Origin of the sequence: Bradyrhizobium sp. SZCCHNR1051 (genome assembly GCF_032489615.1) — a bacterium.
GTDB lineage: Bacteria > Pseudomonadota > Alphaproteobacteria > Rhizobiales > Xanthobacteraceae > Bradyrhizobium.
In genome coordinates this window covers 170,735-220,917 of sequence record NZ_JAUEYJ010000013.1, presented here as the reverse complement: position 1 = coordinate 220,917, position 50,183 = coordinate 170,735, and the positions used below count along the sequence as shown (strand labels likewise).

Sequence of the window (50,183 nt, the reverse complement as noted above, 5' to 3'; positions counted from 1 at the left end):
GCTCCAGCATGGAATCTGAATCAGAAGTTCACCGACTCGGGAATCCTGATTCCGGCAAAAAACATCACGCTCTAGCGAATCAGTCGTCGCTGTTGCTTCGTTCGGCGTCCCGCGAACGGTCCTTGTGCAGCATTCATCTTGTGCAGCATTCATGGAGAATCACATGAGCGAGATCGGCGTGACGGCTCTGGATCACACCGTCCAGGAAACCAACATCTGGCTGAAGGCCATCGAGCAGCGCCTCGCGCTCTCGAGCCGACAGCAGGCCTACAACGCGCTGCGCGCGGTGCTGCACGTGCTGCGCGACCGCCTGCCGATGGCGACCGCCGTGAACTTCGGCGCGCAGCTGCCGCTGCTCATTCGCGGCATCTACTACGAAGGCTGGCATCACGCGGCGACGCCGACCAAGGACCGCCATCTCGAATATTTCGTCGATGACATCTTCCGTCAGTTGCCGCCACAATTTCCGGTCGATCCGCTCAGGGCCGCACGCGGCATCTTCGAAATTCTCTGGGAGAAGCTCGACCCTGGCGAGTTCGACAAGCTGATGGGTCATTTGCCGGTGCCGTTGCGGAATCTGCGCGAGCCGGCGACCTGAAGGGGAGCAAGCTCCCGAAAGGTGAGAAACAGCTCGCAACTCGCAACCAACGTCCGACCTCAATGGGCAATCTGCCGATACAGCGCGGGCAATGCTGCAGGCAGTCGCCTGATGTTGCCGACGATGCCGTAGCCGCCGCGGCCGAACAGGGTGGGAAAATACGACTGCGCCGACGCATCGATGGTCACGCCGAACACCGCGACGCCGCCGCGCCGCGCCTCCTGCACCGCCTTGCGCGTGTCCTCGATCGCGAAACGTCCCTCATAGTGATCGACGTCGTTCGGCTTGCCGTCGGTCAGCACCAGCAGCAGTCGCTTGCGCTCGGGTCGCTCGGCGAGCTCGCCGGCGGCGTGACGCACCGCCGTGCCGATGCGCGTGTAGTAGCCGGGCCTGAGCGCACCGATACGGCGCTCGACCCGCCCGCTCATCGGCTCGCCGAATGCCTTCACGGTCTCCAGGCGGACCCATGAGTTGCGCCGCGAGGTGAAGGTGAGAATGCTGTGGCTGTCGCCGCAGGCCGACAGCCCATGCGCCAGCACCAGCAGCGCCTCCTTCTCGACGTCGAGCACGCGCACGCCGTCGATCCACGCATCGGTGGACAGGGAGACGTCCACCAGCAGGGTCACCGCAAGATCATGCGCGAGCGGGCGCATCGCCAAGTGCACGCGGTCGATGCCGCCATGGCCGGCATTGAGATCGCTGCGCGCGCGCACCAGCGCGTCGATGTCGAGGTCGTGGCCATCGGCCTGCGCGCGCATCACCTCATGACGCGGCCGCAAGGTCTCGAACCTGCGCCGTACGCTGCGGATGCGCCGACGCATCGCATCGTCCGGAGCCCACGCCTCGCCCGCCTCGGCGGCGTCGCCGGTCACGACGCGGCAATGATCCGGCAGATTGGCTCCGCTGCGATAATTCCATTCGGGATACAGCCGGCCGCTGTCGAGCCGGGCCGTGTCCACCGCCTCGGGCGGCAGGTCGAGATCGAATTTCAGCTTGCTCGCCGGACGCCCCTTGCGCCTGGCGATCGCGAGCTCATCGAGATCGTCGGCGGCCTTGCGGGCATCGTCATCGTCGGTATCGTCGGAAGGGCGATCGACATTGACCATCTCAGCCATCGCCAGGATCTTCTCGAAGCGGTTGAGAATGAATGGATCGCGCTTGGCCGTGTCGTCGCGCTCGCGCCGCGCGAAGCGCTTGCGGGTGTCGGGTGCCCCCTCCTGCTCTGCGGGCGTCTGCGTGTCGTCGTCCTCGCGCGCCGCGGCAACGGCATCGCGGCTCCAGCAATCGCCCCACAGCGGACACGGCAGCATCGGCCGATAACCGGGCGGGGCGGCCTCCGGCAACGCGCCGCCGGCGATGACCGCATTCCACAGCGCGCCCTTGGGCGGCGCGCCGACGCCGAGCAGCGCCATGACGATATGCTCGATCTGCTGCTCGAGCCGAGGCAGCGGCCGCCGCGGCCGCGCCGCAGCCAGCGCTTCGGCGAGTTGCGCATGCGTGCGCGCCAGTCCCGGAAAGCGCGCCAGCACCAGCGAGGTCGTCTCACAGGCCCGGCGCAGCGCCAGCAGATCATGCCGCAGCGGATCGCGCTCCGCGATCGGCTCGACCGCCATGGTCGCGAACCACGCCGCGAGCCAGTGATAGAGCTGTGCATTGAGCGCGCGATCCGGCAGCAAAGCGATGGTCTCCGGCAGGAACACGGTGGCGCCGTCGCGCCCGGCCTGATCGAGGCATTCGTCGCCGAGGCCAATGCGCTGGCGCCAGCCGAGCCGATGGCCCGACTTGCGCGCCCTGGCTCCGGCGACCTGCACGCCGCTCTCGCCGCCCAGCGCGCGGAACATCACGGCGATGCGGCCGCTGATCTCGTTCAGCGCGACGGCCTGATCCGGATGGACCGGATAGCTCGAGGTCGTGCCGACCATGCGGTGCCAGGCGCGGCCGACGGTCTCCTCCAGTTCGAGAAAGTCGAGCATGACTCACCCGATCACGGCACGCGCGACCTCGCGCAAAGCGGCCTTGACGTCGGCGTCATCGGTGAGCGGCTCGATCATCGCGGCGAGCACGGCGTCGGCGACGGGCGTGCCAGCCGCAACCAGGGTTGCGCAATAGACCAGGAGCCGGGTCGAGACGCCCTCCTCCAGGTCATGGCCCTGCAGCGCGCGGAGGCGATGCGCGAGCGCTACCAGCGGCCGAACGCGCTCCGGCGGCAGCCCGCTCTCGGCGGCGACCACCGCGATCTCCTGCTCGGCGGGCAGGAAGCCGAATTCGATGGCGATGAAGCGCTGCCGTGTCGACGGCTTGAGCGCCTTGTGCAGCGACTGATAACCCGGATTGTAGGACACCACGAGCATGAAACCGTCGGGCGCGATCAGCTCCTCGCCGGTACGCTCCAAGGGCAGGATCCGGCGGTCGTCGGTGAGGGGATGCAGCACCACGGTCACATCCTTGCGGGCCTCGACCACCTCGTCGAGATAGCAGATGCCGCCCTCGCGTACCGCGCGGGTCAGCGGGCCGTCGGTCCAGACGGTGTCACCGCCCTTGAGCAGATAGCGTCCGGTGAGATCGGCGGCGGTGAGGTCGTCGTGACAGGCCACCGTGTGCAGCGGCAGTTCCAGCCGCGCCGCCATGTGCGCGACGAAGCGGGTCTTGCCGCAGCCGGTCGGGCCCTTCAGGAGCACCGGCAGGCGATGCCGGAACGCATGCTCGAACAGCGCGCATTCATTGCCGGTCGGCGTGTACGAGGGAAACGACGGGGCGGTATCGATCGCGTGCAGCGCGGCTTTCATGGTCACTCTCCGAATCGGGGGATGCGGGCGGCGGCATCGAGGCCGCCGCCTGCGGGATTTCACTCCGCCGGCTGCAGCGCGCCGGGGATCACGGGCTCCTTGGCGCGGCCGGGCACCAGCACGGCCCAGACGAACATCAGCGCCGCGATCGCCACGAACACACCGGAGCCGAGCCGCACCCAGTAGAACATCGCGAGCTGGTCCTGGACGTCCATGTAGCTCTGACCAAGCACCCGCTGCAGATGCACCTGGACGACGCCGGCGAAGGTCAGCGCGAAGGTCATCGTCATCATCGCGGTGCACATGATCCAGAAGCTCGCCATCGAGAGCCACTGATTGTAGGGCGCACGCTGGCGCAGTTGCGGCACGGCATAGGCCATCACGGCGAGGTTGAGCATCACATAGGCGCCGAAGAAGGCGAGGTGGCCGTGCGCCGCGGTGACCTGGGTGCCGTGGGTGTAGTAGTTCACCGACGACAGCGTGTGCAGGAAACCCCAGACGCCGGCGCCGAGAAAGGCCATCACCGAGCAGCCGACGGACCACAACAGCGCAGCGCGGTTCGGGTGCTTGCGGCCAGCCTTCAAGGTCATCTGCACCGTGAAGATCACCATGGTGAAGAACGGCGCGACCTCGAGGGTGGAGAACAAGGAGCCGATCCACTGCCAGTAGCCGGGGGCGCCGATCCAGTAGAAATGATGGCCGGTGCCGAGGATGCCGGAGAACAGCGCGAGCCCGATGATCACGTAGAGCCACTTCTCGACCACCTCGCGGTCGATGCCGTTGAGCTTGATCATCAGGAAGGCCAGGATAGAGGCCATGATCAGCTCCCAGACCCCCTCGACCCAGAGATGGACGATGTACCACCAGTACATCTTGTCGACGGCGAGATTGGCCGGATTGTAGAAGGCGAACAGGAAGAAGATCGCGACGCCCCACAGACCGAACAGCAGGATGTTGGTCACCGTCGTCTTGCGACCCTTGAGCGCCGTCATGGTGACGTTGAACAGGAACATCAGGCAGACGACGACGATGCCGACCTTGATGATGAAGGGCTGCTCGAGAAACTCGCGGCCCTCATGGTAGTGGAAGAGATAGCCGACGACGGCAGCCCCCGCGGCGCCGAAGAACAACCAGAACTGGATCTTGGCGAGCAGCGGGCTGTAGAGCTCGGTCTCGGTCTCCTCGGGCAGCAGAAAGTAGGTCGCCCCCATGAAGCCGATCAGCGACCACACGATCAGCGCGTTGGTGTGGATCATGCGGACGATGTTGAAGGGCAGCAGGACCGACAGCGTGTTCGGCAGCACGTAGATGGTGCCGGCGAGCAGGCCGAAGATGACCTGGGCGAGGAAGAGCGTCAGCGCGCCGTAGAAATACAGCATCGCGACCTTCTGGGTCTCATATCTCATCGCGGATCTCTCTCATGACGGGGGGGCGGGGTGCCGGCTCAGCCGGCCTTGTTCGGCGGCCAGTCCTGACGCTTGATCGTGTCGGCCCATTGCAGGAAGTCGGCGAGGTCGTTGAGCTCCTGGTCGGACAAATTGAACTGCGGCATCTGCCGGCGGCCGGGAGCGCCGGAGGGCTGCGACTGCATCCAGGATTTCAGCATCTCGCGCGCGGCGGCCGGGTCCTGTCTGCCGCCCCAGCGGTCCCAGACATTGCCGACCTCGGGCGCGAAATAGGCGCCCTCGCCGAGCAGGGTATGGCAATTGATGCAGGAGTTCTTCTCCCAGACGTGCTTGCCGCGTGCGACGCCGTCGGACAGCGTCGACGCATTGGTCGAGGTCGTGACCATGTAGTAGTGGCTGTGCGCTGTGAGTCCGAGGAAGATCGCAAAGAAGAAGGCCGAACCGCCGTAAAAGACGTTCCGCGCGGCCGACTTGGTCAGGCGTTCCGCCATGACACGTCCTTTCCGTTTGGTGAAGTTCGATGGTGTGAAAGCAATCTACCGGCAATGCCGAGGGGCTCTTTGTCGGAGCGCAACGAGCGCGGCGATGGCCGATCAGATGAGCGCGCGGATCGCGACCGCGAGCCCGGCAAGCGCAACGAGAGCCGCCAGCCACGTGGTGAGCAGGCCGCGCCACAGCGCGGGCGCATCGCGCAAGCTGAGAAAATCGAGCACGATCACCCTGCCCTTTGCCAATGCGAGCAGCAGTGCGGCCGCATCGACGAGCCATCGGCTCGGCAGCAGCAGCGACGCCGCAAGCGTCGCAATGGCAAGGGCCAGCAGTTGAAGCCAGGCCCGATCGAGACGGTCACGGAACATGGCTCAACCGACCAGATAGAGGACCGGAAACATGACGATCCAAACCAGGTCGACCATGTGCCAGAAGGCGGTCCCGGTCTCGACGCCATTGGCGGTGGCGCTGCGGCCGACGACGGCCAGGATGACGATGCCGAGCAGAACATGCAGGAGGTGAAAGCCCGTCAGTAGGAAGTAGAGCGTGAAGAACGGTGATGTCTCCATGCCCGCGCCAGCGGCGATCTCGCCGCCATATTCCGTCAGCTTGACGGCGATGAAAACGGCACCCAGCAACACGGCGAGCCCGAGCCAGCGTCGGGCGCTCCCGGTCGAGGCGTGCCGCACAGAAGCAGCAGCTCGCGCGGCGGCCCAGCCGCTGGTGACCAGCACGGCCGTGTTCACAGCGGCCAGGCGGCTATCGAGCATCGCCTGCCCGACCGCGAACACGACGGGGTTGAGGGCCCGCGCCACCACGAAACCGCCCAGCAGGAGGCCGAAGGCGACGAGCTCGCTGAGGATCAGCACCCACATCATGGCGTCGCCGGGCAGACCATCCAGCACGCCCCAACGTTCCTCCTGCTCCGGCTCACAAGCGAGCGCCGACATCCCTGCCTCCGAGTTGAACGTCGAGAGGCTAGTCGGACCGTCAGTTGGACTCTTTGTCGGCGCGCAAACAGCGGACCGGCGAGGCACGCTAAGAGCCGGCATCGTCAGGAGCAGATCCCATGACCGAAGCGCAGCTCGGCCTCCTCACCGCGACGCCGATCATCATCGTCTTTGCCGGCGCGCTGTGGCGCATGGGCGTGCTGTCGACCACGGGGACGGTGTCCGCGGTCGCGCTCTCCGTCGCGATCGCCTTGGTCCTGTTCACCACGCAATAGCCCGCCTGGAACCTTTGCCGTCCTCGCACGTCAGTTCGTGCGGAGGTGCCGCATGGACGACAAGCGATTCGCAGAGCTGCTCGGAAACGCCGCCATCGGCGTCTGGGGCGACATGCCGCGCGACATCCAGGAGGCGCTGTTCGAGACGGCGATGCGCGGTCACGACGATCTGAGGCACGAGCTCGCCAAGCTGCTTCACGACCGGCATCCGCGTACGCAACATCCGCCGCGTCCGGCTTGAGCGGTCTCAATCGGGATGATCATCAGCCCGGAACTGTGACGGCTCGTCGTAACCCTTGCGGCTTGCTGTAGAACAACAGCACCATCAGCCCAATTCCCACGATGAGCGAAAACACCACGCCGAGCGTGAGCGCGATCCAGCCCTCGGTCGGCATCGGATCGCCGGGCAAGGTCATGCCCTGATAGGCGAAGACGACGGCTGCCGCGAGAATCAGCAGCAATGCGACGATGATGGTGATGGGTCCTGCACGCATGGCGGTCGCACTCCTGACACGAGAACAGGACGCGACCACGATCGTTCCTGGACGGGTGCGGTAACGGCGCACGGCGGCAGTTCCGAAATTTGAGGACGGCGTCCCCACCTTCTCGCTGCGCCGCCGAAAGCATCGCGCTGCATCCAATCGCGGCATCATCTGCTCAAAGGATGACGCGCGCTCCACCGCGCCTTGCCGCGCGCCGCATGGCTGCTCTCGCGGCGGATCGCTAGGCGTCGGGGAACTTAGCTGATAACCATACCGGCTCCCTATCGGCAGCAGAGGACAAGGACCGGAGATGGACAACCGCAGCGAGATCTGGCGCGGCGTCGACGCGATCAAGACCCGTTTCATCGAGCTCAGCGACCGGGTGTGGGGCATGCCCGAGGTCTGCTACACCGAGGCCCGCTCGTCCGCCGAACACCTCGCCGAGTTGAAGCACCAGGGTTTTCGGATCATCGAAAAGGTCGCGGGCATCCCGACCGCGCTGATGGGCGAATGGGGCGAAGGCGGTCCGGTCATCGCGTTCATGGGCGAATACGACGCCCTGCCCGGCCTCAGCCAGGAGGCCGGCGTCGCCGAGCATCGTCCGATCGAGACCGGCGGCCATGGCCATGGCTGCGGCCACAATCTCCTGGGCTCGGCGGCGCTGCTCGCGGCAACCGCCGTGAAGGACTGGCTCGCCGCCAACAAGGTTCCGGGACGCGTGCGCTACTACGGCTGCCCTGCCGAGGAAGGCGGCGCCGCAAAGGCCTTCATGGTGCGCTCAGGCGCGTTCGAGGATGCCGACATCGCGATCACCTGGCATCCGTCGAGCTTCTGGGAAGTGGTGATGACGCCCTCTCTCGCCAACACGCGCGCGGACTTCATCTTCACCGGACGCACCTCGCATGCGGCCGCCTCGCCGCATCTCGGCCGCAGCGCGCTCGACGCGGTGGAGCTGATGAATGTCGGCGTCAACTACATGCGCGAGCACATGCCGAGCGACGCCCGCGTGCATTACGCGCTGCTCGACACCGGCGGCATTGCGCCCAACGTCGTGCAGGCGCATGCGCGCGTCCGCTACTCGATCCGCGCGCGCGACCTGCCCGGCATGAACGAGTTGGTCGGGCGCGTGCACAAGATCGCGCAAGGTGCCGCGATGATGACCGAGACCCGGGTCGAGATGAAGATCATCTCGGCGGTCTCCAACATCCTGCCCAACACGCCGCTCGAAGAGGCGTTGCACGGGATCATGGAGGAGCTCGGGCCGCCGCATTTCGACGCGAGCGACAAGGATTTTGCCGGTCAGATCCAGGCGACCCTGACCGACAAGGACATCGAATCCGTCTACTACAGCATCGGCATGGACCCGACCGACAAGCCGCTGGCCGACTTCCTTGTGCCGCTGAACGCCAAGCGCAATCCGCAGATCGGCTCGACCGATGTCGGCGACGTCAGCTGGGTGGTGCCAACGGTGCAGGTGCACGCGCCGACGGTGGCGATCGGCACGCCGTTCCACACCTGGCAGGTCGTTGCGCAAGGCAAGACGCCGGCCGCGCACAAGGCGATGGTGCAGGCCGCCAAGGCGATGGCCGGTCTCGGCATCAAGGCGCTCAATGAACCGGCGCTGATCGCAGCCGCCAAGGCCGACCTGAAGAAGCGGACGCTGCGCACGCCCTATGTCAGCCCGCTGCCCGCCGAGGTCGAGCCGCCGCTGACCATGTCGGTCGTTTGAGAGATACACTGGGGGGGGGAAACACAATGGCGAAAACAGCGACAAGGAAGAAGCCGGAGGCCAAGACCGCCAAGCCGGCTCCGAAGCGCGTGGCCACGCGCGCCACGGCCAACAGGAAGCCCGCAAAGGCGAAGCCGCAGGCCAGACCACAGGCGAGGGCCGCCGCGCCGAAGCCGCGGCTGCCGAGAGGACCGGTCTGGCAGTGGTCGGCGCTCGACACCGCCGCTGCGATCCGCTCGGGCGCGGTCTCCTCGGTCGAGGTGACCGAGGCGCACATCGCGCGCATGCATGAGGTCAATCCGAAGCTGAATGCGGTCGTCGTCGATCTGTCCGAAGACGCATTGAAAGCTGCGCGCACCGCGGACAAGGCGCGCAACAAGGACGGCCTGCTGCATGGCGTGCCCGTCACCATCAAGGAGAACGTCGACTACCAGGGACGGCCAAACCCCAACGGCGTTCCGGCGCAGATGGGAATCATCGCGCCGTCGGACGCGCCCGTCGTGCGCAACCTCAAGAACGCGGGCGCGATCGTGCTCGGCCTCACCAACACGCCGGAATTCTCATTCCGCGGCTTCACCGACAACCCGCTGCACGGACTGACCTTGAACCCGTGGGATCCCGAGATCACCTGCGGCGGCTCGTCGGGCGGCGCTGGAGCTGCGGTCGCCGCCGGTATCGGCACCATCGCGCATGGCAACGACATCGGCGGCTCGCTGCGCTGGCCGGCGCATTGCAACGGCGTTGTCACGATCAAGCCGACGCAGGGGCGCATCCCGGCCTACAACGAAAGCGCCGCGGCCGAGCGGCCGATGCTGGCGCATCTGATGTCGTCGCAGGGCCCGCTGGCGCGTAGCGTCGCCGACGTCAGGCTGGCGCTGGAGGTGATGAGCCGGCGCGATCCGCGCGATCCCTGGTGGGTGCCGGCCCCGCTCGAGGGCGAGAAGCCCAAGCGGCCGATCAAGGTCGCGCTCGCCAAGATCCCCGATGACATGGACGTCGATCCTTCGGTGCAGGCCGCGCTGCGGCAGGCCGCCGATCATCTGGAACGCTCCGGCTACCGGGTCAGCGAGGTCGAGGTCCCCGACATCTCCGGCGTCTGGCAGACCTGGTGCGACGTCATCACCACCGAGGTGGTCGTGATGCAGGAGGCCAAGATGCTGGCCGTCACCTCGGAAGACTTCCACAAGGCGTGGGGCGGGATGCGGGCCAAGGCCGAGATCCTCGACCTCGCGGGCTGGATGAACGCGACGGCGCAGCGCTCCACCCATATCCGCGCCTGGCAGCTGTTCTTCGAGGATTATCCGGTGGTGCTGGCGCCGACGACGGTCAAGCCGACGCCGGGCCCGCGCGAGGACACGGTAAGCCCGGAGCGCGTGCGCGAAATCTTCTTCAACGAGATCCGCTTCATCTCGGCCATCAACGTGCTCGGGCTGCCCGGCGCGGTGGTGCCGGTGGCGGTTCACAATGGCCAGCCGATCGGCGTGCAGCTGATCGCCGGCCGCTATCGCGAGGATCTCGCGCTCGATGCCGCCGCGGCGATCGAGATGCGTGCGGGCATGCTGGTGCGGCAGCTCTGGGAGCGGATGGCTTAGTCTCGCGACGGCCCGAGAACCCCGGCTCTCGGGCCGTCATGTTTCCGACATCGCTTCAGCCTCGATTGTCGAAAGTCGAACACTGACGCCCATCGCGTTTGCCCGAGGGGCCCCTCGGGTTGACGGGACGTCGCCGACCTGTCTATTTTGATGTATACGAATGAATATAGCACGGCATCGGTACGGGCGCTGCGCCGGAACGGGACTTGCAATTCACCGAAGCGAACCCGTCTCTGCGATATGAACGAGGACAATTGTGATGAGATCGATGCGCTTCGTCGCCGCTGCCCTGTGCGCGGCTGCCGCTCTCCTGACTGGCGCAAATGCGTTCGCCGGGAGCGCCAACATCGCCGTGGCCGCCAACTTCACCGAGCCGGCCAAGGAGATCGCCGGTCTGTTCAAGGCCAAGACGGGACACGAATTGGTGCTGAGCTTCGGCGCGTCCGGACAATTCTACACCCAGATCAAGGAGAACGCGCCGTTCGCGATCCTGCTCTCCGCCGACGACGAACGGCCGAAGAAGCTGGTCGACGAGGGCCTCGGCGTCGCCGAGAGCCGTTTCACCTACGCGATCGGCAAGCTCGTGCTGTGGAGCAAGGACCCGAACGCGGTGAAAGGCGAGGAAACGCTGAAGGCGAACGCGTTCAACAAGCTGTCGATCGCCAATCCCGCCGCCGCGCCCTATGGCGCGGCTGCAGTGGAGACGCTGAAGGCGCTCAATCTCTATGAGACAATCAAGCCCAAGATCGTGCAGGGCAACACGATCTCGCAGGCGTTCCAGTTCGTCGATACCGGCAATGCCGAGGTCGGCTTCGTCGCACTGTCGCAGCTGATGCCGAATGCGGGCGGCTCGCGCTGGCTGGTGCCGCAGAACCTCTACAGCGAGATCCGTCAGGATGCCGTGCTGCTGAAGGCATCCGCCGGCAACGAGGCGGCGACCGCGTTCCTGACCTTCCTCAAGACTCCGGAAGCCCGTGCGGTCATCGAGAAGTTCGGCTATGCTCGGGACCCGAAGTCCGGCAGCTGAGCGCTCACGTCGATGAACTTCCAAGGATGAACTTGCACGTCTCGGCCGATATCTGGCAACCGGTCAGTCTGACCCTCGAATTGGCAGCGATCACGACCGTCATTCTGATGATCGTGGGAACACCGATCGCATGGTGGCTGGCGCGGTCGCAGGCGTGGTGGAAGGAGGCGGTCGCAGCCCTGGTGGCGATTCCGCTGGTGCTGCCGCCGACCGTGCTCGGCTTCTATCTGCTGGTCGCGCTCGGCCCGAGCGGTCCGGGCGGAGCGCTGGCTTCCTTGTGGGGCGCACGCACCCTCGCCTTCACTTTCCCAGGCCTCGTGATCGGCTCGGTGCTGTTCTCGATGCCGTTCGTGGTGCAGCCGATCCGCAACGCCTTCGAGGCCATGGGCGAGAAGCCCCTGGAAGCAGCCGCCACGCTGCGGGCCACGCCCTGGCGCGCGTTCTGGACGATCGCCGTGCCGCTGGCGAGCCCCGGCTTCCTCACCGGCGCGATCCTCGGCTTTGCCCACACCGTCGGCGAGTTCGGCGTCGTGCTGATGATCGGCGGCAACATTCCCGGCAGGACAAAGGTGCTGTCGGTCGCGATCTACGACTACGTCGAGACCTCGCAATGGACCGAAGCCTCGGTGCTGGCGCTCGGCATGGTCGTGTTCTCGTTCGGCGTCATTCTGACGATGATGCTGATCGAGAAAAAAATGACGCGACGCGCGTCATGAGCACCGTCAAGGTCGATTTCTGCGGTACGCTCGGGCGCTTCGAGCTGAACGCGCGTTTCGAGGTGCCGGCGCGCGGCGTCACCGCGATCTTCGGCCCGTCCGGCTGCGGCAAGACCGCCGTCATGCGCAGCATCGCCGGCCTCAACCGCCTGGACGGACGATGCTCCGTCGCCGGCGACGTCTGGCAGGACGAGAAGACCTTCCGCCCGGTGCACCGGCGCCCGATCGGCTACGTCTTTCAGGAAGCCAATCTGTTCCCGCACCTCTCCGTCCGCCGCAACCTGATGTACGGGCATCCCGGCCCGTCCGGCCCCACCGCCATCGGCTTCGATGAGGTGGTGTCGCTGCTCGGCATTGCCAAGCTGCTGGAGCGCTCGCCGCGCCATCTGTCCGGCGGCGAGCGGCAGCGCGTGGCGATCGGCCGCGCTCTGCTCAGCCAGCCGAAGCTGCTGCTGATGGACGAGCCGCTGTCGGCGCTCGACCAGATCACCAAGGACGAGATCCTGCCCTATCTGGAGCGGCTGCATGCCGCGCTCGACCTGCCGATCCTCTACATCAGCCACGATATCGCGGAGGTCGAGCGGCTCGCCGATCAGCTGGTGCTGATGCGCAATGGCAGCGTCCTGGCTTCAGGTCCGCTGTCCGTGCTCCAAGCCGACCTGACACTGCCGCTCGCGCTCTCCCGCGATGCAGCGGTCAGTCTCGACGCCACCGTTCTGAAGCACGACGCCATCGACGGCATGGTGACGCTTGCGGTGCCGGGCGGGCATTTCGTGCTGCCGGCCGAGCCGCTTGCGTCGGGAACACGCCGCCGCCTGCGCGTGCTGGCCGATGACGTCAGCCTCGCCTTGGAAACGCCGAGCCGCAGCACCATCGTCAACGTGCTACGCGCGAAGATCCTGGAAATCCGCAGCCAATCGGACCACCGCGTCACCGCCCTGCTCGGCCTCGGCGAGGACGGCCAGGGTGCACGATTGCTGTCGCGGGTCACCCAACGCTCGTGGAACGAGCTCGGCCTGCAGGCAGGGCTTGCCGTCTACGCCCAGGTCAAGGGCGTCGCGCTGGTGCGCCGCGAAGAGCCCATCGCCTGATCGGCACGCGCCGACCTGCCCCACCATCACGACATGTTGTATAAGCGACAATATAGCATCAGATGTTATATCCCAAACAATACAGCTTTGCATCAGACGAACCGAGGCCTGCCTGCTTTTCCTCAATGCAATGAACATGTTGATCGGCGCGCAACGATCTGGCCCGCGGCTTGCTCATTCGATCTCGCAACACGAGGTCATCAGCATGAAAGCCGCCGCCGTCACTTGGCATCCGAACGCGCCCAAGCCGCTCGCGCTGGTGCTGGGCACCAACGAGATCGCCTCCGCGATCGCGGCCAAGCTCAACCATGAGCGCTTCGCGCTCGTCCTCTGTCACGACGCCTTTCCGCCGGTGATCCGACGCGGCATGGCCTTCCACGACGTCCTGTATGGCGAGGCCTGCGACATCGACGGCGTGGTCGGCTGCCGGGCCGAGGGCATCGCGGACGTCGTGCGCATTCATCGCGAGCCCAGCCAGGTCGCCGTCACCGGGATGCATCTCACCGACATCATCGCGTTCCGCTATCCCGCGGTCATCGTCGACGCACGGATGCAGAAGCATCTGGCCACGCCGGATCTGCGCGGCGTTGCCGGCATCGCCGTCGGCATCGGACCGCGCTTTGCGGTCGGGCACAATTGCGACATCGCGATCGAGACGCATCCTTGCGACACCGGCGCGATCGTGGCGCACGGCACCACGCGCGACGCGGACGGCAAGGCGCGTGCGCTCGGCGGCGCCGGCCGCGAGCGCTTCGTCTATTCCAATCAGGACGCCGTCTGGCATACGCCGCTCGACATCGGCACCCGCGTCTACAAGGGACTGCAGCTCGGCTCGCTCGGCGGCACGCCGGTGCTGGCGCCGCTCGACGGCGCACTGCGCGGCATCGCCCGCGACGGATTGCGCGTGCCGGCCAACGTCAAGCTGCTGGAGATCGATCCGCGCGGCCGCCAAGCGGCATGGACCGGCATGGACGACCGCGGGCGATCGATCGCCGCGAGCGTCGTCTCGGCGGTCCACGCGATCGTGCAAACCGGTCGGAAGGCGGGCCGCGTCTCCGCCAACGTGTGAGGAGGACTGCCATGGGTGTCGCTGAGGTCGGGACGTGTCAGATCGTGGCGCTGCAGGGCGCTGCGTCCACCGTCATCCAGGAGCTGCTCGATGAGCTCGCCACGCGGCTCGCAGGCATCGGGCTGCGCGTCTCCGGCGTGATCGAGAGCAGCGCCGACAAGACCAGGCCGTGCAAGGCCATGATGCTGCGCAGCCTCGACGACGACCGCGGGTTCTCGATCTCGCAGGATCTCGGCCCGGGATCGCAGGCCTGCAATCTCGATCCCGAAGGATTGGTGCTGGCCTGCGCCGCCGTGCAGCAGTCGATCGCGCGCGGCACGGATGTCGTGATCCTCAGCAAGTTCGGCAAGCAGGAGGCGGCGGGAGGAGGCATCGCCGACGCCTTCGGCTCGGCGATGTCAGCCGGGCTTCCGATCATCACGGCGGTATCGCCCGCGATGATGGAGGCATGGACGCGCTTCGCCGGCGTGTTCGCCGAATGCGTCCCGGTCGATGTCGCGCGCCGTCCCGGCTGGATCGAGGCGTGGTCCAGCCGCATGGTGACAGCACGAAGCCCGCGTGACATGATCGGCTCACGACGCGAGCGGATCGGAATAGGATGAAGCGCGAAGCTCAGATCGCATTGACCATCACTTTCGGCAACGGCGGAAGTCTGTCGCCCGAAGATCTGCTGCTGATCGACTTCATCCGCCGGGAGCGCTCGATCCTCGGCGCCGCGCGCGCGAGCGGCATCTCCTACCGCAAATGCTGGCTGATGGTCGATGCACTCAACCGCACCTTCGAGACGCCGGTGTTCGAGACTCATCCGGGGCGCCGGGGCGGCGGTGCAGAGATCACGCCGTTCGGCGAGCGGCTGATCGCGCTGTACCGCTCGATGGAGCGGCGCACGCGCACAGCCACGGCCGCCGCGCTCGGCGAGCTGCAGAAGGCTACGGATCCCCGCTATCAGAAGCGGGCCAGCGGCGCGGCCGAGGCAGCTCCGAAGGCCGAACCGCGCCGGGTCCGATCGCGACGCTCTTGATCATCGCCCAGGCGGACAGATCCGGCTCCAGCGCCAACCGCTCGACCGACTCCAGCGTCACCAGCGCGTGCAGCCTGGTCGCGCCGAGATCGAAGGTGACGCGCACGTAAGGCGGCTCGAGCGGCAGGATCTGCTCGATCCGGCCCGGCAGCCGGTTGGTGATCGACACGTCCATCGGCCGCGACAGCGCAATCGAGACGTCGCGGGCCTCGATGGTCACCGAGACGCCGGCGTCGATCGCCGCGTCCACCATCGGCACGCGCAGCTCGCCATCGGCAAAGAAAAGCGTCGACATGCCATATTGCGGATCATGGCGCAGCACGCGCGCGGGAACCGTCGTGCTGAGAACGACGGACGAGGCTGAAGACGATGCAGACTGGCCGGTCATCGCGCAGCAGCCTCCACGGCCTCAAGGCCGGTCGTGATCATACAGCACGCGGACGCGGATCGTGCCTTCCACCGCGCGCAGCTCCGACAGCAGCGCCTCGCCCTCGCCGCCGACCACGTCGGTTTCGAGCACGACATAGCCGACCTCGGGATCGGTCTGAAGATATTGCGCGAGGATGTTGATGTTGTGCCGCGCCACCGCCTCGTTGACCTGGCGCAGTACGCCCGGCACGTTGCGGTGGACATGGATGAAGCGCGTGCCGGTCGGGCGCGCCGGCAATTGTACCTGCGGGAAGTTGACGGCGCCGAAGGTCGAACCGACGTCGGAATAGTCGATCAGCTTGCGCGCGACCTCGCCACCAATTCGGTCCTGCGCCTCCTCGGTGGAGCCGCCGACATGCGGGGTCAGGATCACGTTGGGCAGGCCCTGCAGCGGCGAGACGAACGGATCGGCGTTCGATGCCGGCTCCGCCGGGAACACGTCGACCGCGGCGCCGGCGAGCTTGCCCTCGCGCAGCGCGCTGGCCAGCGCTTCGATGTCGACCACGGTGCCGCGCGAATTGTTGATCAGATAGGCCCCGTCCTTCATGTGACGGATCTGGCGCTCGCCGATCATGTTGGCGGTCGCCGGCGTCTCCGGCACGTGCAGCGACACGACGTCGCTCATCGCCAGCAGCTCATCAAGGCTCTCGACCGGCTCCGTGTTGCCGTGGCGGAGCTTGTCGGTGAGATCGAAGAAGATCACCCGCATGCCCATGGCCTCGGCAAGGTTCGACAGCTGCGAGCCGATGTTGCCATAGCCGATGATGCCGAGCGTCTTGCCGCGCACCTCTCGGCTGCCATTGGCCGACTTGTCCCAGCCGCCGGCATGCGCCGACACCGAGCGCGGGAAGATTCGGCGCATCAGCATCACGACTTCGGCGATCGTCAGCTCGGCGACGCTGCGGGTGTTCGAATAGGGCGCATTGAACACGGGGATGCCGAGCCGCTTCGCGGCATCGAGATCGACCTGGTTGGTGCCAACCGAGAAGCAGCCGACCACCATCAACCGGTCGGCGGCCTGCAGCACGTCGGCGGTGAGATGCGTGCGCGAGCGAATGCCCAGCATGTGCACGCCCGACAGCATACGCTTCAACTCTGCCGAACCGAGCGCCTTCGGCAGCCGTTCGATTTCCGTATAGCCATTGGCCTCGAACATGCGGACGGCCGAGTCGTTCACGCCCTCTAGGAGCAGAACGCGGATCTTTTGCTTGGGCAGCGATAGCGGCATGGGCCTGGCCTGATTCAGTCGTGGATGTGGCGTAGTGTAGCGGTTGTTACAGTCGCGATGCGTTGAAACTTGGTGAATGCGACGCGGCAGGAACGCTTTCTGTCGCTTTCCCAGGGTCTTGTCCACTCCGCACCGGCATTTTGACCGGCGATGCAAAATCAGCGCCTGGCATACCTTCCGCACCGCACGGCCTGCACTGCAACAACCGGAGATCGCTGTTTTGGCTGCTGACAAACCATGCGAGCAGAGCTAGCCTTTCTTCCAATCACAAAATCATCGGGAGGTCAGCATGTCAGACGGGGTTGTCGAGACACGCGCGTCGGAGGTGTCGGCCGGTGAAACGCAGACGGTCGATGTCGCCGTCGTGGGTGCCGGATTTGCGGGGCTTTACCTGCTGCACCGCCTGCGCAAGGCGGGCTTCTCGACCGTGACGCTGGACACCGCAAACGACGTCGGCGGCACCTGGTACTGGAACCGGTATCCCGGCGCGCGCTGCGACATCCAGACCGTCGACTACAGCTACACCTTCGATCCCGAGCTCGAGAAGGCCTGGCAATGGTCGGAGAAATACGCCACCCAGCCGGAGATCCTGCGCTATCTCGGCTTCGTCGCCGACCGCTACGATCTGCGCCGCGACATCCGCTTCGGCACCCGCGTCCTCGGCGCCTCCTGGGATGATGCCAAGGAGCGCTGGCTGCTGACGACCGACGAGGGCCCCGCCGTCTCCTGCCGCCACTACATCATGGCGACCGGCTGCCTGTCGCAGCCGAAGCCGCCGGAAATCGACGGTGTGCACGACTTCAAGGGCGAGATCTACTTCACCAGCCGCTGGCCGCATGACGGCGTCGACCTCCGCGGCAAGCGCGTGGCCGTGATCGGCACCGGCTCCTCCGGCATCCAGTCGATCCCGCTCATCGCCGAGCAGGCAGCGCAGCTCACGGTGTTCCAGCGCACGCCGAACTTCGCACTGCCTGCGCATAATGGTCCGCTCCCGGCCGATCGCGCCGCGCAGCTTGCAGAGGATCGCAACGGGCTGCGCCAGCAGGCGCGCTGGTCGATGACCGGCGTGCCGATTCCGCCGGCCACCGAGTTCAGCTGGCAGATGAGCGAGGCCGAGCGCCGCGAGCGCTTCGAGAAGCTGTGGGCCTCTGGCGACCTCGTCGGCATGCTGACGCAGCTCTGGGCCGACCAGGGCGTCGACCCCGACGGCAACGCGCTGCTCGCCGATCTCATCCGCGAGAAGATCCACGAGATCGTCAAGGATCCCGAGACCGCCGCAGCGCTCACGCCCCATGACCATCCGTTCGGCGCCAAACGCCCCTGCCTCGACACCAACTACTATCAGACGTTCAATCGCCCCAACGTCACGCTGGTCAATCTGCGCCAGGAGCCGATCGCGTCCATCACCGCTGATGGCATCAAGACCGACAGGCGCAGCTTCGACATCGACGTCATCGTGTTCGCGACCGGCTTCGACGCCATGACCGGTGCGATCCGCGCCGTGCATCCGATCACCGGGCGCGGCGGCAAATCACTGGAGGATGTCTGGGCCAACGGACCGCAAACCTATCTCGGACTCACGATCGCGGACTTTCCCAATCTGTTTCTGATCACGGGTCCCGGCAGCCCGTCAGTGCTGTCGAACATGGCGGTCTCGATCGAGCAGCATGTCGACTGGGTGGTCGACCGTCTCATCGCCCTTCGCGAGGACGGCTTCACCACCATTGAGCCCACGGAGACCGCGCAGGCCGGCTGGGCGCGCCACATGGCAGACTGCGCGACCGTGACGCTGCATCGGCTCGCCAACACCTGGTACACCGGCGCCAACGTGCCGGGCAAGCCGCAGACGCTGATGCCTTACACCGGCGGCGTCGGCCCCTATCGCGGCATCTGCAACGAGATCGTCAGCCGCGGCATGCTCGGCTTCAAGCTGTCAGGTCCGAACGGCGCGTCCCAATGCAATGACGGCGAGATCGTGCGGCTGCAGCCGGATGTCCGGCTGGTGCTGAACATGCTGGCCGAGATGAACCTGCCGCCGATCGAATCAATGGGCGCGGCCGGCGCCCGTGAATTCGTCGCGCAATTCAACGCGACGAGGCCGCCTGGACGTCCCGTTGGCGAAGTCAAGGATGGCACATTGCAGGGCGCTGATGGTCCCCTGGCCTACCGGCTCTATCGTCCGGCGACGCCCGGCCCGCATCCGATCGTGGTGTACTTCCATGGCGGCGGCTGGGTCCTCGGCGACGAGCAGTCGGATGATCCGTTCTGCCGCGACATGTGCCGCCGCTCCAACATGATTTTCGTCAGCGTGAACTATCGCCATGCGCCCGAGCACCGCTTCCCGGCGGCGGCTGAGGACGGCTACGCGGCGACGCGCTGGGTGGCCGAGCACGCCGCCGAGCTCGGCGGACGCGAGGGACCGGTGCTGGTGGCAGGCTGGAGCGCCGGCGGCAACATCGCGGCGGTCACCTGCCAGCTCGCGCGAGATCGCGGCGGGCCTGATATCGGCGGCCAGCTGCTGCTGTGCCCGGCCACCGACTGCAGCTTCGATCGTCCGTCCTACACGGACAATGCGACCGGCTACTTCCTGACGCGGTCGCTGATATACTGGTTCTGGGACATCTACTGCTCGCCGGCGGATCGCACCGATCCGCGCGCATCGCCGTTGCGGGGCAAGCTGCAGGGCCTGCCGCCGGCCTACATCGTCACCTGCGAGTTCGATCCGCTGCGCGACGAGGGGATTGCCTATGCGGAAGCCCTCGCCGCCGCGGGCGTGCCGGTCGGACAGCTCAAGGCGCACGGCCACTTCCATTCGTCGTTCATGATGGTCGACGTCGTCATCACCGGCGTCGGCGGCCGCATGCGGATGGCGGAGGCGCTGCAGGCGTTCACCCAGTCTGCGGAAGAAAGCGAATCGCTGGAGATCAACGCCGCCGCGAGCTGACCAGCGGAGGCTGCGGCCGCGCAGTATCGCAACGGCCCGCAGCCTTGCGGGCCGTTGCTGCGACGCGCAGCTTGCGTCGGATCGCCCACGCTGTCACCGAGACGACGAGCCACGCCGTTGTTGCGGCGGCGAAGGCGGTCGCGACGCTTAGCTGAACCAGCGTGGAGAATACGGCCGCGAACGCCAGCATGCCGAGGCTGCCGAGCACCGCGCCTACGGTGTCGAGCGCAGCCGCTTCGCGTCCGCGCCGCTCGCCGAAGAATCCCTGTTGGCGCTTGCGCCTGATCTCGTGCGCCTCGATCAGGGTGACGCTGGCGCAGAAGATGGCGGGCAATGCCAGGAAGAGGCCGCCGATCGCAGGACCGAAGGCCTTGGCAATGAGCCCCGCGGCGACTGTCGCGGCGCCGCCCAGCGCGAAGCGGATGACGTATTCGTGCCACTTGCCGTCCTTCAGCGCCGAGGGCGAGATGCGGATCAGCATCACGCGCCTCCAGAGAAGACCGCCTGGAGTCCGAGCGCCGCCACCAGCCAGACGACCGTCGCGAGCAGGCTCGCAGTCAACGCGCGCAGATGCAGCCGCATCAGCAGTTGGCACACGATCATGCTGTAGAGACAGAGCGCGACGGCGCCGAACATCATCGAACGGCTCTGGACCGCCGCGTAGGCGGCGTCATGTGTGACGATCGCAATGCCAAGCGTCGCCAGCGCAACCGAGGGCGCGGCTCCGAATAATCCGGCAAAGCTCTTCGGACGCAGCACGTCTCCAATCATCGCGAATGCCGAAACGATGACGCCGCCGATCAGGAAGCGGATGATGTATTCGGTCATGTCCGGCTTGCTCCCGGTGGTTCGTAGCCGGTCCACGGGCGCAAGCTGCGCTCGAGGGCAGCGCCGAGCATGAATCCGACAACGACGTCGCTGGCCCAATGCGCAAGCAGCATCACGCGCGTGATGCTGAGCCCGACGGCAGCACTCCTCACCGCAATCCTTGCGCGTGCCGGCAGCGGACCGGCGGCGGAGTAGAGCGCACCCATGTGCAGCGCATGTCCCGAGGGAAAGGCGTCCTGTGCATGGCCGGACGGCGCCACGCCGTGGAGATGGCCGCGCAAGGTGGTGCGATCCGGCCGGGTCTGATCGAAGATGGCCTTCAAGGCATGCGGCAGAGCCGAAGCCGCAACCGTGACCAGCAATGCATGAGTGGTCGTCGCGCGAACGCGGCTGCTTTGGCCGCGCGTCACCAGCCAAGCCACCGATGTCAGGGCCAACCACACCTTCTCGTCCGCCCCCCACGCGAGGCCGCGTGCGAGCTTTTGCAGCCGCGGTTCCGTGGTTCGTGCAGCTACGTCCGCAATGATGCGGTCCGCCTTGGTCGGCTCGACGTGGATGGCCGTGGCGGAACTTTGCTTGCGAAAGGGCACCGAAATTGCCGGTGTGATCTTCTTCCCGATGGCGCGGATCATGGCACTTGCCAAGGACGAACGATATGTTCACCTACAACGCCGAGCCCTCACAACGGGTTTCGGGAACAGACACGAAACTGTCACGAGTTACCAGCTCAGCCCTGACCGCGAATAGCCTCGTCATACGCCTCGACCGAGGCTCGAGCTGTCTCCCGCACATCGCTCGCGCTCATGCCCGGCTTGTACAGGCTCGAGCCGAGACCGAAGGCGCGCACGCCGACGGCGACGTAGGAGGCGAGCGTCTTGTCCGACACACCGCCGACGGCGCCGACCACGACGCCTTTCGGCAGGACTGCAAGTTGCGCTGCAATCCCCGACGGACCGAGCACTGACGCCGGAAAGTATTTCAGGGCCGAGGCGCCGCAATGCAAAGCCAGAAAGGCCTCGGTCGGCGTGAAGACCCCGGGCATGGTCACCATGTCGTAGGCCTGCGCCGTCGCCAGCACTTCGACGTCGACGTTCGGGCTGACCATCAGGCGCCCGCCGGCCTCCGCAACGCGCACGCAATCCGCGGCATTGACGACCGTTCCTGCGCCGATCAGGCAGTCCTTGCCGAACCGAGATGCCAGACGCTCGATCGAGACGAACGGTTCCGGCGAGTTGAGAGGAACCTCGATCAGCTCGAAACCGGCTTCGATCAGGACATCGACGATGGCCTCGGACTCGTCGGGTTTGATACCGCGCAGGATCGCAACGAGCGACCGCTTCACATGCGGCCAGGCGACGGACTGTGTCATTTCAGAAACGCGCTCCCCAGATCTGCCGCGCGGCCTTGAGCAGGCCGCGGCGTGACGCCTGTTCGGCATCGCATTCATTCACGTCGAAACCAGCAGCGGCCAGCGCCTCGCGATAGAGGCGACCGAGCCGGCCCGCTCCGATCAACCGGAGTGGAAGCTCGGCGCCGAACCGCGCGCGCGCATCGGCGATTTCGCTGCCGATCAGAATCCCGGAGAGCCTTGCAGCCCCATCGGACCGCCGCTCGAAGCCGAGGAGCTGCGCCGCGCGCAGCCGGAACAGCGCGTTCGTCAGTGCCGTCGGCGCGGCCAGGGCCGCCGCGAGGCTCTCGCGGAACGCTGTGTCGTGCTCGACGGTCGAGGCTTCCGGTTCGACGGCATGCATCAGGATGCTATGCTGAGAGACCACCGCGAACAGCTCACCGGTCATGTAGGTGGCGAAGTCGATCACCACGCCGGCATCGATCCGGATCCATTTGCTGTGGGTGCCCGGAATGCAGACGATCCCGGTGAAATCCGGCTCGGTGACGCCGAGCAGCTGGGTTTCCTCGCCGCGCATCACGTCCGGCCGGTCCGCGCGAACCTGCGCCAGTCCCGGCAGAATTCTGACGTCGCGGTCGGCGTCGACACTGATCGCTCCGGCATACAGCGCATCCAGACGGGTGGGCGTGTGCAGATACGGCGCCTCGACCCAGCCTTGCCGCGCGCCGGCCATGCCGCAGATCAGCACCGGAACATCGGCCGGTGCACCAAGCTTCGCCAGATGATCGCGCAGCACCGGCGCGAAGCCTGATGTCGCGCAATGCAGCATGCCCTCGCCACCACGGCTCTCGGCAAGCTCCGTCCCGTCTCCGGCCATAAGCCAGGCACGGAAACTGGAGGTTCCCCAGTCGACGGCGACAAAGGCCGGCGTTGCTGACGAATAGACGGCGGTCACATCCTGCTCCCGAACACTTCCACATCTGGCAATGGCACGCCGGGCGGGCCACGCAAACAACAAATTGCATCATGCACGATTATACACGTTGTTATTCTTGTTTATGCATGATAACAAGCGGCATGTCAGACCTTCCACTGGCGCGCCGCGACCAGATCGCCGGCCGCCTCTCTGCGGGGCAAGCGGTCATCGCGACCGCCCTCGCCGACGAATTCGGCGTCTCCGAGGATGCGATCCGGCGCGATCTTCGCGCGCTTGCCGCCGAAGGACGCTGCCGCCGCGTGTATGGCGGCGCATTGCCGATCGTCGGCGGCATGGCACCGATGGCGGCGCGTATCGGGCAAGATCGCGAACGCAAGCTGGCGCTCGCCCGGTCGGCCGCCCGCAGCATCGCGCATGGGGAGTTTCTCTTCCTCGATAGTGGCAGCACCAATCTCGCCCTCGCTGAAGTCCTGCCCGATGATTTCGATCTCACCGTCGCGACCAACGCCATCGACATTGCCGCAACCGTGCTGCATCGGCAGGACCTGCAGTTGATCGTGATCGGCGGCTCCGTTCACCCCGCAGTCGGCGGCTGTGTCGACGCCGACGCCATCATGCAGGTACAGCGCTTGAACATCGACCGCTGCTTCATCGGCGCCTGCGCTGTATCGGCGCAAGGCGGCATCAGCGCGGTTGATCCGACTGACGCAACGTTCAAGCGAACGCTGCTGTCGCTGAGCCGCGTAAGCGTCGCAATGGTCACCAACGAGAAGCTCGAGACCCGAGCCCCCCACCGTATCGCCGGCGCCAAGACGATCAGCCAGCTCACCGTCGAGCATGATGCGCCGGCGGCCCGACTCGCCCTGCTCAGACGGGCGGGAGCTACCATCATGACCGCCACCCCGCCCGGATGACGGCGCCTTCGGAGTTTCAGGAATCTTCCAGATGAGTTCGGATCACCGCGCGGCGCGGCTCGCGACACGCCTGGCCTTTTTCGTCGCCGGCTTCGGCATCGCCTGCTGGGCGCCGCTGGTGCCGTTCGCCAAGCAGCGGCTGGGGGTCGACGATGCGACGCTCGGGCTGCTGCTGCTCTCGCTCGGCGTGGGCTCGGTCGCATCGATGTTGGCGGCAGGTCTCCTGAGCGCCCGCTACGGCAGCAAGCCCGTCGTCATCGTCAGCGGCATCGCCTTGAGCATGCTGCTGCCCCCGCTGACGATCGCCTCAACGCCAGCCACGCTCGGGCTTGCGCTGTTCGCCTTTGGCGCGGCGCTCGGCTCGCTCGACGTCGCCGTGAACATCCAGGCGATCGACGTCGAGCGGCTGAGCGAGCGTCCGCTGATGTCCGGCTTCCACGCGCAGTTCAGCATCGGCGGCTTCGCAGGCTCCGGCGTCATGACTGCGCTGCTCGCGTTCGATGTCGCGCCGCTGCTCGGCACGCTCGCCTGCTGTGCGCTCGCCCTGGCCACGATGACCGTGGCTGCCCCACGACTGATAGCGAGCAAACCGGCGCAATCGGGCCCTCTGCTCGTGCTTCCTCACGGCGCAGTGCTGCTGCTGGCGGCGCTCGCCGCGATCATGTTCCTGGTCGAGGGTGCGATGCTCGACTGGAGCGCGCTGTTGCTCGCCGGGTCGGGCCGCCTGCCGGCCGCGCAAGCCGGGCTGGGCTACATCATGTTCTCGATCGCAATGACCGCCGGGCGTCTCGTCGGCGATGCCGTGGTTGCACGGATCGGCGATCGCGCGACGTTACTGGGGGGCAGCGTCATCGCGATCACCGGCTTCGTCGTGCTGCTCGCGGTTCCCTGGATTGTTGCTGCCATGGCCGGCTTCGCGCTGATCGGCTTGGGTGCATCGAACCTGGTCCCGGTGCTGTTCCGCCGGGCCGGCGCGCAGACAGCGATGCCGGTCGGGCTGGCCGTCGCCGCCGTCACCACCGCCGGCTACTCCGGCGTACTGCTTGGGCCCGCCGGCATCGGCTTCGTCGCCGCGGCCACCAGCCTGCCGGCCGCGTTCTGGATGTTGGCCGCACTGCTCGTCATTGTGCTGCTGAGCGCACCACGCGTCGTAGCTGCGCCAAATTAGGAACGAGCCCGGTGCTTGGCTTTGATACGCATCTCATGCCCCAGCCAAGAGCAGAATCGGACGCGCACCCAATATCGTTACTCTCATTCTCATCATCGTCGGCGCGGCGTAGACGGCAATCCTGGAATCCGCGCTCGCGGCCATCGTAGCCTGCCCGCCTGCCCCGCTTCGTGCGCCGCCCCGCAACGCAGGTTGCAGACATCGCCTCCCTTGCGAAGCTCGTCCGGACGGCTCAGGATCGCCGGACAGACAGCGGAGCAGTCTAGTGGAGATCGATGGCGAGGCCCCTGCGGACGAAGACGGATTTGCCGACACACAGGCGCGCGACGCGCATTTCCTGCGCCACAGCTTCGCTGTCGCCCTCCGCTCGATGTCACACGGCAATCATCCGTTCGCCGCCATTCTCGTCGATGCTGACGGCAGGGTCCTGATCGAAAGTGAAAACGGCTACCTGCCAGCGCGCGATGCCACAGCGCACGCAGAACGACTGGTCGCGACGCAGGCCTGCACGTCGATTGCCCCCGAGATCAGAGCTGTGGCTACGCTGTATTCGTCGGCAGAGCCGTGCGCGATGTGCGCGGGCGCCATCTACTGGGCCGGCATCGGACGCGTGGTCTACGGCCTCAGCGAGCGGCGGCTACGCGACCTTACCGGCAACCATCCGGAGAACCCGACGCTCGACCTGCCCTGCCGCGAGGTGTTCGCGAGCGGCCAGCGCGCAACCGAGATTGTCGGCCCCTTGTTGGAGGAGGAAGCCGCGGCGCTGCATGAAGGAGCCTGGGACAAATGAAGCAGGCGCCGCGACCGAGCCGCGGCGCCTTCTTCGAGTGCTTCGATCCGTATCAGAACTTCACGGTCACGCCCGAGTAGAGCGACGACTCGGTGCAAGCGCCCGTGGCGACGCGAGTGCCGCCGCCACCGGCGACGGAACAGCCGACCGCGTTGTTGTGGTCGAGGCCGAACTTGTTCTGCCAGTAGCGATAGGCCACCCAGACGTCGATCATGTGGCTCTGCTTCTCACCCCACATCGCCTTCGACGCATCGAAGGTCAGGCGGATCGGCTCGGAGTTGAACTCGACCTTGGTCGGATAGACGCCGTTCGCGACGCTGGCCGGGAGCGGCTCGGTATCGGTGCCCTTCTTGCCGTACCAGCCGGCGCGACCCGAGATCGAGAAGAACTGCATGCTCTCAGGCAGGAAACCGAGATCCATGTAGTAGTTGGTCTCGACCGCCCAGGTTGGCTTGAACGAGGTGTTGCCGTCGGAGATGCAGGGGTTCGACCAGCCGGCGCCGCACTGCGAGAACGAGTTGTGGTTGGCGAACTCCCAGTACATCAAGGGAGCGACGTTGAAGTAGCCCTTGTAAGGCAGGTTGAACGCGAACTGCAGACCGGCGACGACGTCACGCTTGGCCGCGCCGAAGTAGCGGTTCTCGGTATTGGCATCCATGCCCACTTCGAACGAGATGTTCTGCAGCGGCCCCACCGTGAAGGCCTTGGTGTTGAAGATCTGGTTCCAGCCGAAGGTCGAGCGGAACAGGCCGTAGATCTCGGTCGCACCGGCGCAGCTCGCCGGCGTGAACGCGAAGCCCGCGTTGGGCGAGACGATGCCGCCGGTCTGCGTGCAGGGCCCCGCCGGGTCGTTGTGGTCCGACTTGAACAGCGAGATCGTGAAGAAGTTGGTGCCGTAACCCCAGACGTCGAAATGGGTGAACGAATAGACCTGCTTGGCGGTCTTGGCGTTGAACGTGCCGTTGCCGTTGACGCTCCATGCACCAGGCTGGCTGGCATTGAAGATGTAGGAGTAGCTGACGCGATTATCGACGACGAGGAAGAACGGCACCTCGGCCGGAGCCTTCTTCGCGATCGCCTTGGCGGGCAGGTCAGCAGCCCCTGCGACACCGACTGAGCTAAGCGCTACCGCGCCCAGCGCGACGGCCGCCGCGATTGTTTGACGTAACGACATTCAGAACACCCCCAGTTGACAAGCGCCGATTCCCGACTTGCATGCACAGTTGCGCCGTTCGACCGGCTGGAGAAGCCTCAACTTTCTCCAGGACTTGCCCGCAGTTTGATCAAGGTTCCGCCGTATTGCAGCGGCGACGACAGCAGATGCTGGCCTGAACATGGGACGATTGGCCGCGGCCGCGATGCTCCCAAATTCCGATCTTGCTGCTTCACATTGCAGAAGTTTTTCCGAAAGCCCCCCGCGTGGCCTTCCGCGCGCTTTCGCGAGCAAGCCTGCGCGCAAGCGCGCCCCTGACGCGCATTGGATGACGCTGCTCATCCAACGTGCAGCTTGCTGCGGCGGATCGATTTCCGGCCAGTGTCTCAAAAGTGCCACAGAGCTTTATCGATCACAGCTGATTGCAGCGTACGCTGCTTGCAACCAAGGGCGCGCTGCATTCGCCGATCGCCGCGCGATGGGCGCTTGGACAAGAGTTGGGCAGAGGATGGCGCTTTTCGCCTCTTACGCGCCGCGGAAAATTAGATCACAATTGAGGCATCTTCGTTCCCCTGCCCACGACGCAGCAAATGCCTGAACCCGCGCCGGCCGATCCGAACCCTACGCCTCCGCTCCTGCAGACGATCGGGTTGACCAAGCGCTATGGCGACTTCCTTGCCAACGACAAGATCGACATCGAGATCCGGCCACGCGAGATTCACGCCTTGCTTGGCGAAAACGGTGCCGGCAAGTCGACGCTGGTGAAGACGATCTACGGACTGGTGCAGCCGAGCGCCGGTGAGTTGCGCTGGCAGGGTGTGCCCATCAAGCTGTCCGGCCCGGCCGAGGCGCGATCTCTCGGCATCGGCATGGTGTTTCAGCATTTCTCCCTGTTCGACAACCTCACCGTGGCTGAGAACGTGGCGCTCGGGCTCGACGGCAAAGAGCCATTCAAGGCGATGTCAGCGCGGCTCGCGGACGTCGCGCGCGACTACGGACTGCCGCTCGATCCGAAGCGCGAGGTCTGGCAATTGTCGGTCGGCGAGCGGCAGCGCATCGAGATCGTGCGGGCGCTGATGCAGAGTCCGAAATTCCTCATCCTGGACGAGCCCACCGCCGTGTTGACGCCGCAGGAGGCCGACCAGCTGTTCGTCGTGCTGGAGCGACTGAAAGCAGAAGGCCGCGCCATCCTCTACATCAGCCACAAGCTCGAGGAGGTGAAGCGGCTGTGCGACACCGCCACCATCCTGCGCAGCGGCAGGAAGGTCGCGACCTGCAATCCGAAGCTGGAGACGGCTGCCTCGCTGGCCCGCATGATGGTGGGGACCGAGATCAAGGAAGTGAAGCCGCCGGCCAAGCGGCGCACCACCGTGCCGCGCCTGGTCGTCAATGATCTCACCCTCGCCCCCAGCGAGCTGCATGGCGTGGGCCTCAAGAACATTTCCTTCGAGCTGAAGGGCGGCGAGATCCTCGGCATTGCCGGTGTCGCCGGCAACGGCCAGGACGAGCTATTTGCTGCGCTGTCCGGCGAACGCCTCGTCAAGGAGCCCGGCACGATCATCATCGAGGGCCTCGCTTGCGGCAATCTCTCGATCAGCCAGCGCCGCAAGATGGGAGCCGCCTTCGTGCCGGAGGAGCGGCTGGGGCACGGCACCGCCCCGCGGATGAAGCTGTCGGAGAATGCGCTGCTGACGGGACACGCGGCCAGCGACATGGTCCGGCGCGGCTTCATCAACGCGGCAGCGACGCTGCGGACCGTCGATCGCACCACCGAGACATTCGATGTCCGCAAGGCGAAGCGCGATCCGGAAGCGGCGAGCCTGTCCGGCGGCAATCTGCAGAAGTTCGTCGTCGGCCGCGAGATCCTGCGCACGCCGGCGGTGCTGGTCGTCAACCAGCCGACCTGGGGCGTCGACGCCGGCGCCGCCGCGATCATCCGCCAAGCGCTGATCGATCTCGCCAGCGCGGGCGCTGCCGTCCTCGTGACCAGCCAGGACCTCGACGAACTCATCGAGATCGCCGACCGCATCGCCGTGATGTTTCACGGGCAGCTTTCGAAGGCGCTGCCACGCGCGGAGGCGACGCGCGAAAAGCTCGGCCTGTTGATGGGCGGCGCCAGCATCGAGAAGGAGGCCGCGCATGCAGCTCGTGCTTGAGAAGCGCGCCGAGCGCTCGCGCATCATTGCGCTGGTTTCGCCACTGATCGCGATCGGGCTGACGCTCGTCACCATGAGCGTGCTGTTCGCCGTGCTCGGTAAGAACCCGATCACTGCGCTCGGCGTCTACTTCATCGCGCCGCTCACCGACGGGTATTCGCTGCAGGAGATCGCGGTGAAGGCCACGCCGCTGGTGATGATCGCGATCGGCCTGTCGCTGTGCTACCTCGCCAACGCCTGGAATATCGGCGCCGAGGGTCAGTTCCTGATCGGCGCCGTGGCCGGCAGCTGGATCGCGGTGAAGACGCAGGGCACCGAGGCGGGACACTGGGTGCTGCCGGCAATGCTGGTCGCAGGTGCCGCGGCCGGCGCCCTCTATGCGCTGATCCCGGCGCTGTGTCGCGTCAAGTTCGGCGCCAGCGAGATCCTCACCAGCCTGATGCTGGTCTACGTCGCCGATCTCCTGCTCGACTATCTCGTCCGCGGCCCCTGGCGCGACCCCGCCGGCTTCAACTTCCCCACAACGGCGGAGTTCGATCCGGTCGCGACCGTACCCGTGCTGATCGAGGGCGGACGCCTGCATCTCGGCAGCATCATCGCGCTGATTGTCGTTGCCGGCGCCTTCGTGCTGCTCGAGCGCACCATCAAGGGGTTCGAGATCCGAGTCGTGGGCGTGGCGCCGCGTGCGGCACGGTTCGGCGGCTTCAATGCGAACCAGCTCATCCTTCTGACGTTCGCCGTGTCGGGCGCATTGGCCGGTCTCGCAGGGATCATCGAGGTGGCGGGCCCCATCGGACATCTGCAGCCCGGCATCTCGCCGGGCTATGGTTTCACCGCGATCATCGTGGCCTTTCTCGGGCGGCTCAACCCGGTTGGAATATTCATTGCAGGGCTTTTCCTCGCGTTGACGTTCATTGGCGGCGAGCAGGCCCAGATCACAATGAAGATTCCACTCGATGTGACCAAGGTGTTCCAGGGCATCCTGCTGTTCTACGTGCTCGCCTGCGATTCGCTCATCCTCTACCGTTTCAAGCTCGTCTTGGCCGCGCGGCAGGTGCAAAGTGGTGCTGGTTGAAGCAATCATCCTGTCGGTGCTCGCCGCATCGACGCCGCTGCTGCTGGCGGCCACCGGTGAGCTGGTCACCGAGCGCTCGGGTGTCCTCAATCTCGGCGTCGAGGGCATGATGATCGTCGGCGCGGCCTGCGGCTTCGGTGGGGCCTGGCTGTCCGGCTCGATCATCGTCGGCGCGCTGTGCGGCATCGTCGCCGGCATGCTGATGTCGTTGATCTTCGCGTTCATGACCCTTGGCCTCGCCGTGAACCAGGTGGCGACGGGCCTCGCGCTGACCATCCTCGGCATCGGTCTGTCCGGCCTGATCGGTGCGCGCTTCGTCGGCGAGCGCATCAGCACCGCGCCGCACCTCTCCATCCCCGGCCTCAGCGACATCCCGCTGGTCGGCCGTATCGTGTTCGGCGAGGACGCGTTCGTCTATCTGTCGCTCGCCTTGATCATCGCCGTCTGGTGGTTCCTGTACCGCACCCGTGCCGGCCTGGTGCTGCGCGCCTGCGGCGACAACCATGTCTCCGCCCACGCGCTCGGCTATCCCGTGCTGCGCATCCGTTTGCTCGCGGTGTTGTTCGGCGGCGGCTGCGCCGGGCTTGCCGGCGCCTATCTGCCGCTCGCCTACACGCCGTTCTTCATTCCCGGCATGACCGCGGGGCGCGGCTGGATCGCGCTGGCGCTGGTCGTGTTCGCATCCTGGCGGCCGGGCCGCCTCGTCATCGGCGCCTATCTGTTCGGTGCGGTGACGATCCTGCAGCTGCATGCGCAAGGCGCCGGCGTCGGCATCCCCTCGCAGTTCATGTCGGCGCTGCCGTACCTCGCCACCGTGATCGTCCTGGTGCTGCTGTCGCGCGCCCGCACCGGCGGCTCCACCGCGCCGGCGGCGCTGGGGACGGTGTTCGTGCCGGATCGTTGAAGCAATCATCCGGAGCGCCAGCGATGGGGCGCGACGCTCTGGCTCACGAGGTTTCCCCCCGACTGTTTGGAGATATTGACGATGATGAAAAGGCTTCTGGGGGCTGCCGCCGCGTTGGTGCTGGCGGGAAGCATCGCCGGCGTGGCGCACGCCGCCGACAAGCTGAAGATCGGCTTCATCTACCTCGGGCCGATCGGCGACCTCGGCTGGACCTATCAGCATGAGCTCGCGCGCCAGGCGCTAGTGAAGGAGCTCGGTGACAAGATCGAGACGACCTATCTCGAGAATGTGCCGGAAGGCCCCGACTCCGAGCGCGCCATCGAGCAGTTGGTCCGCGCCGGCAACAAGCTGATCTTCACGACCTCGTTCGGCTACATGGATCCGACCCTGAAGGTCGCCAAGAAATATCCCAACGTGCATTTCGAGCACGCCACTGGCTACAAGCGCGACAAGAACATGTCGACCTATTCGGCGCGCTGGTATCAGGGCCGCTACATTCAGGGCATCATCGCCGGCAAGATGTCGAAGGCCGGCGTGCTCGGCTATATCGGCTCGTTCCCGATCCCGGAGGTTATCTCTGGCATCAACGCCACGATCATCGGCGCGCAGACGGTCAACCCGAACATCAAGGTCAAGATCATCTGGGCCAACACCTGGTTCGACCCGGGCAAGGAAGCCGACGCCGCCAAGGCGCTGATCGACCAGGGCGCCGACATCATCATGCAGCACACCGACAGCCCGGCCGCGATGCAGATCGCAGCCGAGCGCGGCAAGCTCGCCTTCGGCCAGGACTCCGAGATGATCAAGTTCGGGCCCAAGGCGCAGCTCACCTCGATCCTCGACACCTGGGGCCCCTACTACATCGCGCGCGTCAAGGCCGAGCTCGACGGCACCTGGAAGTCGGAGGACACCTGGGGCGGCCTCGATTCCAAGATCTTCGAGATGGCGCCCTACACCAACATGCCCGATGACGTGAAGAAGCTGGCGGAGGAGACCCAGGCGGCGATCACCGCCGGCAAGCTGCACCCGTTCAAGTGCCCGGTGCTCGGCCAGGACGGCAAGGAGATCGAGTGCAAGGGCGGCGACCATCTCGCCGACGGCCAGATCCTCGGCATGAACTTCTACGTCAAGGGCATCGACGACAAGGTGCCGGGCAAGTAATCAAGCTGGGGCTGCCGATCACCCTGCAGCTCTGCTGCGGCAGGGTGATCGGTACTCACATTTGAGTTGGACCTTTTGTTACGACGAATGATGAGGTAGATCGTTACCCGAATGCATCGTGTGGTACGGCCCATCGTCTGGGTCGAGTCCAATGATGCTCCACCTTGCGATGCCTCGACAGCCGTAACCGGGAGTTCCAACTGTGAACAGATCTATCCTGCTCGTTGCCGTCTGCACGTCGGCGCTACTGACGACTCCAGCCGCTTTCGCCAAGACCCTGGTTTTCTGCTCGGAAGGCAGCCCAGAGAACTTCTATCCCGGTGTCAACACAACTGGGACATCGTTCGATGGCAATGAGCCAATCTACAACCGCATCGTCGAGTTCGAGCGCGGCAGCACGCAAGTCGTGCCAGGTCTCGCGGAAACATGGACGATCTCGCCCGACGGCACCACCTACACGTTCAACCTCCGCAAGGGCGTGAAGTGGCATTCGACCTCCAAGTCGTTCAAGCCGACACGCGACTTCAATGCCGACGACATTCTGTTCTCGATCGAGCGGCAATGGAAGGAGGATAATCCCTATTTCAAGGTGACGAGCCCGAACCATTCGTATTTCGGCGACATGGCGATGCCGAAACTTTTGAAGTCGGTCGAGAAGATCGACGATTATACGATCAAGGTGACCCTCAATCAGCCGGAAGCCCCTTTCCTCGCGGATCTCGCGATGCCGTTCGCCGCGATCCAGTCGAAGGAATATGCCGACGCGATGCTGAAGGCCGGTACGCCCGAGAAGATCGACCAGGATCCGATCGGCACTGGTCCATTCTACCTCGTACAGTATCAAAAGGACGCCGTGATCCGGTACAAGGCGTTTCCCCAATATTGGGGCGGCAAGGCCAAGATCGACGACCTCGTCTATGCGATCACGCCGGATGCATCCGTTCGCTGGGCCAAGCTGCAGAAGGGCGAATGCGACGTGATGCCCTATCCGAACCCGGCCGATATCGACACGATCAGAAAGGACCCGAACGTCACCGTGCTGGAGCAGCCGGGCCTCAACGTTGGGTATCTCGCCTTCAACACGCAGAAGAAGCCGTTCGATGACGTGCGCGTGCGTAAAGCGCTCAGCATGGCGATCAACAAGCAGGCGATCATCGACGCGGTCTATTTGTCGACCGGCATCGCGGCAAAGAACCCGATCCCGCCGTCGATGTGGTCCTACAACGACGCCGTCAAGGACGATCCCTATGACCCCGACGCGGCCAAGAAGCTTCTCGCCGATGCCGGATTCCCGAACGGCCTGGAGACCGATCTGTGGGCCATGCCGGTGCAGCGTCCCTACAATCCGAATGCCAAGCGCATCGCCGAGCTGATGCAGGCCGATCTCGCCAAGATCGGCGTCAAGGCCGAGATCAAGTCGTTCGAATGGGGCGAATACCGCAAGCGGCTGCAGGCCGGCGAGCACCAGATGGGCATGTACGGCTGGACCGGCGACAACGGCGATCCCGACAACTTCCTGCACACCTTGCTGGGCTGTGCTTCGGCGGCGGGATCGGGGTCGAACATCGCAAAGTTCTGCTACAAGCCGTTCGACGAACTGGTCGTAAAGGCCAAGACCGTCAGCGACCAGGCCGAGCGTGCCAAGCTCTACGAACAGGCCCAGGTGGCCTTCAAGGAGCAGGCACCGTGGTTCACGATCGCGCATGCGGTGCAGTTGAAGCCTGTCAGCAAACGCGTGATCGACTTCAAGCTATCGCCGTTCGGACGCCACAGCTTCTATGGCGTCGACGTCAGGGACTAGCGGACCTCAGGGCGAAGCAGCTTTCGCTGCTTCGCCGCTTCCGCTTCGCTGCCCTCCCGAAGACCTTCCGGGGAAAGTTGACAGAGCACTGCATGTTGCGGTTCGTCTTTACCCGGCTGAGCCTCGTGGTCCCGACCTTCATCGGCATCACGTTGCTCGTGTTCGTGCTGATCCGCCTCATCCCCGGCGACCCTATCGAAACCATGGCCGGCGAGCGCGGGATCGATCCCGCCCGCCTCGCGCAGCTGCGCAAGGATTACGGTTTCGATCAGCCCGTGCTGGTCCAGTATGGCCTCTATCTGTCGCGGCTGGCGCACGGAGATTTCGGCCGCTCGATCGTCACCCATGAGCCGGTGATTGCCGAATTCCAGACCTTGTTCCCCGCGACGGTCGAACTGTCGGTCTGCGCGATCCTGTTTGCGCTGTGCGTGGGGCTGCCGGCCGGCATCATCGCCGCGGTCAGGCGCAATTCGATCTTCGACCACGGCGTGATGGGGATCTCGCTCACCGGCTATTCGATGCCGATTTTCTGGTGGGGACTGCTGCTGATCCTGCTGTTTTCGGTGCAGCTCGGATGGACGCCGGTGTCGGGCCGGATCGCGGTGCAGTATTTCATCGAGCCGGTGACCGGCTTCCTGCTGATCGATACGCTCCTGGCCGGTGATGTCGGCGCGTTTCGTTCGGCCCTGTCGCATCTCGTCCTGCCGACGATCGTGCTCGGCACGGTACCGCTCGCGGTGATCGCCCGCATGACGCGATCGGCCATGCTGGAGGTCCTCGGCGAGGACTACATCCGCACCGCCCGCGCCAAGGGGCTGCCGCCGTTCCGCGTGATCGCGATTCACGCCTTGCGCAATGCGCTGATCCCGGTGGTGACGGTGATCGGGTTGCAGGTCGGCGTACTGTTCACCGGCGCCATCCTTACCGAAACCATCTTTTCCTGGCCGGGCGTGGGCAAATGGCTGATCGAGGGCATCAACCGCCGCGACTATCCGGTGCTGCAGGGCGGCACGCTGCTGATCGGCGCGATCGTCATGACCGTCAATCTGCTGGTTGATATCGCCTATGGGCTGATTAATCCCCGCATCCGGTACACGCGATGAGCGCCGAGAACCTCCCAACCCGCATCGTTGTCGCGCAAGCGGACGCGCCACCGTCTCCATTGCTGGAGTTCTGGCAAGACTTCCGGAAAAATGCCGGGGCCGTCGCGGGCCTGGTCGTCATCGCGGTCCTGATCCTGCTCGCGCTGTCGGCCGATGTCGTCGCGCCGCATTCGCCTGTGCTCACCAACAATGCGGCGTTCCTGAAGCCTCCCTTCTGGCAACAGGGTGGATCGCTGTCCTATCCGCTCGGCACCGACGCGATCGGGCGCGATATTCTGTCCCGTCTCATCCACGGCGCGCGGCTGTCGCTTCTGATCGGCATCGCGGTGGTGACGTTGTCGGTGATATCGGGCACGATTCTCGGCCTGATCGCCGGTTTTTTCCGCGGCGTGGCCGAGGTCGCGATCATGCGGCTGATGGACATTACGTTGACGCTGCCGAGCCTTCTGCTCGCGATCGTCATCGTCGCGATCCTCGGGCCGGGCCTGATGAATGCGATGCTGGCGGTCGCGATCGTGCTGCTGCCGCACTACGTGCGGATCGCGCGTGCCGCCGTGATCAGCGAGGTCTCGAAGGACTACGTCATCGCGGCCAAGGTCGCGGGCGCCGGCCGGCTCCGCCTGATGTTCAAAGAAGTGCTGCCGAACTGCGCGGCGCCGCTGATCGTGCAGGCGACGCTCGGAATTTCCACCGCGATCCTTGACGCCGCCGCGCTCGGCTTTCTCGGTCTCGGCGCGCAACCGCCCTTGCCCGAATGGGGAACCATGCTGGCGGACGCGCGCGAATTCGTGCTGCGGGCCTGGTGGGTCGTCACGCTGCCGGGCCTGGCAATCCTGCTGACCGTGCTGGCCTTCAACCTGCTCGGTGACGGGCTGCGCGACGCGCTTGATCCCAAGCTCAAACGATAATCTGCGCAAGAGAGTGAAGGCGATCCGATGCCGCTTCTCGAGATCGAAAATCTGTCGGTCGCATTTCCATCGCGGAACGGGATGGTCCGTGCCGTGGATGGCGTCAGCATCGCGCTCGACAAAGGCGAGGTGCTGGGCATCGTCGGCGAGTCCGGATCCGGCAAGAGCGTCGGCATGCTGGCCCTGATGGGATTGGTGCCCTACCCCGGCCAAGTCCAGGCCGACAAAATGTTGTTCGAGGGACGGGATCTGCAGACCCTGTCCGACCGCGAGCGGCGCACCCTCACCGGCAAGGACGTCGCGATGATCTTCCAGGAGCCGACGACGTCGCTCAACCCGTCGTTCACGATCGGCTATCAGCTGGCCGAGACGCTGCGCATTCACGAGGGGATGAACCGCAAGGCCGCGCGGCGGCGGGTGATCGAGCTGCTGGAGCAGGTCGGCATTCCCGCCGCCGAGAGCCGGCTCTCGTCCTATCCGCACCAGCTCTCGGGCGGCATGAACCAGCGCGTCATGATCGCGATGGCGATCGCCTGCAATCCGAAGCTCCTGATTGCCGACGAGCCGACGACGGCGCTCGACGTCACCATCCAGGCCCAGATCCTCGATCTGCTGCTGTCGCTGCAGCGCGACCGCGGCATGGCGCTGATCCTCATCACCCACAACATGGGCGTGGTCTCGGACACGACCGAGCGCGTAGCGGTGATGTATGCGGGACAGATCATGGAGCAGCGCCCGACCTCGAGCCTGTTCGCCTCGCCCCAGCATCCCTACACGGCCGCCTTGCTGGCGGCGCGCCCGGAAGCGAGCGACGGGGGACGGCTCGCCACCATCCCTGGCGTGGTGCCCGGAGCTTACGACCGGCCGCCCGGGTGCCTGTTCAGCCCGCGTTGCATCTATGCGACGCCGCTGACCGATGCGGTGCGTCCCGAGTTGCGTCCCTGGAGCGATGGCCTGGTGCGTTGTCATTACCCGCTCGGCGATCCCACGCGCGAAGAGCGAATCGAGGCCGACCGGCATGGCGCCTGTGCGCCGTGCCAGGCCCACGAGGCCCTGTCATGACGACGCTCGTCACCGCCGACGGTCTCGAGCGCAGCTACGAGATCAAGCAGGGCCTGTTCCGCGCCCCGGCGCATCTGCAGGCCGTCGGCGGCGTTTCGTTTGCCATTGACGCCGGCAAGACGCTGGCGGTCGTCGGCGAATCCGGTTGCGGCAAATCGACTCTCGCGCGTCTCGTCACGCTCATCGAGAAGCCGGACGCCGGCACGCTCATGCTCGACGGCCTCGACGCCGTCGATCCTCCGGCCGGCGCCGCGAGGACCTTGCGGCGTACCGTGCAGATCGTGTTTCAAAATCCATATGGCTCGCTCAACCCGCGCAAGCGCGTCGGCGCCATCCTCGAGGAGCCGCTGATCATCAACACCGACCTCACCAAGCAGGAGCGGCGCGCGCAGGCGCTCGACATGATGGCGAAGGTCGGGCTGCGTCCGGAGCATCATGGCCGCTATCCGCACATGTTCTCCGGCGGCCAGCGGCAGCGCATCGCGATCGCGCGCGCCCTGATGTTGCGGCCGAAGCTCTTGGTCGCCGACGAGCCGGTCTCCGCGCTCGACATGTCGGTGCAGGCGCAGGTGCTCAACCTGCTGGCCGATCTGCAGCGTGAGCTGGGGCTCGCTTATCTCTTCATCTCGCACGACCTCGGTGTTGTCAGGCACATCGCCGACGACGTGCTGATCATGTATCTGGGACTGGTCATGGAGCACGGGCCGAAGGAGCGCATTTTCGCGCGGCCACTTCATCCCTATGCGCAGGCCCTGGTCGACGCCACGCCGGGCCTAGGCCGCAAACGTCAGCGGATCGTGCCCAAGGGCGAGTTGCCGTCGCCGCTCGACCCACCGGCCGGCTGCGTGTTTTCGACCCGCTGTCCCCATGTGACGGATTTCTGCCGCGCGCAGCGCCCGCCGCTGCGCCCGCTCGACGGCCGCCTCGTCGCCTGCCATTACGCCGAGCGCTTCCTGGACCCACAGCCGGCCTGACAATCGTCTTCACCCCGCCTGCATCTGAGCTGCCGCCGCGCTGTGGCGCCGGATCAGCCGGGTGACATCGAGCCCCGGAATGGCGCCGTCGATCACGGTCCAGCGGCCGCCGACCATCACGCGATCGGCACGGTGCGCGCCACACAGCACCAGCGCGGCGATCGGATCCCCTGAACCCGAGAAGCGCAGCTCGTCGAGCTTGAACAGCGCGAGGTCGGCGGCCTTGCCGACCGCAATCTCGCCGAGCTCGGGCCGGCCGACGCACGCGGCCGAGCCCTTCGTCGCCCACCGCAGCGCATCCTTGTGGCTGATCCGGCTAACGCCGTAGCGCGCCCGCTGCAGCAGGAAAGCGGAGCGCACCTCCTGCATCAGGTTGGAGCCGTCGTTCGAGGCCGAGCCATCGACGCCAAGGCCGATGCCGACGCCCGCCTCTTCCATCTCGCACACCGGACAGCAGCCGGAGGCGAGCAACTGGTTCGAGCAGGCGCAGTGCGTGATCGTCGTCCTCGCCTTGCCGAGCCGTTTCATCTCCTCGGCATTGAAGAAGATGCCGTGCGCAAGCCAGGTGCGCGGACCAAGCCAACCCTGCTTTTCGAGATAATCCAGCGGACGACAGCCGAACATCGCCTCGCAGAAGCGGTTCTCATCCTCGGTCTCGGCGAGATGCGTGTGCAGCCGCACGTCGAGCTTGTCGGCGAGCGCAGCCGTCTTCTGCATCAGCGATCCCGTCACCGAGAACGGCGAGCACGGCGCCAGCGCGATCTGCACCATCGCATCCGGCCCGCGCTCGTGATAGGTGGCGACCACGCGCTCACTGTCGGCAAGGATCGTGTCCTCGTCCTGCACCACGCTGTCCGGCGGCAGCCCGCCGTCGCGCTCGGACAAGTTCATCGAGCCGCGGGTCAATAGCACCCGAATGCCGAGCCGCTTCGCCACCGCGACCTCGATGCCAACTGCATCTTCGAGCCCGGCGGGGAAGACATAGTGATGATCTGTCGTGGTCGTACAACCCGACAGCATCAGCTCGGCCATCGCGACCGTGACCGCAGCATCCAGTGCCTCCGGCGTCAGCTTCGCCCAGATCGGATAGAGCGCCTTCAGCCAGGGGAACAGCTCGCGGTCCATCGCGGCCGGCAGCGCGCGCGTCAGCGTCTGGTAGAAGTGATGATGGGTATTGATCAGCCCGGGGATCACGACATGCGCGCTGGCATCATAGGTCGCCGCACCAGCGGTGGCCGGCTCGGCACCGGCAGGCACCAGCTCGACGATGCGGCCGTCCTTGACGACGACACCGCGCGCAGCATCCTCGGCGAGAATGGCGAGCGGGTCCTTGATCCAGATCGGCGTCGTGCTCATGGCTGCCTCGTCTCGTTGATTGGGCGTTTGCGTGTGCCGGTAACTTGCAAGCGGAAGGCCAGCGTCATCCTATTGCCAGTTGGCGCTGGTCTTGCAAGGATTCCACCCGCGATAGGCTGCGCCCACGAGCTGGCATCACCATGGATCTGAACACCATCACGGAGGTCGTGCGCCCGAGAACGCGGGCCGAGCTGCCCAGCTGGCAGGCAGGCGATGCCTGGCTGGCCGGCGGCACGTGGCTGTTCTCCGAACCGCAGGCGCAGCTGTCGCGGCTGATCGATCTCAGCGAGCTCGCCTGGCCGCCACTCACCATCAGCGATCAGAGCCTGGGCATCGCCGCGACCTGCAGCGTCGCCGCGCTGGACGCGCTGCCCTGCCCGGCCGACTGGATCGCGGCGCCCCTGATCGATCAATGCTGCCGCGCGTTCCTCGCTTCCTTCAAGATCTGGAAGACGGCGACCGTGGGCGGCAATCTCTGCATGTCGCTGCCGGCCGGGCCGATGATCTCGCTGCTCGCCGCGCTCGAGGGCGTCTGCACGATCTGGAGGAGTGACGGCAGCGAGCAGCGCATAAGGGTCACCGACTTCGTCACCGGCAACAACAGCAACGTGCTCGCGCCTGGAGACCTGTTGCGCCAGATCGACATTCCGCTGCCCGCGCTCAAGCGCCGCACCGCCTTCCGCCAGATCGCACTCACTCCGGTCGGACGCTCCGGCGCGCTGCTGATCGGAACCTCGGGCCGCAACGGCGACCTGCTGCTCACCGTAACCGGATCGACCGTCAAGCCGCTGCAGCTGCGCTTTGCCAGCATGCCCGACGCAACCTTGCTGCGCGCGAGCATCTTCGGCGACATCCCCGATACGTCGTATCATGATGATGTTCATGGCAAGCCCGCCTGGCGCAAGGCAATGACCCTGCGCCTCGCCGAGGAGATTCGCGCCGAGCTCGCTGGCGGCGCGCGGCCATGAGCGTGATCGTCGATGGCAAGGAAGTCGATGCTGCCCCGCGCCCCGGACAGTGCCTGCGGACCTTTCTGCGCGACGCCGGCCATTTCGGCGTCAAGAAGGGCTGCGACGCCGGTGATTGCGGCGCCTGCACCGTGCTGCTCGATGGCGAGCCGGTGCACAGCTGCCTGATCCCCGCCTTTCGCGCCGAGGGCAAGGCGGTCACGACTGTCGAAGGTCTCGCCGCCGATGACGGCCTGCATCCGATGCAGCAGGCCTTCCTCGATGCGCAGGCGTTCCAATGCGGCTTCTGCACCGCAGGCATGATCGTCACCTGCGCCTCGCTGAACCAGGCGCAGGTGAAGGATCTCGGCGCGGCGCTGAAGGGCAATCTGTGCCGCTGCACCGGCTATCGCGCCATCGAGGACGCGCTGCTCGGCCTCACCCATGTCGAGGATGTCATGGCCGGCGAAGCCTTCGGACGCAGCCTGCCGGCCCCCGCCGGCCCCGACGTCGTGCGCGGCCGGGCACGCTACACCTTCGACACGACGGTCGAAGGCCTGCTGCACGTCAAGCTCGCGCGCTCGCCGCATGCGCATGCGCGTATCGTCGGCATCGACAAGAGGGCTGCGCTGGCCGTGCCCGGCGTGCATGCAGTGCTGACGCATGAGGATGCGCCGGCGACCCTGTTCTCCACCGCGCGCCATGAGCAGGCCTGGATGGATCCGGCCGACACCCGCGTGCTCGACGATGTCGTCCGCTTCATCGGCCAGAAGGTCGCCGCCGTGGTCGCCGACAGCGAAGCCGCCGCTGAGGAAGGTTGCCGACGCCTCGTCGTCGACTACGAGATCCTGCCTGCCGTGGTCGATCCCGAAGCCGCGATCGCGCCCGGCGCGCCTGTCATTCACGCCGGCCGCACAGCTGCGCATCGCATCGCGGACGTCAGCCGCAACATCGTCGCCGAGACCCACGGCGAGCTTGGCAACGTCGCCGCCGCGCTCGCGTCTGCCGCCGCGACCTATGAAGGCACCTTCACCACGCAGCGGGTGCAGCACGCCGCCCTGGAAACGCACGGCGGTCTCGCCTGGCTCGACGACCACGGCGTGCTCACCGTCCGTTCCAGCACGCAAGTGCCGTTCCTGACACGGCGGGCGCTGTGCGAAATCTTCGACCTGCCTTCCGACCAGGTCCGCGTGTTCTGCGAGCGCGTCGGCGGCGGCTTCGGCGGCAAACAGGAGATGTTCGTCGAGGATATCCTCGCGCTCGCCGCGCTGAAGACCAACCGTCCCGTCAAGCTCGAATTCACCCGAGAGGAGCAGTTCATCGCGACCTCGACGCGACATCCGATGCGTGTCACGGTCAAAGCGGGCGCCGACAGCGACGGCAAGCTGACCGCGCTGCAGCTCGATGTAGTCTCCAACACCGGCGCTTACGGCAATCACGCCGGGCCCGTGCTGTTCCATGCCTGCGGCGAGTCGATCTCGGTCTACAATTGTCCCAACAAAAAGGTCGACGCGATCGCCGTCTACACCAACACGGTGCCGGCCGGCGCCTATCGCGGCTACGGCCTGCCGCAAACCACCTTCGCGGTCGAAGCCGCAATCGATGAGCTCGCGCGGCAGCTCGGCATCGACGTTGTCGAGATGCGACGCCGCAATATCGTCAGGCCCGGCGATCCCATGCTGGCGCCGCCGGCATCGGAGCACAGCGACGTGCTGTACGGCTCCTACGGGCTCGACCAGTGCCTCGATCTGGTCGAGCGCGCGATGGCCGAGACGACGCCGACGCCGGAGCTGTCGACCGAGTGGCTGACGGGCGATGGCATCGCGCTGACGATGATCGATACGGTGCCGCCTGACGGCCACTTCGCCGACGCCGCCATCAGCCTGCGCGACGACGGCGGCTTCGTGCTCACCGTCGGCACCGCCGAGTTCGGCAATGGCACCAGCACCGTGCATCGCCAGATCGCGGCGACCGTGCTCGGCACCACGCCCGACCGCATCACCCTCAACCAGTCCGACACCGCCCATGGCGGCCACGACACCGGCGCCTACGGCTCGACCGGCACGTTCGTGGCCGGCCGCGCCACGCAGGCCGCGGCGGAGGCGCTCGCCGAGACGCTCAAGCGCTTCGCCGCCGATCATTGGAACCTGGATCCGGACGGCTGCCGGATCGCTGACAATGCGATCAGTTGCGGCGCTCGGCGCCTGTCCTTTTCCGAGATTGCCAAGCTCAGCGGATCGCCGCTCACGGCAAGCGGCAACTCGCAGGGCACGCCGCGCTCGGTCGCGTTCAACGTCCAGGGCTTTCGCGTCGCCGTGAACAAGCACACCGGCGTGGTCAAGATCCTCAAGAGCGTGCAGGCCGCGGATGCTGGCCGCGTCGCCAATCCGATGCAGTGCCGCGGCCAGATCGAGGGCGGCGTCGCGCAGTCGCTGGGTGCTGCGCTCTACGAGGAGATCGTGATCGACGAGACGGGCCGCGTGATCAATCCGCGCTTCCGCGACTACCATGTGCCGTCCTATGCCGACGTGCCGCGCACCGAAGTGCTGTTTGCCGACACCAGCGATACGATCGGCCCATTGGGGGCGAAGTCGATGAGCGAGAGCCCCTACAATCCGGTCGCCGCCGCGCTCGGCAACGCGCTGCGCGCCGCCACCGGCATCCGCTTCACCGCCGTGCCGTTCAAGCCGGACCGGCTGTTTCCGCAGTTGCAGGAGAAATTCGGCGAATGAGCCAATGATGGCGGCGATCCGGGGACGCGCATGAGCGAGACATTTCGTCCGGTCGACGAGCGTCCGGCGGCCATCAGCTCCTCTGCGCAGCACGTCCGAGGTGGGAGATGGCCGCGCTAGGGCTTCGACCGGCGATCGTAGGACCAGCCGAACAGGCCGCTTCGCTCGGTCTCGGGCTCCGGCTCGGCTGCCGGAGCAGATTGCGTCGGCTGCGCGGCCGCCTGTGGCGCGGCAGGCGCGACCGGCTTTGGAATGCTCTCGCACTTCATCGAATAGACCAGCTTGCCGTCCTCGGTGCGCCCGATCGGCGCGCAGGCATCGGCGCGCCTGGCGGCTGCCGGCTTTGGCGCGGGCGCTGTCTGCGCCAAGGCGGATTGCACCAAGGCGGGCTGCGCCATCACCAGAATGATCAGGACCGGTCTCTTCATCGCGTCCGCCATGCGTCGTTACCGGATGCATTGAACGCAATCGCGCGGTCGATGTCCACCAGATCAAGCGCGCATGAAGGCCTGTCTCCTGTGCACGGCCTGCCAAAGCGATGCGCTGGAAATCACACGGGATCGATGCAACAGATGGGGCGCAGGCGGCCGTCCTTCGGCGCGTGCTGCACAAGGAGATGAGCGCACGATGTGGGCCTCGATCATATCGGAATGGCTGAGCCTGATCTTCCGCTGGCTGCACGTGGTCGCGGCGGTGGCGTGGATCGGGAGTTCGTTCTACTTCATCGCGCTCGATCTCAGCCTGAAGCCGCGTGAGGGCCTGCCGACGGGCGTGATGGGCGAAGCCTGGCAGGTCCATGGCGGCGGCTTCTACCACATCGTCAAATATCTGGTGGCGCCGGCGCAGATGCCGAGCGAGCTGACTTGGTTCAAATGGGAGGCCTACACCACCTGGCTGTCCGGCTTCGTGCTGATGATCGTGGTGTATTATCTCAACGCCGACCTGTTCCTGGTCGACAAGTCGATCCTCGATCTCACGCCCGTTCAGGCCGGTCTGTTCAGCTTCGGCTCGCTGGCGCTGGCGTGGCTGCTGTACGAGGGCGCCTGCCGCAGCGGCCTTGCCAGGCACGAGCTGCCGTTCGCGATCGGCGGCTACATCTTCCTCGTCGCGCTCACCTACGCCTTCACCCACGTGCTGAGCGGCCGCGGCGCCTTCAACCAGATCGGCGCGATCATCGGCACCATCATGGTCGCCAACGTGTTCGCAGTGATTATCCCCAACCAGAAGAAGATCGTTGCCGCGTTGCTCGCAGGTCAGGCCCCGGACCCCAGGCTCGGCAAGACCGGCAAGGAGCGCTCGGTCCACAACAACTATCTGACCCTGCCGGTCGTGGTGCTGATGATCAGCAATCACTATCCGCTGCTGTTCGGCACCCGCTACAATTGGGCGATCGTCGCCATCGTGCTTGCGCTCGGGCCGGTGATCCGCCACTTCTTCAACGCGCGTCACAAGGGTCATCCGTCGCCATGGTGGGTGTGGGGCGTTGCGGCCGCGGGCATGATCGGCATCCTGCTGTTGTCCGCGGCGGGCCCTCGCGACGCCAAGACGACGATGAGCGCGCCGCCAACATTCGCGCAGGTCGAGGAGATCGTGACCTCCCGCTGCAGCATGTGCCACGCCGCCGAGCCCGTATGGGACGGCATCGTCGCAGCCCCCAAGGGCGTGCGGCTCGACACCGCCGACAACATCCGGCGCAATGCACGGCTGATCGTGCGCAACGCCGCGTGGTCGAGCGCCATGCCGCCCGGCAACATCACCGAGATCACCGGCGACGAGCGCGCCGCGCTCGCGGCGTGGGCGGGCGCGCAATAGCCGCTCACCTTCACTGTCCTCTTCACCTGTCAAACAGCTCGTTCGCCGAGCCTGCACCCGCGCGAGCTCATGCGCCCTGGCAACGGTTCGACTTTCAACCATCGCGGTTCTCTAGGAGAAGACGTGCCACGGCGCTCCCGCGGCGCGATCGGCCCGGGTTGCGTATATCGTTCGCCCTCACGGGCGCGGGGCATGTTCTCGGCGCGCAACAAGCACTCGACCCATCGTTCCGGCATTCGCCGACAACGCAGCCGTCGGCTCGGTCATTGCGCGACGGCGTGCTTGCAGATGCTCGCTTCGGTTCCCCACGACGCATGCGTGAAGCCGACGCTGGGACAACCGAATTTTCACAACGCGCAGTTGAGCTGCGATCCGAGCAACGACGATTGAGTTGGAGCGCATTCGATTGTCGTCATGACCTTGCGGCAAAATTTACCACCCATTGGGACGCGGCTTGGCTGCAGAAAACATGGCGCTAGAGTGGCGCCCACAATCAGCTATCAGCGAAACGCTCCATCATGTCGATCTCCGTCAAAGGCCGGCTGGCCATTGTCGCGCTCATCGCGCTTGCCTGCTTCGCAAGCTCGGTGCTGAAGCTCTATCTGGGGCTGCTGTGCATCTCGCTGCTCGTGAGCTTTGCCGTGGTCGGCGTCGTGGCCCGGCTGGTCGAAGGGATCGCCAGCAAACGCAATCGGAGCGGCGAGCAGCGGCTGGCCCATCGCCGCGATCGCCCTGCTCTCGTCGAGGGCCCGCAGCCGCTGTCGATGACGACGATGGATCATGTCGACACGCCATCGCCGGCGGGGCCCGTGCGATGAGCGGGATGCATACGGCCGCGCCTGCCTCGTCGTTCCGTCTGATCTGCAGCATCGTCGGCGGCACCGAACGACCCTCGCGGTCGTCGATCATCCGTCTCGCGATCGAGCGCTGAAGGACTGGCATTATCGGACACCGGAGACTGGCAAATGGTGCTACGAGTTCGACCGCTGGAACGGCGAGGACCAGATCATCCTCTCGGCCAAGCCGATCGAGGACACAGCGACGCCGCGCTCGGTGGCGATCCATCGGAAAAGGAGCGAGTGGCCGTTCAGGTCGCCGCACTGATCGCGTCGATACGGCGTCTGTACCTCACCCCTTCGGCCGCTTCCGCTTCGCCTCCAGCGCCGTGAGATAGGTTGCCATCATCTCCGGCAGCGCGGCGACCACGACGTCGCGACTGCGCGGATCCTGCTCGCGCGTGAACAGCAGGGTACCGAGCACGACGGCATCGAGCGTGGTGGCCGCCTGTTGGCCCAATTCATCGCCGAGCCTGGCGCGCATGACGCGGTCGATGAGGGCCCTGAACTCGGCATGCATGGTCTGATCGTGCAGATCCAGCGTCGCCAGCGCATCTGGATGGCGAACGAAGTAGCGAATCGCCCAGCCTATCAACTGCTCGATGACCTGCGGCGGCGACATCGCTGCCCATTCCGCATCGCTTCGCTGCAGCACGCGATCGAACGCCGGCTGCAGCTCGGCATCGTGACGCTCGGCGAGCGCGTCGAGCATCTGCTCCTTGTCACGGAAGAAGTGATAGACCGAGCCGATCGACGCGCCGGCGCGCTGGGCTGCGGCGTGCATGCCGACGGCACCGATCCCGGCCTCGGCGATGATGGCGGCTGCCGCGTCGAGCAACTGCTCGCGGCGCTCACGGCCGCGCGCCTGGCGGGGCGCACGAGCCGTCGAGCGCGCGGGGTCATTCAGGTCGGTCGCAGCTTTCCGTCGCACGTTCGCGTCATGCCTTCGTTCATCGCGGCGGCAGCGATGCCGATGTCCCCAACGGGAACGCCCGACAAGCCGCATAGGGGTAATTGGAAACCGCCACGAGAATGTTACTAGACGATATATTCTAGATTTGATTGTCTAATTCACGCACTGTCAAGAGGATGGTGTTCAACTCTCGCGTGAACCTGCTTCCTTGCAACGGCGGGCGGCTGAGCGAATTCTGCGGGCTGCTTGCGACCAACCAGGCGCTTCTGATCCGGCGCGCATGCGCGGCGGGACAGGGACGACCGTTACCACCCAACCGAGCCGAAGATACGACCATGTCTCCATTCGCAGGATTCCCCTTCCTTCGGACGTCGGGCTCACGCCTGCTGGCCGTGGCCGGCTGTGCTGCCATTGGCCTGCTGCTGGCCGGCTGCGAGCAGAAGACGGCCGCAACGGCGCCGCCGTCCCGGCTGGTGCGGACCGAGGTGGTCAAGCTGTCGGAGCGGCGGCAATCGATCACGCTGACCGGCGACGTCCAGGCGCGCGTGCTCGCGGACCTGTCGTTCCGGGTCAGTGGCCGCGTCACCGAGCGGCTGGTCGAGGTCGGCGCACACGTCAAGGCCGGCCAGTTGCTGGCCAAGATCGACCCGGCCGAGCAGCAGGCCGATCTCGATTCCGCGGAGGCCGCCGTGACGGCTGCGGAGTCGCAGGTCAAGGTCGCGACCTCCAACTTCAACCGGCAGCAGACCTTGTTGTCGAGCGGCTTCACGACACGGGCGACCTTCGACCAGGCCCAGGAGACGCTGCGCACGGCGGAGGGTTCGCTGGAGTCCGCCAAGGCGCAGCTGGGCACGGCCAAGGACGCCCTGACCTATACCGAGCTGCGCGCCGATGCCGACGGCACCATCACCGCGCGCAACATCGAGGTTGGCCAGGTTGCCCAAGCCGCGCAGTCGGTGTTCACGCTGGCCCATGACGGCGCCCGCGACGCCGTGATCGACGTCTACGAGGCCGCGCTGTCGCTCAAGTTCGACGACAGCAAGGTGGCGCTTTCGCTGCTGTCGGATCCCTCGGTCACCGCCAAGGGCACGGTGCGCGAGGTCTCGCCGACCATCGATCCGAAGTCCGGCACGGTCCGCGTCAAGATCGCGATCGAGACTCCGCCACCTGAGATGACCCTCGGCAGCGCCGTCAGCGCCACCGGCTTCATCAAGCCGGAGCAGCGCATCGTGCTGCCATGGAGCGCGCTGACGGCCGCAGGCAAGACTCCGGCGGTCTGGCTGGTCAATGCCGCCGACAAGTCCGTGTCGCTGAAGCCGATCACGATCGAGGATTACGAGACCGGCGCGATCGTCGTCTCGGCCGGATTGAAGCCCGGCGATCGCGTCGTGACCGATGGCGGCAAGCTGCTCAGCGTCGGACAACAGATCACATTCAACGAGGAGAAGCGGTCGTGATGACGCCGATGCGTTGTGTTCTTCCGCTCGGCGCGCTCGCCCTGCTCGCCGGCTGCAACGAGCAGGCCGCCGCCCCCGAGCCGGTCCGGCCGGTGCTGTCGATGAAGATCGAGCCGCAGGCGGCCAACGGCTCGGCCGTCACCGGCACCATCGAGCCGCGCTACAAGGCCGATCTCAGTTTCCGCGTGCTCGGACGGCTGATCGCACGGCCCGTCTATGTCGGCGACATGGTCAAGCAGGACCAGGTCGTCGCGGCGATCGATCCCGCCGCGCTCGAGCTCGCCGTGCGTGCCTCGGCCGCCGAGGTCTCGCGCAGCCAGGCGCAATTGACCAACGCAACGGGAACCGAAGGCCGGCAGCGCACCTTGCTGGAAACCGACGCGACCACCAAGGCGACCTTGGAGAGCGCGGAGCAGTCGCGTGCAGCCGCCCAGGCCTCCGTCGTCAAGGCGCAGTCCAACCTCGCCAAGGCGCGCGAGCAGCTCGGCTACGCGCAGCTCAAGGCTGATTTCGCCGGCATCGTCACCGCGGTCGGCGCGGAAGTCGGACAGGTCGTCTCGCCGGGCGTGAGCGTCGTCACCATCGCGCGGCCCGACGTCCGCGAAGCCGTCATCGATGTCGGCGACGACATCGCCGGCGGCCTGCAGGCTGGCACGCCGTTCACCGTGCGGCTCCAGGTCGATCCCGGCGTCAGCGCGGCAGGCAAGGTCCGCGAGATCGCGCCGCGCGCCGATGCCACGACGCGCACGCGCCGCATCCGCATCACGCTCGACAGCCCGCCGGAGATCATGCGCCTCGGCACCACCGTGACCGCCACGCTGGACACCGAGCAGAAGACCGTCATCCGGCTGCCGCGCTCGGCCGTGCTGGAGCAGAACGACAAGAGCTTCGTCTGGCTGGTCGATGCGGCCAGCAAGACCGTCAAGCGACAGGAAATCACGATCGCCAGGAACGAGGACGGCAGCGTCCGCGTCACCGGCGGCCTCGACGCCGGACAGCGCGTCGTCACCGCCGGCGTGCACAGTCTCAAGGATGGCCAGTCCGTCCGCATCGATCAGGAATCTCAGCCGTGAAGTCCTTCAACCTCTCCGACTGGGCGCTCGAGCACCGCTCGCTCGTCTGGTATTTCATGATCGCCTTCATGGCCGCGGGTCTCTACTCCTACCTGCATCTCGGCCGTGAGGAGGATCCGTCATTCACCATCAAGACGATGCTGATACAGGCCAAGTGGCCCGGCGCCTCCGCCGAGGAGATGACACGCCAGGTCACCGACCGCATCGAGAAGAAGCTCGAGGAGCTGCCGGCGCTCGACTATACCAAGAGCCTGACCGTGCCCGGCCAGACCACCGTGTTCGTCAACCTGCGCGACACGACCAAGGCGCGCGATGTCGTTCCGACCTGGCTGCAGGTGCGCAACCTGATCAACGACATCAAGGGCGACTTTCCGTCCGGCGTGATCGGGCCGGGATTCAACGACCGCTTCGGCGACGTGTTCGGCAACATCTACGCCTTCACCAGCGACGGGCTGAGCCAGCGCCAGCTCCGTGACCGCGTCGAAGAGGTCCGCGCCAAGGTGCTGACCGTGCCCAATGTCGGCCGCGTCGACATCGTCGGCGCGCAGAACGAGGTGATCTATCTCGAATTCTCGCCGCGCAAGGTGGCCGCGCTCGGCATCGACCAGCGCACCATCCTGACCGCGCTGCAGGCGCAGAACGCGGTGTCGCCGTCCGGCGTGCTGCAGGCCGGCCCCGAGCGCGTCGCCGTGCGCGTCTCCGGCCAGTTCACCTCCGAGGAAAGCCTCAAGGCGATCAACCTGCGCATCAACGACCGCTTCTTTCCGCTCACCGACGTCGCCACCATCACCCGCGGCTATGAGGACCCGCCGACGTCGCTGTTCCGCTTCAACGGCCAGCCGGCGATCGGGCTTGCCATCGGCATGAAGGCGGGCGCCAACCTGCTCGACTTCGGCGAGGCGCTGAAGGAGGAGATGGCGAAGGTCGTGGCCGACCTGCCGGT

General features: G+C 66.1%; 49 protein-coding genes and 1 pseudogene (1 of these 50 cut by a window edge). 32 read left to right on the top strand and 18 right to left on the bottom strand.

Annotation, left to right across the window (positions count from 1 at the left end; all coding sequences use genetic code 11):
- The first annotated feature begins 163 nt into the window (after nucleotides 1–163).
- Nucleotides 164–598, top strand: a complete 435-nt coding sequence (locus QW868_RS18135) for a DUF2267 domain-containing protein (RefSeq protein ID WP_315738506.1) — start codon at nucleotides 164–166, stop codon at nucleotides 596–598.
- Between the two features lie 59 nt (nucleotides 599–657).
- On the opposite strand, the gene QW868_RS18130 is transcribed toward QW868_RS18135, so the two are convergent.
- From QW868_RS18130 to QW868_RS18105, 6 genes are all read right to left on the bottom strand, one after another.
- Nucleotides 658–2,571 (bottom strand): nitric oxide reductase activation protein NorD, encoded by a 1,914-nt coding sequence (locus QW868_RS18130; protein WP_316231106.1) that lies wholly within the window; start codon nucleotides 2,569–2,571, stop codon nucleotides 658–660.
- A 3-nt stretch (nucleotides 2,572–2,574) separates the two neighbouring features.
- A complete protein-coding gene (locus QW868_RS18125) occupies nucleotides 2,575–3,384 on the bottom strand; it encodes a CbbQ/NirQ/NorQ/GpvN family protein (protein ID WP_315755402.1) in 810 nt (269 codons plus the stop codon).
- Between the two features lie 59 nt (nucleotides 3,385–3,443).
- Nucleotides 3,444–4,790 (bottom strand): cbb3-type cytochrome c oxidase subunit I, encoded by a 1,347-nt coding sequence (locus QW868_RS18120; protein ID WP_315755401.1) that lies wholly within the window; start codon nucleotides 4,788–4,790, stop codon nucleotides 3,444–3,446.
- A 38-nt stretch (nucleotides 4,791–4,828) separates the two neighbouring features.
- On the bottom strand, nucleotides 4,829–5,281 hold the full coding sequence (locus tag QW868_RS18115) for a cytochrome c (protein WP_315738510.1): 453 nt from the start codon (nucleotides 5,279–5,281) through the stop codon (nucleotides 4,829–4,831).
- A gap of 102 nt (nucleotides 5,282–5,383) precedes the next feature.
- A complete protein-coding gene (locus QW868_RS18110) occupies nucleotides 5,384–5,647 on the bottom strand; it encodes a cytochrome C oxidase subunit IV family protein (RefSeq protein WP_316231105.1) in 264 nt (87 codons plus the stop codon).
- Nucleotides 5,648–5,650: 3 nt separating this feature from the next.
- Entirely contained in the window at nucleotides 5,651–6,229 is a 579-nt protein-coding gene (locus QW868_RS18105; protein ID WP_315776023.1) for a cytochrome c oxidase subunit 3 family protein, read from the bottom strand.
- A 119-nt stretch (nucleotides 6,230–6,348) separates the two neighbouring features.
- On the opposite strand from QW868_RS18105, the gene QW868_RS18100 reads away from it, so the two are divergent.
- On the top strand, nucleotides 6,349–6,504 hold the full coding sequence (locus tag QW868_RS18100; protein WP_315738513.1) for a hypothetical protein: 156 nt from the start codon (nucleotides 6,349–6,351) through the stop codon (nucleotides 6,502–6,504).
- A 52-nt stretch (nucleotides 6,505–6,556) separates the two neighbouring features.
- Nucleotides 6,557–6,745 (top strand): hypothetical protein, encoded by a 189-nt coding sequence (locus QW868_RS18095; protein WP_315738514.1) that lies wholly within the window; start codon nucleotides 6,557–6,559, stop codon nucleotides 6,743–6,745.
- Between the two features lie 6 nt (nucleotides 6,746–6,751).
- On the opposite strand, the pseudogene QW868_RS18090 reads toward QW868_RS18095, so the two are convergent.
- Nucleotides 6,752–6,998 (bottom strand): annotated as a pseudogene (locus QW868_RS18090) (hypothetical protein).
- A gap of 298 nt (nucleotides 6,999–7,296) precedes the next feature.
- On the opposite strand from QW868_RS18090, the gene QW868_RS18085 reads away from it, so the two are divergent.
- The 8 genes from QW868_RS18085 (at nucleotide 7,297) to QW868_RS18050 (ending at nucleotide 15,231) form a co-directional block, all read left to right on the top strand.
- On the top strand, nucleotides 7,297–8,715 hold the full coding sequence (locus tag QW868_RS18085; RefSeq protein WP_316231104.1) for a M20 family metallopeptidase: 1,419 nt from the start codon (nucleotides 7,297–7,299) through the stop codon (nucleotides 8,713–8,715).
- A gap of 26 nt (nucleotides 8,716–8,741) precedes the next feature.
- Nucleotides 8,742–10,307, top strand: a complete 1,566-nt coding sequence (locus QW868_RS18080; protein ID WP_316231103.1) for an amidase family protein — start codon at nucleotides 8,742–8,744, stop codon at nucleotides 10,305–10,307.
- 259 nt (nucleotides 10,308–10,566) lie between these two features.
- On the top strand, nucleotides 10,567–11,334 hold the full coding sequence (modA, locus tag QW868_RS18075) for a molybdate ABC transporter substrate-binding protein (RefSeq protein ID WP_316231102.1): 768 nt from the start codon (nucleotides 10,567–10,569) through the stop codon (nucleotides 11,332–11,334).
- A gap of 26 nt (nucleotides 11,335–11,360) precedes the next feature.
- Nucleotides 11,361–12,050, top strand: coding sequence for a molybdate ABC transporter permease subunit (gene modB / locus QW868_RS18070; protein WP_316171718.1), 690 nt, complete (start codon nucleotides 11,361–11,363; stop codon nucleotides 12,048–12,050).
- On the top strand, nucleotides 12,047–13,141 hold the full coding sequence (gene modC / locus QW868_RS18065; protein WP_316231101.1) for a molybdenum ABC transporter ATP-binding protein: 1,095 nt from the start codon (nucleotides 12,047–12,049) through the stop codon (nucleotides 13,139–13,141). Before modB ends, modC begins: the two co-directional genes overlap by 4 nt.
- 205 nt (nucleotides 13,142–13,346) lie before the next feature.
- Complete coding sequence (locus QW868_RS18060) at nucleotides 13,347–14,210, top strand: xanthine dehydrogenase (protein WP_316231100.1); 864 nt, start codon at nucleotides 13,347–13,349, stop codon at nucleotides 14,208–14,210.
- 11 nt (nucleotides 14,211–14,221) lie between these two features.
- On the top strand, nucleotides 14,222–14,812 hold the full coding sequence (locus tag QW868_RS18055) for a DUF2478 domain-containing protein (protein WP_316231099.1): 591 nt from the start codon (nucleotides 14,222–14,224) through the stop codon (nucleotides 14,810–14,812).
- A complete protein-coding gene (locus tag QW868_RS18050; RefSeq protein WP_316231098.1) occupies nucleotides 14,809–15,231 on the top strand; it encodes a LysR family transcriptional regulator in 423 nt (140 codons plus the stop codon). The genes QW868_RS18055 and QW868_RS18050 overlap by 4 nt, the downstream gene beginning before the upstream one ends.
- Here the strand turns inward: QW868_RS18050 and QW868_RS18045 are convergent.
- Together QW868_RS18045 and serA are read right to left on the bottom strand one after the other, a co-directional pair.
- Nucleotides 15,140–15,619 carry a TOBE domain-containing protein gene (locus QW868_RS18045; RefSeq protein WP_315738524.1) on the bottom strand — a complete coding sequence of 160 codons (480 nt, stop codon included), beginning with the start codon at nucleotides 15,617–15,619 and terminating at the stop codon, nucleotides 15,140–15,142. The two genes, QW868_RS18050 and QW868_RS18045, sit on opposite strands and share 92 nt — an antisense overlap.
- 21 nt (nucleotides 15,620–15,640) lie before the next feature.
- A complete protein-coding gene (serA, locus tag QW868_RS18040; RefSeq protein ID WP_315738525.1) occupies nucleotides 15,641–16,888 on the bottom strand; it encodes a phosphoglycerate dehydrogenase in 1,248 nt (415 codons plus the stop codon).
- A 289-nt stretch (nucleotides 16,889–17,177) separates the two neighbouring features.
- Here serA and QW868_RS18035 point away from each other — a divergent pair, with 289 nt between their 5' ends.
- Nucleotides 17,178–19,832: a flavin-containing monooxygenase gene (locus QW868_RS18035; protein ID WP_316231097.1), complete on the top strand. Its 2,655-nt coding sequence runs from the start codon at nucleotides 17,178–17,180 to the stop codon at nucleotides 19,830–19,832.
- On the opposite strand, the gene QW868_RS18030 is transcribed toward QW868_RS18035, so the two are convergent.
- The 5 genes from QW868_RS18030 to QW868_RS18010 all read right to left on the bottom strand — a co-directional run bounded on the left by QW868_RS18030 (nucleotide 19,813) and on the right by QW868_RS18010 (nucleotide 22,963).
- A complete protein-coding gene (locus tag QW868_RS18030; RefSeq protein WP_315796736.1) occupies nucleotides 19,813–20,313 on the bottom strand; it encodes a DUF3147 family protein in 501 nt (166 codons plus the stop codon). The two genes, QW868_RS18035 and QW868_RS18030, sit on opposite strands and share 20 nt — an antisense overlap.
- On the bottom strand, nucleotides 20,313–20,660 hold the full coding sequence (locus QW868_RS18025; protein WP_316231096.1) for a DUF3147 family protein: 348 nt from the start codon (nucleotides 20,658–20,660) through the stop codon (nucleotides 20,313–20,315). The genes QW868_RS18030 and QW868_RS18025 overlap by 1 nt, the downstream gene beginning before the upstream one ends.
- A complete protein-coding gene (locus tag QW868_RS18020) occupies nucleotides 20,657–21,292 on the bottom strand; it encodes a phosphatase PAP2 family protein (protein WP_315796734.1) in 636 nt (211 codons plus the stop codon). The genes QW868_RS18025 and QW868_RS18020 overlap by 4 nt, the downstream gene beginning before the upstream one ends.
- Nucleotides 21,293–21,387: 95 nt before the next feature.
- On the bottom strand, nucleotides 21,388–22,029 hold the full coding sequence (locus QW868_RS18015; RefSeq protein WP_315776012.1) for a 2-dehydro-3-deoxy-6-phosphogalactonate aldolase: 642 nt from the start codon (nucleotides 22,027–22,029) through the stop codon (nucleotides 21,388–21,390).
- A 1-nt stretch (nucleotide 22,030) separates the two neighbouring features.
- Nucleotides 22,031–22,963, bottom strand: a complete 933-nt coding sequence (locus QW868_RS18010; protein ID WP_315796916.1) for a 2-dehydro-3-deoxygalactonokinase — start codon at nucleotides 22,961–22,963, stop codon at nucleotides 22,031–22,033.
- A gap of 71 nt (nucleotides 22,964–23,034) precedes the next feature.
- Here QW868_RS18010 and QW868_RS18005 point away from each other — a divergent pair, with 71 nt between their 5' ends.
- The 3 genes from QW868_RS18005 (at nucleotide 23,035) to QW868_RS17995 (ending at nucleotide 25,817) form a co-directional block, all read left to right on the top strand.
- Nucleotides 23,035–23,859: a DeoR/GlpR family DNA-binding transcription regulator gene (locus QW868_RS18005; protein WP_316231095.1), complete on the top strand. Its 825-nt coding sequence runs from the start codon at nucleotides 23,035–23,037 to the stop codon at nucleotides 23,857–23,859.
- Nucleotides 23,860–23,890: 31 nt separating this feature from the next.
- The gene (locus QW868_RS18000; protein WP_315776008.1) at nucleotides 23,891–25,027 is read left to right on the top strand and encodes an MFS transporter; all 1,137 of its coding nucleotides are present in this window, start codon (nucleotides 23,891–23,893) and stop codon (nucleotides 25,025–25,027) included.
- Nucleotides 25,028–25,298: 271 nt separating this feature from the next.
- Nucleotides 25,299–25,817 (top strand): nucleoside deaminase, encoded by a 519-nt coding sequence (locus QW868_RS17995; RefSeq protein WP_409997674.1) that lies wholly within the window; start codon nucleotides 25,299–25,301, stop codon nucleotides 25,815–25,817.
- A gap of 52 nt (nucleotides 25,818–25,869) precedes the next feature.
- Here the strand turns inward: QW868_RS17995 and QW868_RS17990 are convergent, their stop codons facing one another.
- Nucleotides 25,870–26,991 carry a hypothetical protein gene (locus QW868_RS17990; protein ID WP_315811716.1) on the bottom strand — a complete coding sequence of 374 codons (1,122 nt, stop codon included), beginning with the start codon at nucleotides 26,989–26,991 and terminating at the stop codon, nucleotides 25,870–25,872.
- Nucleotides 26,992–27,560: 569 nt separating this feature from the next.
- On the opposite strand from QW868_RS17990, the gene QW868_RS17985 reads away from it, so the two are divergent.
- The 9 genes from QW868_RS17985 (at nucleotide 27,561) to QW868_RS17945 (ending at nucleotide 38,114) form a co-directional block, all read left to right on the top strand.
- Nucleotides 27,561–29,126, top strand: a complete 1,566-nt coding sequence (locus QW868_RS17985) for an ABC transporter ATP-binding protein (protein ID WP_316231094.1) — start codon at nucleotides 27,561–27,563, stop codon at nucleotides 29,124–29,126.
- A complete protein-coding gene (locus QW868_RS17980; RefSeq protein WP_315755375.1) occupies nucleotides 29,110–30,201 on the top strand; it encodes an ABC transporter permease in 1,092 nt (363 codons plus the stop codon). Before QW868_RS17985 ends, QW868_RS17980 begins: the two co-directional genes overlap by 17 nt.
- Entirely contained in the window at nucleotides 30,188–31,105 is a 918-nt protein-coding gene (locus QW868_RS17975; RefSeq protein WP_315738536.1) for an ABC transporter permease, read from the top strand. Before QW868_RS17980 ends, QW868_RS17975 begins: the two co-directional genes overlap by 14 nt.
- Before the next feature lie 81 nt (nucleotides 31,106–31,186).
- The gene (locus tag QW868_RS17970) at nucleotides 31,187–32,266 is read left to right on the top strand and encodes a BMP family ABC transporter substrate-binding protein (RefSeq protein ID WP_316231093.1); all 1,080 of its coding nucleotides are present in this window, start codon (nucleotides 31,187–31,189) and stop codon (nucleotides 32,264–32,266) included.
- A gap of 202 nt (nucleotides 32,267–32,468) precedes the next feature.
- On the top strand, nucleotides 32,469–34,067 hold the full coding sequence (locus QW868_RS17965; protein ID WP_316231092.1) for an ABC transporter substrate-binding protein: 1,599 nt from the start codon (nucleotides 32,469–32,471) through the stop codon (nucleotides 34,065–34,067).
- Nucleotides 34,068–34,159: 92 nt separating this feature from the next.
- Entirely contained in the window at nucleotides 34,160–35,170 is a 1,011-nt protein-coding gene (locus QW868_RS17960) for an ABC transporter permease subunit (RefSeq protein WP_315738539.1), read from the top strand.
- Nucleotides 35,167–36,078: an ABC transporter permease subunit gene (locus QW868_RS17955; RefSeq protein WP_316231091.1), complete on the top strand. Its 912-nt coding sequence runs from the start codon at nucleotides 35,167–35,169 to the stop codon at nucleotides 36,076–36,078. Before QW868_RS17960 ends, QW868_RS17955 begins: the two co-directional genes overlap by 4 nt.
- A 27-nt stretch (nucleotides 36,079–36,105) precedes the next feature.
- Nucleotides 36,106–37,140 (top strand): ABC transporter ATP-binding protein, encoded by a 1,035-nt coding sequence (locus tag QW868_RS17950; RefSeq protein ID WP_316231090.1) that lies wholly within the window; start codon nucleotides 36,106–36,108, stop codon nucleotides 37,138–37,140.
- Entirely contained in the window at nucleotides 37,137–38,114 is a 978-nt protein-coding gene (locus QW868_RS17945) for a peptide ABC transporter ATP-binding protein (RefSeq protein WP_316231089.1), read from the top strand. The genes QW868_RS17950 and QW868_RS17945 overlap by 4 nt, the downstream gene beginning before the upstream one ends.
- 9 nt (nucleotides 38,115–38,123) lie before the next feature.
- Here the strand turns inward: QW868_RS17945 and QW868_RS17940 are convergent, their stop codons facing one another.
- Entirely contained in the window at nucleotides 38,124–39,470 is a 1,347-nt protein-coding gene (locus QW868_RS17940; RefSeq protein ID WP_316231088.1) for an 8-oxoguanine deaminase, read from the bottom strand.
- 140 nt (nucleotides 39,471–39,610) lie between these two features.
- Here QW868_RS17940 and QW868_RS17935 point away from each other — a divergent pair, with 140 nt between their 5' ends.
- Together QW868_RS17935 and QW868_RS17930 are read left to right on the top strand one after the other, a co-directional pair.
- On the top strand, nucleotides 39,611–40,438 hold the full coding sequence (locus QW868_RS17935; protein ID WP_316231087.1) for an FAD binding domain-containing protein: 828 nt from the start codon (nucleotides 39,611–39,613) through the stop codon (nucleotides 40,436–40,438).
- The gene (locus QW868_RS17930; RefSeq protein ID WP_316231086.1) at nucleotides 40,435–43,149 is read left to right on the top strand and encodes a molybdopterin-dependent oxidoreductase; all 2,715 of its coding nucleotides are present in this window, start codon (nucleotides 40,435–40,437) and stop codon (nucleotides 43,147–43,149) included. Before QW868_RS17935 ends, QW868_RS17930 begins: the two co-directional genes overlap by 4 nt.
- Nucleotides 43,150–43,265: 116 nt before the next feature.
- Here QW868_RS17930 and QW868_RS17925 read toward each other — a convergent pair whose 3' ends face one another.
- Nucleotides 43,266–43,577 carry a hypothetical protein gene (locus QW868_RS17925; RefSeq protein ID WP_316231085.1) on the bottom strand — a complete coding sequence of 104 codons (312 nt, stop codon included), beginning with the start codon at nucleotides 43,575–43,577 and terminating at the stop codon, nucleotides 43,266–43,268.
- Between the two features lie 199 nt (nucleotides 43,578–43,776).
- Between QW868_RS17925 and QW868_RS17920 the strand changes: the two genes are divergently transcribed.
- The 3 genes from QW868_RS17920 to QW868_RS17910 all read left to right on the top strand — a co-directional run bounded on the left by QW868_RS17920 (nucleotide 43,777) and on the right by QW868_RS17910 (nucleotide 46,065).
- Nucleotides 43,777–44,961, top strand: coding sequence for a urate hydroxylase PuuD (locus QW868_RS17920; protein WP_316231084.1), 1,185 nt, complete (start codon nucleotides 43,777–43,779; stop codon nucleotides 44,959–44,961).
- A gap of 518 nt (nucleotides 44,962–45,479) precedes the next feature.
- Nucleotides 45,480–45,779: a hypothetical protein gene (locus QW868_RS17915; RefSeq protein ID WP_315781907.1), complete on the top strand. Its 300-nt coding sequence runs from the start codon at nucleotides 45,480–45,482 to the stop codon at nucleotides 45,777–45,779.
- A complete protein-coding gene (locus tag QW868_RS17910) occupies nucleotides 45,742–46,065 on the top strand; it encodes a hypothetical protein (RefSeq protein WP_316231083.1) in 324 nt (107 codons plus the stop codon). The genes QW868_RS17915 and QW868_RS17910 overlap by 38 nt, the downstream gene beginning before the upstream one ends.
- Nucleotides 46,066–46,089: 24 nt before the next feature.
- Here the strand turns inward: QW868_RS17910 and QW868_RS17905 are convergent, their stop codons facing one another.
- Nucleotides 46,090–46,728 (bottom strand): TetR/AcrR family transcriptional regulator, encoded by a 639-nt coding sequence (locus QW868_RS17905; RefSeq protein ID WP_315772009.1) that lies wholly within the window; start codon nucleotides 46,726–46,728, stop codon nucleotides 46,090–46,092.
- 317 nt (nucleotides 46,729–47,045) lie between these two features.
- Here QW868_RS17905 and QW868_RS17900 point away from each other — a divergent pair, with 317 nt between their 5' ends.
- The 3 genes in view from QW868_RS17900 to QW868_RS17890 are tightly spaced (each overlapping or abutting the next) and all read left to right on the top strand, a layout consistent with a single transcriptional unit that may run on beyond the window.
- On the top strand, nucleotides 47,046–48,167 hold the full coding sequence (locus QW868_RS17900) for an efflux RND transporter periplasmic adaptor subunit (protein WP_315772008.1): 1,122 nt from the start codon (nucleotides 47,046–47,048) through the stop codon (nucleotides 48,165–48,167).
- A complete protein-coding gene (locus QW868_RS17895; protein WP_316160337.1) occupies nucleotides 48,164–49,240 on the top strand; it encodes an efflux RND transporter periplasmic adaptor subunit in 1,077 nt (358 codons plus the stop codon). Before QW868_RS17900 ends, QW868_RS17895 begins: the two co-directional genes overlap by 4 nt.
- A protein-coding gene (locus tag QW868_RS17890) for an efflux RND transporter permease subunit (RefSeq protein WP_316231082.1) crosses the window boundary here: on the top strand, nucleotides 49,237–50,183 show its 5' end (the start). 2,131 nt of this gene lie beyond the right edge of the window; the window shows 947 of its 3,078 coding nt (coding positions 1–947); it begins with the start codon at nucleotides 49,237–49,239; its stop codon lies beyond the right edge, outside the window. Before QW868_RS17895 ends, QW868_RS17890 begins: the two co-directional genes overlap by 4 nt.

Coding starts and splice junctions, on each gene's coding strand:
- modB (WP_316171718.1), top strand. CDS start 11,361: ATGAACTTGCACGTCTCGGCCGATATCTGGCAACCGGTCAGTCTGACC.
- QW868_RS18035 (WP_316231097.1), top strand. CDS start 17,178: ATGTCAGACGGGGTTGTCGAGACACGCGCGTCGGAGGTGTCGGCCGGT.
- QW868_RS17930 (WP_316231086.1), top strand. CDS start 40,435: ATGAGCGTGATCGTCGATGGCAAGGAAGTCGATGCTGCCCCGCGCCCC.
- QW868_RS17970 (WP_316231093.1), top strand. CDS start 31,187: ATGATGAAAAGGCTTCTGGGGGCTGCCGCCGCGTTGGTGCTGGCGGGA.
- QW868_RS18000 (WP_315776008.1), top strand. CDS start 23,891: ATGAGTTCGGATCACCGCGCGGCGCGGCTCGCGACACGCCTGGCCTTT.
- QW868_RS18055 (WP_316231099.1), top strand. CDS start 14,222: ATGGGTGTCGCTGAGGTCGGGACGTGTCAGATCGTGGCGCTGCAGGGC.
- QW868_RS18100 (WP_315738513.1), top strand. CDS start 6,349: ATGACCGAAGCGCAGCTCGGCCTCCTCACCGCGACGCCGATCATCATC.
- QW868_RS18015 (WP_315776012.1), bottom strand. CDS start 22,029: ATGACACAGTCCGTCGCCTGGCCGCATGTGAAGCGGTCGCTCGTTGCG.
- QW868_RS17945 (WP_316231089.1), top strand. CDS start 37,137: ATGACGACGCTCGTCACCGCCGACGGTCTCGAGCGCAGCTACGAGATC.
- QW868_RS18105 (WP_315776023.1), bottom strand. CDS start 6,229: ATGTCGGCGCTCGCTTGTGAGCCGGAGCAGGAGGAACGTTGGGGCGTG.
- serA (WP_315738525.1), bottom strand. CDS start 16,888: ATGCCGCTATCGCTGCCCAAGCAAAAGATCCGCGTTCTGCTCCTAGAG.
- QW868_RS18085 (WP_316231104.1), top strand. CDS start 7,297: ATGGACAACCGCAGCGAGATCTGGCGCGGCGTCGACGCGATCAAGACC.
- QW868_RS18115 (WP_315738510.1), bottom strand. CDS start 5,281: ATGGCGGAACGCCTGACCAAGTCGGCCGCGCGGAACGTCTTTTACGGC.
- QW868_RS17935 (WP_316231087.1), top strand. CDS start 39,611: ATGGATCTGAACACCATCACGGAGGTCGTGCGCCCGAGAACGCGGGCC.
- QW868_RS18050 (WP_316231098.1), top strand. CDS start 14,809: ATGAAGCGCGAAGCTCAGATCGCATTGACCATCACTTTCGGCAACGGC.
- QW868_RS18120 (WP_315755401.1), bottom strand. CDS start 4,790: ATGAGATATGAGACCCAGAAGGTCGCGATGCTGTATTTCTACGGCGCG.
- QW868_RS17920 (WP_316231084.1), top strand. CDS start 43,777: ATGTGGGCCTCGATCATATCGGAATGGCTGAGCCTGATCTTCCGCTGG.
- QW868_RS18125 (WP_315755402.1), bottom strand. CDS start 3,384: ATGAAAGCCGCGCTGCACGCGATCGATACCGCCCCGTCGTTTCCCTCG.
- QW868_RS17940 (WP_316231088.1), bottom strand. CDS start 39,470: ATGAGCACGACGCCGATCTGGATCAAGGACCCGCTCGCCATTCTCGCC.
- QW868_RS17980 (WP_315755375.1), top strand. CDS start 29,110: ATGCAGCTCGTGCTTGAGAAGCGCGCCGAGCGCTCGCGCATCATTGCG.
- QW868_RS17915 (WP_315781907.1), top strand. CDS start 45,480: ATGTCGATCTCCGTCAAAGGCCGGCTGGCCATTGTCGCGCTCATCGCG.
- QW868_RS18005 (WP_316231095.1), top strand. CDS start 23,035: ATGCACGATTATACACGTTGTTATTCTTGTTTATGCATGATAACAAGC.
- QW868_RS18110 (WP_316231105.1), bottom strand. CDS start 5,647: ATGTTCCGTGACCGTCTCGATCGGGCCTGGCTTCAACTGCTGGCCCTT.
- QW868_RS18060 (WP_316231100.1), top strand. CDS start 13,347: ATGAAAGCCGCCGCCGTCACTTGGCATCCGAACGCGCCCAAGCCGCTC.
- QW868_RS18045 (WP_315738524.1), bottom strand. CDS start 15,619: ATGACCGGCCAGTCTGCATCGTCTTCAGCCTCGTCCGTCGTTCTCAGC.
- QW868_RS17985 (WP_316231094.1), top strand. CDS start 27,561: ATGCCTGAACCCGCGCCGGCCGATCCGAACCCTACGCCTCCGCTCCTG.
- QW868_RS17925 (WP_316231085.1), bottom strand. CDS start 43,577: ATGAAGAGACCGGTCCTGATCATTCTGGTGATGGCGCAGCCCGCCTTG.
- QW868_RS18135 (WP_315738506.1), top strand. CDS start 164: ATGAGCGAGATCGGCGTGACGGCTCTGGATCACACCGTCCAGGAAACC.
- modC (WP_316231101.1), top strand. CDS start 12,047: ATGAGCACCGTCAAGGTCGATTTCTGCGGTACGCTCGGGCGCTTCGAG.
- QW868_RS17910 (WP_316231083.1), top strand. CDS start 45,742: ATGTCGACACGCCATCGCCGGCGGGGCCCGTGCGATGAGCGGGATGCA.
- QW868_RS18080 (WP_316231103.1), top strand. CDS start 8,742: ATGGCGAAAACAGCGACAAGGAAGAAGCCGGAGGCCAAGACCGCCAAG.
- modA (WP_316231102.1), top strand. CDS start 10,567: ATGAGATCGATGCGCTTCGTCGCCGCTGCCCTGTGCGCGGCTGCCGCT.
- QW868_RS17990 (WP_315811716.1), bottom strand. CDS start 26,991: ATGTCGTTACGTCAAACAATCGCGGCGGCCGTCGCGCTGGGCGCGGTA.
- QW868_RS18095 (WP_315738514.1), top strand. CDS start 6,557: ATGGACGACAAGCGATTCGCAGAGCTGCTCGGAAACGCCGCCATCGGC.
- QW868_RS18130 (WP_316231106.1), bottom strand. CDS start 2,571: ATGCTCGACTTTCTCGAACTGGAGGAGACCGTCGGCCGCGCCTGGCAC.
- QW868_RS18030 (WP_315796736.1), bottom strand. CDS start 20,313: ATGCTGATCCGCATCTCGCCCTCGGCGCTGAAGGACGGCAAGTGGCAC.
- QW868_RS17950 (WP_316231090.1), top strand. CDS start 36,106: ATGCCGCTTCTCGAGATCGAAAATCTGTCGGTCGCATTTCCATCGCGG.
- QW868_RS18020 (WP_315796734.1), bottom strand. CDS start 21,292: ATGATCCGCGCCATCGGGAAGAAGATCACACCGGCAATTTCGGTGCCC.
- QW868_RS17955 (WP_316231091.1), top strand. CDS start 35,167: ATGAGCGCCGAGAACCTCCCAACCCGCATCGTTGTCGCGCAAGCGGAC.
- QW868_RS17960 (WP_315738539.1), top strand. CDS start 34,160: ATGTTGCGGTTCGTCTTTACCCGGCTGAGCCTCGTGGTCCCGACCTTC.
- QW868_RS18025 (WP_316231096.1), bottom strand. CDS start 20,660: ATGACCGAATACATCATCCGCTTCCTGATCGGCGGCGTCATCGTTTCG.
- QW868_RS17900 (WP_315772008.1), top strand. CDS start 47,046: ATGTCTCCATTCGCAGGATTCCCCTTCCTTCGGACGTCGGGCTCACGC.